Here is a 55,214-nt window from a genome sequence, read left to right on the forward strand (position 1 = left end):
ACGCTCCCCAGCGATGAGCTTACCCGGTTCCAACCCGTATGGGGAATCTTAATATTTGACTGATCATCAAACAGCCTTGTTTTCAAGGGCACAATGCCAGTCAAAGTCGAATCCCCCTCCTCAGAGAACTCAGTTAACAATTGCATTCCGACACAAATACCGAGCACAGGTTTCTGAAGCTTAACAATAGCCGGCACAAGTCCCGTTTGCTCGAGCTTTTTCATCGCGGAGCCGGCATGACCAACCCCGGGAATAATGTAACGGTCATATTTGTCGAAATCTTCAGCAGTGCGGATCATTCCATACTCCAGTCCCAGCCTGTCAAGCGCAGCTGTGAGCGAAAAGATGTTCCCTGCTCCGTAATAAACGATCCCGATCATATAACTCCTTTGGTGGTTGGCAATTCGGTGCCTGTTACCTTTATAGCTTGTTTAATACTTTTTGCCAGGGCCTTAAAGCTGGCCTCAATCATATGATGGGCATTATCGCCGTCAATGATTTTTAAATTAAGATTCATGCCCGCATGCTCCGAAAAGGATTTCATCCAGTGCTCGAACATTTCAGTCGGAAAGTCACCTACATATTCCCGCGTAAACTTGCCTTCATAAATAAAGTAGGCGCGATCTGAAAAATCGATTGCGCATTGTACAAGAGCTTCATCCATCGGCAATAAAAAGCCATAGCGCTCTATTCCGCGCTTATCGCCAAGAGCTTGCTTAAATGCTTTCCCTAATGCAATTGCGCTGTCTTCAATCGTATGATGTTCGTCGATTTCCAGGTCTCCCTCAACTGTTAAACTAAGATCTACACCTGAATGCTTTGCCAACTGGTCAAGCATATGATCATAGAACTTCAAGCCTGTATTTATATTATGCTCGCCGTTCCCATCAAGGTTGAGGCGGAGGTTAATTTTAGTCTCTTTTGTATTCCGTTCAAAGTCAACTTTACGCTCGGATTTTATGGTAAGGAAAGACGTGATTTCAAGCCAGTTTTTACTGTTCAGATCAACTTCCGGGTTTTTATCCCCATAAAATATCGCTTTGCAGCCCAGGTTTTTTGCAAGCTGTACATCTGTTGTCCGGTCGCCAATTGTGTAAGAATTGCGCAGGTCAATCAGGTTTGATATAAGATAGCTGGTAAGCATGCCCGTGTTGGGCTTTCTGTTCGGACTATTTGCGTCTGCAAAAGAATCGTCTATAAATATTTCCGAAAACACAACACCCTCACTTTTAAGGATGTTAAGCATTTTTTGATGCGGCTTTTGAAAATCCTCTTCCGGGAAGCTGATGGTTCCCCGTCCGTCCTGATTGGTAACCATCACCAGCTCGTATCCAAAGTCCTGAAGCTTTTTCAATGATGATATGACGTAGGGTAAAAACTCCAGTTTCTCAAGGCTGTCTACCTGCATATCAACAGGTGGTTCCACGATCATTGTACCGTCACGGTCTATAAATAGTACTTTCTTCATTTCTGCACAGAAAATTTTTTTAGATTGTAAATTAAGTTTTCATTCTCTTCAGGCGTCCCGATAGTTATGCGCAGTGAGCCTTCACAAAGCTCAATTTTAGAACGGTCGCGAACGACTATGCCATTCCCTACAAGATGATCGTAAATCCCTTTAGCATCGAAAGTCTTTACCAGGATAAAGTTTGCATCAGAAGGGTAGATCTTTTGAACTATTTCCAATTTGCCCAGATCGCTTATGAGTTTTTCTCTTTCAGAAACAGTAAGCTTTATCCAATCATTGATCTGTTCAACGTTCTGTAAAGCCTCAAGAGCAAGCTGCTGTGATGCTTCATTAACGTTATAAGGAGGCTTAACTTTATTAAACACCTCGATGATCTCCGCACTGGCAAATGCCATCCCTAGCCTTAAACCCGCAAGGCCCCATGCTTTTGAAAGCGTATGAAGAACAACTAAGTTCGAATACTCTGTCAGCTCCTGGATAAAAGTTTTTTGGCGGGAATAATTGATGTAGGCTTCATCAATAACCACAAGGCCGTTGAAATTCGCCAGTATGGTTTCTATATCCGCCCGGTTTATTGAGTTGCCAGTCGGATTATTTGGTGAACAGATGAAGATGATCTTGGTGTTATCATCAATTGCTTCCGCTATCCCTTCCACATCCAGCTGATAATCTGGAGTTAATTTAATCTTCCGAACTTCAATATCGTTGATGTTAGCAGATACCTCATACATTCCGTAAGTAGGAGGTACTGTGATTACATTGTCAATACCCGGACGACAAAACGCCCTGAACAATATGTCTATAGCTTCGTCGCTTCCATTACCCACGAATATATTCCTTGGTGGAACTCCCTTGATCTCACTTAATCGTTGTTTTACCTTAAACTGCATCGGATCCGGGTAGCGATTGTAGTTGGCACCTAGCGGCGAGCCAAAACTGTTTTCATTCGCGTCCAGATACACTGATGCGTCCCCCTTAAACTCATCTCTTGCCGAGGAGTAAGGAACCAGGTTCTTAATATTTTCTCTAAGTATATTTTGAAGATTAAACATTTTCTTTCTATCGTTTTATTTGAATCAGGAACAAAGATCAAAGAGCCAGGATATAGGCGTGAAAATAATAACGATTGGTCTGGTAATCCTATAAATCCTAAAATCCTACTAATCCTAATAACTTACTTTTCCACCCCCTGCCCCCGCCAGCGGCCGCCAGCGGGGGACACCGGGCGCTAATCCTAATCCTTTTTTATCCGCACACTTATCGCGTTCTTATGCGCTTCTAATCCCTCCAACGAGGCCAGAACTTCCACTGCCGGACCGAGATTCTCAATCCCGGTTTTACTTATATGTTGGAAAGTGATCTTTTTCACGAACGAATCAACCGAGACACCAGAATAAGCTTTTGCATACGAGCTTGTCGGAAGGGTATGATTAGTCCCCGAAGCATAATCGCCGGCACTTTCAGGAGTAAGATGGCCCAGGAAAACTGATCCTGCATTAATAATTTTGCCGATCAGAGTTTCCCATTCGTCTGTTGCCAGGATAAGGTGCTCAGGCGCATACTGGTTGCTGAATAGTAAAGCCTCATTCAAATCCGTAGTTAAAATGGCGTAAGAATTTACGATGGCTTTCGCGGCAATGTCCCGCCGTGGCAACTCCAGGATCTGTTTACCGAGCTCAATAATAGTTTGATCAATAATTTCGCTTGAATCCGAAACAAGTACAGCCTGGCTATCAGCGCCATGTTCTGCCTGGGCCAGCAGATCTGCTGCCACATATACTGGGTTGGCGCTTTTATCAGCAATTACCAAAACTTCAGAAGGCCCGGCCGGCATGTCAATAGCCGTGTGGCTTTCAGATTGTATAATAGTTTTGGCTTTAGTTACGTACTGATTTCCCGGTCCGAAAATTTTATCAACTTTCATGATAGATTCTGTCCCATAGGCCATAGCCGCAACTGCCTGGGCTCCACCAGCAAGATATATCCGTTCTATTTCTAAAAGCTGAGCACAATATGCGAGGTACGAATTCACCTTTCCATCTTTTTGCGGTGGCGAACAAACTATGATCTCAGTACATCCGGCAAGCTTTGCTGGAATACCCAACATTAAAAAGGTACTTGGAAGAACCGCAGTGCCGCCTGGAATGTATAAGCCGACTTTCTCAATAGCCCGGGTTTCCCTCCAGCAAACTACCCCGGTCATTGTTTCAACCTTGTTTTCTTTGATCAGCTGTGTTTCGTGAAACTTTCGGATGTTATTATATGCAAGCTGAATCGCTTGCTTTTCAGTATCACCAGCCTCAGATGCAAGCTTGTCAATCTCTTCTTTTTCAATATAGAGCTGGTCTAGCTTTACCCCGTCAAACTTTTCAGCAAATGCCCGCAGAGCATCATCACCTTTCAGCTTAACCTCTTCAATAATATCTTCGACCGTAGTCCTGATATTATTATTTCCATCAGCATTACGAAGGCAAAGCTCTGCGACCTTTTTCTGATCCAGGTCACTTAGTTTATACACGTTCAGCATGGCTTTCACTTAACCCCGTTATAATATGATCTTCTCTATCGGCATCACCACTATACCCTGCGCACCTGCGCTTTTTAGCAGGCTAATCTTTTCCCAGAAATCCCGTTCGGGGATAACTGTGTGAACCGCAACCCAGCCTTCCTCTGCAAGAGGCACGACTGTTGGGCTTTTAACTCCCGGCAAAAGCTTAACAATCTTATCCAGGTTTTTAGATTCAGCATTTAGAACGACATACTTAGTCTCTTTCGCCCGCAGAACCGACTGGATCCGTTGGATTAGTTCGATGATCAGCGGGTTAGACTCTTCGTCTTTTCTGCCAATAAGCACCGCTTCAGACGAAAGGACATCAGCAAACGGTTTTAAGCCATTGCTTTTTAATGTACCTCCAGTCGACACAATGTCGAATATCGCGTCACTCAAGCCAAGGCCTGGAGAAATCTCCACAGAACCCGAAATTGTACGGATATCTGCATGGATATTATTTTTATCGAGAAATTTCTTTAGAATGACAGGGTAGGATGTAGCAATAGCCTTACCGTTGAGGTCGTCGATATTCTGGATATCGCTGTTGTTTTGAACCGCAAGCTTTAAAGTACATTTGCCAAATCCCAGCTTTTGCAGGTAGCTAACATTAACTTCTGTTTCGCTGATGACATTTTCGCCAACTATTCCCAGGTCTGCGATGCCATCCTGAACATATTCAGGAATATCGTCATCACGAAGGAATAAAATTTCTAAAGGGAAGTTGGAAACGGTGGAGATTAAAGAACTTTTATAGTTTTCGAAACTTAATCCGCAATTTTTTAGAAGTTCAACCGATTTTTCGTTTAATCTACCAGATTTCTGGATAGCTATTTTAAGAGTTTTCAAATTTTAAGTTTTAATCAGACCAAAAAAAAATTATTATGAAGTAGTTTCACGTAGAAACGTATATTATTTTACCATCGCCGCAAAGCGATGATGAAAATGTACGTGATGTGTGAAAACTTTAGTCATAATATTTGGCCCAATATGCTTGGGAGGCCCACAAATATAGATATTATCTCAGTAAAAACTAAAAATGTTTTTATTGGAGTTGACGGTTAACGGTGGACAGTTGACAGCGACTGGCCGTTAACTAACAAATTTCCATCACTAAGGCGTTTTATGGAATCACACTTCTAGTTTAGATTGATCGAATTCCAGAAGTTAACCTTTTTACACGCATGGGTATTGTTGCTACTAAATCCTTTTCTTTTGCTTTAGAAATCATAGAGCTTTACAAATTTCTATCAGAAGCGAAAAAGGAATATGTATTGTCAAAGCAAGTACTGCGCAGTGGAACAGCTGTTGGTGCGCTTATAAGGGAGGCTGAACATGCTCAATCAAAAGCAGACTTTCTTCATAAAATGAATATAGCACTCAAGGAAGCGAACGAGACAGAATATTGGTTAACGTTGTTAAAGGAGAGTAATTACATCGGTACAGATCACTATCAGCCTCTAATGGCTAGTTGTAAATCTATTCTTAGGTTGTTAATCAGTATCGTACATACAACAAAAACCTCGCTAAACAGATAGCCCTGCTATCGCCCATATTGGATAGTGGGTAGCAATTCTCGGGTTAAGGATTCACGCGCTGTCAACTGTCCACCGTCAACTGTCAACTCTTTTTTAAATTGAAACTGTCAACTTTTTTCCTAATTTTGTTACTTAATGAGATTCCTGTCCCCCGGATTTTTATTTGCCCTTCTGGCCATTGCCATTCCAATTATTATACATCTTTTTAATTTCCGGAAGTTCAAGAAAGTCTATTTCAGTAATGTTCGTTTCTTAAAGTTCGTACAGATCCAGACTTCATCACGCCAGCATCTTAAAGACAGGCTGATACTGGCAGCAAGAATTCTTGCACTTACATTTCTTGTGTTTGCTTTCGCAAGGCCGTATATGCCTAATCCTGAGCAGAAGAATTCCTACCAGGAGCAGGTCGTGAGTATCTTTATCGATAACTCCTACAGTATGGAGGCCATCAATAAGGAGGGAACTTTACTCGACGAGGCGAAACGAAGGGCGAAGGAAATTGCATCAGCTTATAGCCTCAATGACAAATTCCAGATTCTTACCAATGACTTCGAAGGAAAGTTCCAGCGGCTGTTGAATTATGATGAATTTCAAACCGCCGTCGAGGAGGTTAAGATAAGCTCTGCTAACCGCGACCTGAGCCAGATCATACGCAGGCAGGAGGATGTTTTTACAACGGAGCCTAATTCAAAGAAAACCGTCTATGTGATTTCAGATTTCCAGGAAAACATACTTCCTCAGGCACCAATCCAGGCAGATACTGCTATAACGGTAAGACTTGTCAGGTTAAAATCTAATTCCCAGCCTAATATTTCTATAGATTCTATATGGTTTGCTTCTGCGATCCACAAGCCCGGAGATCCTGAGCAGATGGTAGTGAAGCTTAGAAACAACTCCGATGAGGATGCTGAAAATATTCCAATCAGGATATTGATAAATAAACAACAAAAAGCGATAGGGAGCCTGAGCATTGAACCGCGGGCTACTTCAACAGATACTTTGTCGTTTAGCGGACTTAAAGCGGGCTGGCAGGAAGGGGAGATTGAGATCACCGATTTCCCGGTAGTATTTGATGACCGCTTCTATTTCAGCTTCAACGTACTGCAATCAATTCCACTGCTTATCATCAATGGGAGCAGCGAGAACGAATACCTGAATTCGGTCTATCGGTCTGATGTATTTTTCAACATAAGCAATGTTAGTTCCGGGAATATAAACTACTCAGGGTTAAATAGTTACCCGGTTCTAATACTTAACGAGGTTGAGCAAGTCAGCGATGGGCTTATCCAACAACTGCGGGCGTATGTTGCTAAAGGTGGCAGCCTGATGATATTTCCTGAACTTGGGAGCAATCAGGAAGGTCTCAAAAATTTATTACAAACTCTGAGAACAGATGTTCCGGCTGAGATTATCACTGCGGAAACTAAGGTCTCAGCGATAAATCTTCAGCATCCCATTTTTAAGGGCGTCTTTGAAAATATACCGCAAAAACTTGATTTACCGATAGCTAAAAAGTACCTCCGCTATAGCAGTCAGAATACTACCACTAAACAAAGTGTCCTGGAGTTCCCCGGAAGAGTGACATTCTTTGGAGAATATAGATTAGGACGTGGTAAGATATATCTTTCCGCTGTGCCTTTGAATGCAGAAACCAGTAATTTCGCACGACATTCTGTATTTGTCCCTATTATGTATCAAACAGTTTTGCTATCTCTTCAGGATCAGAATCTGTTCCATAAATTGAACAGGGATCAGGTTATTGAGCTGCCTAAGCTGACTCTCAATGCTAATCAGACTCTGAAACTAAAACGGGATAAATTTGAAGCAATTCCCGACCTGAGACAAAACGAAAATGCGTCTCAATTATATGTGGCAGATCAGGTTCGGCAGATAGGTAATTATAAGCTATTGAAAAATGACAGCCTGCTAGCAGTCTTATCCTTCAATGATGCGGGGGCTGAATCTGACCTGAGCTATGCAAGTGACCGGGTGATAAAGGGCAAATTTCCCGGCCAAAAGATCGACCTTATAACTCCGCAGCCCGGATCAATGCAGGGGCGTGTTAAATCCATCAATCAGGGAACTTCATTATGGAAGTTGTGTATAATACTTTCACTCTTATTTTTAGCCGCCGAAATATTGCTTATACGGTTCTATAAAAAATCACAAACTAAAGCTGTACAACTTGAATAACTTACTAATTCAATCGGCCACGATTCTTGATCCCCAAAGTAAACATCATGGGAAAGTTGCTGATATACTCGTCGTGGATGGGAAGATATCAGAAATAGGGAAGAGTATTAAATCTTCCGCCAAGAATACCCTCACCATAAATGCCAAAGGACAATATCTGTCGGCTGGCTTTTTCGACCTAAATGTAAATTTTGGAGATCCTGGGCTTGAAACGAAGGAGGACCTGAGCACCGGAACCGCATCAGCTGCGGCGGGCGGTTTCACCGGCATAGCATTAATGCCAAACACCCAGCCTCCAATCCATTCAAAGGCCGAAGTCGCATATCTTGTCAACCGCTCAAAAAACAGCCTTGTCGATATTTATCCATTGGGATGTATAAGCCATAATTGCGAGGGAAAAGAGCTTGCCGAGATGTTTGACATGCAGCAAACGGGGGCAATCGGCTTTACAGATGGTAAAAAGCCAGTGAGCAATGCTGGATTGATGAGCAGGGCTCTATTATATACCAAATCGTTCAACGGTCTTATAATTTCATATGCTGAGGATCAGGATATCGCTGGAAAGGCAAAAATGAATGAAGGGGTAATGAGCACTTATCTTGGAATGAAGGGGAATCCTTCCCTGGCCGAGGAACTGATGATCTCCCGAGACCTTTATCTTGCCGAATACAATGATGCCAGGATCCATTTCAGCACGATAAGTACAGCTAACAGCGTCGACCTTATCCGGAAAGCTAAAAAAACTGGTGTACAGGTCACCTGTGAGGTTGCTGTCCATGCTTTAGTGCTTACAGAAGATCTTTTAGAAGGGTTTGACAGTAACTACAAAGTAAAGCCACCCTTGCGTACTAAAGCTGATCAGAAAGCCTTAATTGCGGGGCTCAAGGATGGTACAATAGATGCAATTGTTTCTCAGCATACTCCGCACGAGATAGAATTCAAGGATGTTGAGTTTGAGATCGCTTCTTATGGCATAACAGGTCTTCAGACAGCCCTGCCGCTTGCTTTGAAAGCTGGTTTATCTCCTGAACAAATCGTTGAAAAGATGGCTATCAACCCGCGAAAAGTTCTTGGCTTATCAAATCCTGTCTTAGAAGCAGGAAAATCTGCTAACTTTATACTGTTTGATCCATCGGAAGAGTGGACCTATGATGAGGAAACAAATTACTCTAAATCAGAAAATTCGCCTTTTTTTGGGGAGAAATTGAAAGGAAAGATTAAGTTAGTTTATAATAATGCCCAATACTTCACTTATTAACCGGATTGTATGGATGCAAGTGTAAAACAGGCAATGCTGGCAGCATTGAGACAATATGCTGCAATTAGCAAAAAAGACAGTAAGGGGTTCTATGACAGTCTCGTTCAGGTCTTTGATAGTTCCGACGATTATCTTGAAAAGGTAGCTGCGATGGATAATAAATTCGACGATAATCCGGAATTTGAATCACTCAGGGAACTTTTCTTCGATCTTTTGCTGATTAATTTCTTCAATGAGGATGTGCGCAAACTGGAGGAAGATTATCTGGATTCACCCGAATGGGAGGCGATCGAAGAAAAGACGCTCGACCGCGGTACTGAGCTCCTGAACCTGATGCTATACCTGAAAGAGTGTGAAGACGAAGATATAGAACCCGACCTGGAAGACTTTTTGAAGGAGTTCTTACTGGTTGAAGAGGATGAATTCCAGGATGAACACCGAATATATGAGGACGTCATCGCGAACCAGATCCTCGTAGATAGTGACCTTCAAGAAGTAGCCCGGGTTGCACATGCCCTGCCTGAGGATTCTGAACTGAAAGAGCTGTTTTATCCCATGATTGGGTTTTTCCGTGATCAGCATCCGGACAATGATGATTTTGATGAATTCGTCAAACACAGTAAAAATGCTGAATTTGATTCGGCAGTTTATTCACTTTTAATATCTTACAACCAACGCTAATAATTAAAAACCTAACCTAAACTATTTAAAATGGAATTATCATTAGAAAATTTAAATAAGGCTGCTGCAAACAACGGCCTTATTATTGGAATCCTGTCGGCTATCCTTGGCATCGTCATCTTTTACATAGCCCCATCGCTCTTTGGCTCAATGTGGTTTAGCATTGGTAATTTAGTTTTTTTTCTTGTGTTGTATATTTTCTTTACCATCGATCTTCGTAAAAAGATAGGAGGTTATTGGAACTTCAAACAAGCTTTCACAGGCATATTTATTATGGCTTTTGTAGCGGGCCTTCTACTAACGGTAGTCAACTACCTTTTTTACCAATTCGTTGAACCAGATGGGTTTGCAAAGATCTCCGGATTCATTGAACAAGGTGCGACAAAAACCTTCGAAAGTATGGGGATGGATGAGGACCAGATAGAAAAAGCGGTCAGCGAACAGCTAAAAAGTATGAAGAAACAGTTCGACCCGACTCCGATGGACATGCTTACAAATTTTGGTATTGGGCTTGTGGTTGAAGTAATAATGTCACTCATTTTCGCAGCCATCTTCAAAAAAGAAGCTCCAATCTTCGCGCCGGTCGAAGATGACGTGGACTAAATATTCATCAAATTGAAAATTCCGATATTCCTATTTTAGAGTATCGGCATTTATTTTTGCCTTTTTGGAAAGATTACTTGTAGGGTATTTTTCGTGGAGACTGCTTATACAAGCTTTTCTAAAGCACCTTATTATGCAAGCCCGGTAGAGCAAGCTTTCGGAAATAGTCGGCAGTTAATTGTGACGTTACGAAATCAATAATAACAGGATAATCTTTTGCCTTATTTATTTCATTTTCATCTACCGTAAATGAGTTGATTATCACGCTGGTCTCCTCAAAGGAAGGCAGATACAATTGCGAAAACCTTTCCAGAAACTCCCAGCCATCTACTTTGGGCATGTGAATATCCAAAAGAACCAGGCGCGGATAATTGCTTCCAGATGTTTCTGTAAGTTTAGAATAATAATCAAGTGCCTCCTGCCCATCAGAGGCTGTAATTACAGTATCAGTTATGCCTGACTGTAGTAACAGCCTTTTCTGCACGAAAAGATTAATGTTGCTGTCGTTAATGCAAAGTACGGGTATCATAGTAGGTGTAGTACAAATTTAAACAATAAACATCGACTTCCATCATTTGGTTTTAAATCTATGCTCGACCATACCTCTGAAAGAATGATCTTCATTCAAATCCCGTACCTCCAGCGAGCTGGAAGTGCTGCTTATTTTCTCACCTTTTATACTAAGCAGGGTAGCGAGGCTGCTTGTTGAAATGAAGCTTCCCTTTGAAATGTAATTTATAGCAGCAGCAAAGCAGGCTTCTTTTGGATCACCAAAATCGTGGGTCACATCATCCGCTGTATCCCAGTCGGGAGTAAAGCCAGAGAAATAGTCTGTTTGACCGGCCGAGTTGATGCTCGTGAACATCGAATAATAAACGTCATAGTTGTTTTCGAGCGTAACCGGGAAGAATCCAACAGGCTTACCATAGGACGGTTTACCTACAAGCTTCACATCCATATAAGGACGGAGATTATTGATCAGCATCTCACTCGCAGAGGCAGTATTGCCGCTTATTATAAAAACCACTTTCTGAATAGAATTCAGGGTGCCAGCTTTCTGGAAATTATAGCTGTTATCCTGTTCCCTGTAGCTGTAATCTGCATAGGTAAGCATCCGACCATTAGAATATTGCGGTTTATTATTGCCATCAAGTGAAGGTTGATTTTTTAATATCGTAGCCCCGCCGCTTTGCATCAGGGTGTTGAATTTTTCGCGGAACATTATTTTTCCGTTAAGACTAGAAGGTGCTATCAGATTTGTGAAATGTTCTGCGGTGGATACATAGCCTCCGCCATTATATCTGAGATCTATCACAAGGTCTGTAACTCCGGTTCCCGCAAATCGGGAAAATATCGCATTCAGAACGCTATTTGAGTTAGTTGCGCTTGAAAAATGGGCGTAAGCAATGTAGCCAACCTTTTTTCCATTCGTGGTTATGACAGTGTCTTTGTATATCGGACTGCTTTTATAAGAGGTTCTGGTTATCGTAACATCAAAAGTAGCCCCGCTGACTTTTTTGCCAGCTAATCTTACAGAGCTTGCGCTGAGGGCGACGTTGATCAGTGTTACTTCGCTATTATAATTGCTCCCAACCGTTGTGTTATTGATTTTGTTGATGATATCTCCACGTGAAATTCCTGTCCGATCTGCGGCTGAACCCTGACTTACAGATTTGACTCTAACTTCATACGCCGAAGAAGTTCCAATTGCAGAAAAGGAGATGCCTGTATCATAACCATTTCCTTCGATATCAACCGAACCCTGAAGATCGGGAATGTAAGCAACCGGATTAGCTGCTCCCTGATCCTTTATGTATGAATATTTAGAATAGCCGGCATTTCCCCCGGAACTGCCCGCAAGAAATTCATAAGGCTTGCCCGTTGCGGGATTTATGCTGTACTGGCTCAGATTGAACAGTGCAAGCTGATAAGAAGCAAGATTAGATCCACTGGTATAGCTTCTCGGATTAAAGGCATCATATGCAGGTATTGCATCATTCCAGTAATACACTTCCTTTGCATAAAGAAAAATTGAATCAAGGGTAAGTTGTCTGCGGGTGCCGTTTGCCGGAGCTGTTGTGGTAGTGGTTGAAGTCGTTGGCGGCTGTATAACTGCGGGTTCTTTTTTACAGGCTGCAAAAAGGAAAACGAGCGCCGAAAGAATAAAAAAGTTTTTCATTTATTATGATTTGTTAATGTTCTAATTCTAAAGTAAAGGGGTTTCATGAAGATTAAATGAAGTTGGAACATTTAGGTTAGTTTACGTAAATGGGAGGGTTTCGGTTTTGGGCCGGTTGTTAGTTGTTAGTTGTTGGGCAATGCGCCTAGCCTATCCTTAATCGGGTCTTAATTGGCAGCGCGTTTAGTCCATCCAGTCTAACAACCAACAACCAACAACTAATAACTTTTCCTCCTATTCGAAAGAAAACTATATATTCCGACTTTTATTAATGAAATTTGCACGCTTATAGATAACCTCGTTAAGCATCATGCCACTTTCAACTTTCAACTTTCAACTTTCAACTGAAAAATGAATATTTCAGTAGTCGTTCCTTTATTAAACGAGGCAGAATCATTGCCCGAACTTACAAGCTGGATTAGCCGCGTCATGGATGCGAACGAATTCACTTATGAGATCATTCTCATCGATGATGGAAGTAACGACGGCTCATGGGATGTTATCGAATCTTTAAAACAGCAGCTCCCTAATATCGTAGGCATTAAATTCCGGAGAAATTACGGGAAATCGGCTGCCCTTAATGTAGGTTTCGAGGCCAGCCAGGGGAATGTCGTCATCACAATGGATGCGGATCTTCAGGATAGCCCGGATGAAATTCCTGAACTATATAGAAAAATCACTGGAGATAAATTTGACCTTGTGTCAGGCTGGAAGCAAAAGAGACACGATCCCTTAAGCAAGACAATTCCAACTAAAGTATTTAATTTCTTTACCCGAAAGATGTCAGGCATCCATAACCTTCACGATTTTAACTGTGGCCTGAAGGCTTATCGGAAAGAAGTGGTAAAAAATATTGAAGTTTACGGCGAGATGCATCGCTATATACCTGTCATTGCAAAATGGGCAGGATTTACGAAAATTGGTGAGCAGGTCGTGGAGCATCGGGCAAGAAAATATGGCACGACGAAATTTGGTTTAAGCCGCTTCGTGAACGGCTTCCTGGATCTATTGTCGATATTCTTTGTTGGCAAGTTTTCCAAGCGGCCCATGCACTTTTTCGGTACTATGGGTGCTTTGAGTTTCCTTACGGGGATGTTTATTACGATCTGGATCATTGGCAATAAGCTTTATAATATTTCAATGCATATCCATAACAACAGGGATGTAACGGAACAGCCATTGTTCTATATTGCACTCGTCGCCATCGTTGTTGGTTTCCAGCTTTTTCTTACGGGATTCATAGCTGAGATGGTTTCAAGGAATTCTCCGGACAGGAACTCATATCACATTGAGAAGACGGTATGAGCTTAGAGCTTAAAGTCAATAGCTAACCCTAAAGTCTACCGAAGATGTTCTTTTCCATTATCATCCCTTTATATAATCGTCCTCAAGAGATTGATGAGCTACTGCAGACCCTAACCCGGCAGACCTATCTGCAGTTTGAGGTTTTGGTGCTTGAAGATGGATCTGTAAATGGTGCGAAAGATATTGTCAGCAGCTACTCGGAAAAGCTGGATATCAGCTACTATTTTAAAGAGAATGAAGGTCAGGGCTTTACCCGAAACTATGGGTTTGCCCGGGCAAAAGGCGACTACTTCGTTGTTTTTGATTCTGATTGCCTCATTCCCGAGGATTATCTGGAAACTGTAAAGGAATATTTGCTGGAACATCAGCTAGATGCGTATGGCGGCCCGGATGGCGCACACAGCTCTTTTACGCCTATACAGAAAGCCATAAGTTATGCAATGACTTCGCCGTTCACAACAGGTGGGATCAGGGGTAACAAAAAGCATATAGGGAAGTTTCATCCCCGTAGCTTCAATATGGGGATCTCACGTGAAGTATGGGAAAAGACCGGCGGTTTTATCCTCACCAGGCTCGGCGAGGATATCGAATTCAGCATACGCATACATTCATTGGGATTTAAGATCGGACTGATACCGGGTGCAGTAGTATATCACAAACGGCGGACGAGCTTTACCCAGTTCTACAAACAGCTGCACTTCTTTGGCAGGGCACGGATCAATATTTATAAACACTTTCCGTCTGAACTGAAACTTGTGCATTTTTTTCCTGCAAGCTTTACGATCTTCATTTTTTTAAGTGTGATTTTAAACCTTTTAAAACATCCTTTAGCAGCATTTTGTAATACTATGCTGGCTTTGTATGTTTTGTTGATATTTTTCCATTCACTAGCGACAAACAGATCAGTAAAAGTTGCATTTTTGAGCGTACTTGCATCATTCGTTCAGCTGACGGCTTATGGCTTGGGTTTTATACAGGATTTTTGGAAGCGAATAATTTTAAGAAAGTAGTTTATGGACAGAGTGGTTTCAGTGAAGGAGGTTTTTCTAGATTCATGGCGGTTAGCCAAGGACAATTTATTGGTGCTGCTCGGCCTGACGGTATTTCAGTTTGCAATAATTTTTATCATATCATTGCTTTCTATGGTCTTAGGCAATGCAAGTACCCTGCTTCTTTCTTTATTTGACGCTTTCTACACTGTTGCCTTTTACCAGATATTTTTCAAATTGATAGATGATCCTAAAGATGCTTCGTTTCCGGATGTTATTCCAAACCTGCTTAAAGCCTTTAATTTCCTGATCGTTAAGCTTATTATTAGCCTTGTGCTGGTTCTTATTATTGCGATTATAAGTTCAATTTATTTTATCAATACACCTCAGATCGAGATAGACAAGGAAAATCCTTTCAGCTGGGAAATGCTTCCTATTTTCATTTTGATCTCCATTCCAATAACCTATTTAACTATCCGGCTATGCTTTGTTGTGGCTTTTATTGTTGATCAGGAATCGGGATCTTCTGAATCTATCAGCCAGAGCTGGACATTAACAAAAGGACACTTCTGGTTTATTTTTAGACTATTTCTGCTCATGTTGGGTGTAAACATTTTGGGCGCAATGGCTTTCGGTGTTGGTACCTTGTTCAGCGTACCGTTCTCCAGCATTATTCTTATCATCGCCTACCGCCATATGGTAAACAGTTACGCCGATGAGGAGGAAATACTTCTTGATGACGTAGAAAGTAACAATGAGAATTAAGTCTGTATTAGCTAGGCCGCTGGCTGCTTTAGTAGTTATGCGGATTAATAAGTGGAAAAAGAATCCCCTTGCTGCACAGGGCAAGGTTTTTGACAAACTTATAAGCAAGGCTAAGGATACTGCATTTGGTCGGGATCATGTTTTTTCAGGCATAAATTCTTATGAGGATTTCAAGAAAAATGTACCCGTCCGTGACTATGAAGGCCTTAAACCATATATCGAACGGGTAGTCAAGGGTGAGGCTGATGTACTTTGGCCGGGGAAACCTAAATATCTTGCTAAAACGTCCGGTACAACATCAGGCACAAAATATATCCCAATATCTAATGATTCGATGCCTGAGCATGTCAGAGGAGCTCAGAACGCGATGTTTTGCTACATCCACGAAACGGGTAAAGCAGATTTTCTGGATGGTAAGATCATTTTCCTGCAGGGCAGCCCTGTAATGGAGCATAAAAATGGCATCGCTTTCGGCCGCCTGTCAGGCATAGTTGCGAATCATGTCCCTTCCTACCTTCAGAGAAATCGCCTGCCATCTTTTGCGACCAATAGTATTGAAGACTGGGAGGAAAAAGTAGAGGCAATTGTTGACGAAACGATCAATGAAGATATGCGGCTTATTTCTGGTATCCCGCCATGGGTACAGATGTATTTTGACCGCCTTTCAGCACATTCTGACGGAAAAAAGATCAAAGATATTTTCAGGAATTTCTCCCTTTTCGTCCATGGAGGTGTCAATTTTGAACCTTATCGGGCAAGGCTTGAAGAGAGCATCGGCAAAAGCATCGACTCGATCGAAACTTATCCTTCCTCCGAAGGCTTTATTGCCTTCCAGGATTCCCAAACTGAAAGGGGCTTGCTTTTGATCCTCAATTCAGGGATCTTCTATGAATTTATCCCATCTGAAGAATACTTTAATGAAAACCCTACCCGGCTTGCTCTTAAAGATGTCGAAATGGATAGAAATTATGCCTTAATACTGAACACAAATGCTGGCCTTTGGGGGTACAGCATCGGGGATACTATTAAATTTGTGTCAAAAGACCCTTATCGCATAATTGTCACAGGCAGAATTAAACACTATATTTCGGCTTTTGGGGAACATGTGATAGGAGAGGAAGTTGAGTCGGCCATCCTGTCTGTTGCAAAGAAAGAGAATCTGGAGATCACTGAATTTACTGTTGCGCCTCAGGTTACGCCCGCAGATGGGTCTTTGCCGTATCATGAGTGGTATGTAGAGTTTGCCCGGCCGCCTGCTGACCTCAGGGCTTTCAGCTCAAAGGTGGACAAATCCCTGCAGGCGCTGAATTCGTATTATCTTGACCTGGTTGAGGGAAAAGTTTTACAGCCACTGATCATGCACTCACTTAAAAAAGATGCGTTCAGAAACTATATGAAGGCACAGGGAAAGTTAGGCGGGCAGAACAAGGTGCCAAGATTATCCAACGACAGGCTTATTGCTGACGAGTTAAACAAATTGGCAAGCCGTAAAGAATAATTGTGAAAGAAGATCAAAATCTTAAAAACATAGCCATTCTCGGCTCCACAGGAAGCATAGGTACGCAGGCTCTCGAAGTTATCCGCCAGAATCCTGGCCGGTTCAGGGCTTTCGCGCTTACCGCTCAGAATAATGCAGAGCTGCTTGTTGCACAGGCTATTGAGTTTAAGCCCGCATTTGTGGTGATCGGCAGCAGGGAAAAGTATGAAGATCTCCAGTTCACACTGCATCCTCACGGGATAAAGGTGCTTTGCGGAATTGAAGATATGTGTGAAGTGGTAACCCACCCCGATATTTCAATGGTCCTGACGGCAATGGTCGGTTTTGCAGGGCTAAAGCCCACGCTTGCGGCGATAAAAGCCGGGAAAGATATCGCCTTAGCTAACAAGGAGACCCTTGTTGTCGCTGGGGAGCTGGTTACCAGCCTGGCAGAAAAGTATAAGGTAAAGATTCTGCCGGTTGATTCTGAACATTCAGCAATATTTCAATGCCTCGCTGGCGAAGAAAATAATGCGATAGAAAAAATCTATCTAACTGCATCGGGAGGCCCGTTCAGGGGAAAGACTTCAGAGTTCCTTGCGTCCATAACAAAAAAGGAAGCGTTAAAACATCCCAATTGGGTGATGGGTGAGAAGATCACTATCGATTCGGCATCCCTAATGAACAAAGGGCTTGAGGTTATCGAAGCCAAATGGCTTTTTAACCTGGATGTTTCTCAGATTGATGTTATCGTACACCCGCAGTCTATTATTCATTCGATCGTGCAGTTTCAGGATGGCTCAATGAAGGCCCAGATGGGTTTGCCGGATATGAAATTACCTATCCAGTATGCGATAGCCTATCCGGAACGCTTACCGAATAATTTCCCGAGATTTAACTTTATGGATTTCCCGAACCTCAGCTTTGAACAGGCTGACAAAAAGACGTTCAGGAACCTGGCGCTGGCATTTGATGCGCTAAATACTGGCGGTAACATGCCATGCGTTATCAATGCAGCTAATGAAGTTGTTGTGGCTGAGTTTTTGAACAACCGTCTTGGATTCTTACAGATGAGCGACGTTATTGAGAGTTGTATGTCTGAAATTTCCTTTGTTGATGATCCAACGCTGGATGATTATTTGGAAACCGACAGGCAAACCCGGGTGTATGCGCAGGACCTGGTAACAAAAAAGAAGTATTAATATCTAAAGAAATAAAATAGAGAATAAGGCATGGATGGATTAGTAATGACAGGTCAGCTGTTACTTGGATTATCAATTTTAATTATATTACATGAAGCAGGGCACTTTTTAGCCGCTCGCGCTTTCGGCATACGGGTAGAGAAATTTTACCTTTTCTTCGATGCATGGGGATTTAAATTAGTAAGCTTCAATTATAAGGGTTGCGAATATGGGATAGGATGGCTTCCCCTTGGAGGTTATGTAAAGATTTCTGGTATGATCGATGAGTCGATGGATACCGAACAGCTTTCCGGTCCCCCGAAGCCATGGGAGTTTCGTTCAAAACCGGCATGGCAGCGACTAATTGTCATGCTTGGCGGGGTAACAGTAAATATTGTGCTGGGTATTTTCATATTCTGGATGCTTACCTTAAGCAATGGCGAGACTTTCATTCCGAATGACAAGATCCCTTACGGTATAGCGCCGGGAATAATTGGAAGAGAGATCGGTTTGCAGAACGGTGACCGCATTACAGAAGTAAATGGCAAACCTGTAAAACGATTCGAAGAGTTAACAAGTTCGAAAGTTCTTCTTGGTAATACCGAGCTTACAGTACAGCGGGGAGGGGAAACTAAAAACATTCACGTTCCCGGAGATGTGCTTGAGAAGGTATCAGATTTGGGTATCGGACAGTTCGTAGAGCCCCGTGTTAAGATTTCAGGCATCTCAATGGTTGAACCCGGCGGTAATGCTGAAAAAGCAGGTGTTAAGTTGGGAGATAGTATCCTTGCGATCAACAATACCCCTGTTATCTTTTACGATGAATTCAAGAAGATTGTAGTTGCTAACAAGAATAAGCAGGTTGCCCTGACGGTTGTTAGAGATAATAAAACTGTTGAGATCCCCACCAAAGTTTCTCCAGAAGGAACGGTGGGAGTTTACATCCCGCTATATCACGATATTCCTTTAGAAACAATCGAATATGGTTTTCTTGGATCATTACCGGTGGGTGCGTCACGCGCCTGGGGATCTTTCATGGACAATGCTAAAGGACTCGGAAAAGTAGCCTCCGGACAGGTAAAAGCAAATAAGGCATTTACAGGCCCTATAGGGATCGCTACTATGTTTGGCTCCACAGTTAACTGGGTTAAGTTCTGGAGCCTTGTCGGCCTTCTTTCTATGGCCCTTGCGCTAATGAACCTGTTGCCAATCCCCGCACTTGACGGCGGCCATGCAATTTTCCTTCTTATCGAAATGGTGAAAGGGAAACCTCTTGGCGATAAGTTCATGGAGCGGGCGCAAATGGTTGGCTTCGTGATATTAATTACGCTGATGGTTTTTGTATTCGGGAACGATATTATAAAGCACGTTATTAATTGAGTTGAGAGCCTGCCGGCAGGCAGGTTGAGAGTGGTCGTGCGAACGTACCAACGTTGCCACCACGGGTTTGCTTTGCACGGGCAAGGAATCCTATGAATCTTATAATCCTATGAATCCTAATCCAGACAGCATAGATCCTAATAACTACTTCGAATTCTACAACCTGCCCGTTAGTTTCCAGATCGATGAGGCCCAGCTGAAGAAGAAGTTCTACGCATTTAGTAAAGAGTACCATCCTGATTTTCATGCGAATGAATCGCAGGAAAAGCAGGATGAGATATTAGAACTTTCAACGATTAATAACAAAGCATACAAGGTGCTTTCAGATCCGCTCAAACGTATCGAATATATCCTCGAGCTTCATGATATGATTGCGGAAGGGGATAAATACACCCTGCCTCAGGAATTCCTGATGGACATGATGGATGTGAATGAGGCTTTAATGGATATGGAATTCGACCCGGATCCTAGCCGCTTAATGACCATCTCTTCTGAAATAGACCAGCTTGAAGCTTCGCTGTTCGACGAGCTGAAGCAGCTTACAGACGAGTTTGATGCCAAAACTAACTCAGATCCGAATAGCATCCTTGTAACAATCAAAGATATCTGGTACAGGCAGAAGTATCTGATGCGGATCAGGACGAGTATGAATAAGTTCAGGGGATAAAAATTCTCAAAATCAAACCTTAAAATTCAAAAAAATATCTACTTTTGTCACCCGCGCAAATGTAACAACATATATAATATACCTCCCGAAAATGCCCAGCTGGCGGAACTGGTAGACGCGTCGGTCTCAAACACCGATAGGAAACTGTGCCGGTTCGATTCCGGCGCTGGGTACAATTTAATTCTTAATTACAAAATGGCTTTCTCTATATTGGGAAGGCCATTTTTATTTCGACTGCTGAGAAAGATTCCAAACCATACGATTTGAAGAATTTTCACAGCAAAAAGTTAGTTTAGCTATACTTTGGCTGCTAAGATATTTATAGCTAAAGGGTACTTGTAAGCTTGGCCGTTAAATACTTTGATGGTGTTTAGTATAATTATTCCTGTACTGAATAATGCGAGGCCTATTAGAATAACTATCGGAATTATCAGGATCGAAAGTATACCGCACGGAATCATGTACAGCAGCATGCTTAACTGAAAGTTTACTACATGTCTGGCATGTTCATCAATTCCTTTCACATCATTTTTTTTAAAAACCCAGATAGCGAGGGGAGGAAGGAGCAGTATGAATAAGCCGCTCAAATGCAATATAGGTAGCCAAATACTTCCACCATCTGGTTCTTCATGACTATCTAGTTTATTTATGTTATTTAAGACATCGAAATGAACCTCAAATGCTGCTGCTATATTTTGCAACGTATAGGCTCTGGGGTCTACTTCGTCATTCTCAATGCGTTGAATAGTACGTGCAGTGGTATCAGTTTTTGCAGCAAGGTCTTCTTGAGTCATACCCTTTTGTAGGCGTAACTCTTTTATGTATTGGCCGGTTGTCATAATAAAAATGTTCGTGCAAATAACAGCATAAATTTAAGGTCAATCCAGCTACAAATACACGACAAATACACGACATTACGATAATGTTTTGAGTTCATCCAGATTTGATACATTGAAAAATGATGGAATTCGTAGCCTTTATTACACGATCGATATTCTGCAAATTTTCAATCAATCTTCCTTGAAAAGGTTCGACTTAATGACAGCAAGGTTTACATAAGCTTTAGAGTAATCTGCGTCTTTTTGATATAAAATATTGATCGTCACCACATTACCCTGTTCCTTGCAGGATTTAATTTCGTAATGGTTGTAACTTTACTCCAGCCTTGTTGTTTTGCGCCGATGTAATTATCAAATGATCGTTTGCTGTTATCCATCTATTGTGCGCTCTGTTATTGACTGTTTTCATAGCTCATGGTCAGGATCACCGCACTAAATTGGAGCGAGTCAATCATAACCAGTTGTCCTTTTAGCAACTATCCGCGTATGAATGGCCTACCCTTATATTTTCATTCAGCCCCCTCAAAAATCGGCTTCTGAAACTGGTGCTGCGGGTCATTGGCAAACTGGTTAGGCAGGCTCCTTTTTTCCAGGTAGGGTGACATGGTTGTAATTGTTACTTTATTTTCCTTTACAGAAAATTTCATAATACGCAGGTATCCATTACCACCATTCACTTTTTCGACGGTGCCATCGGGCGTGAGCGACTGGAAGTCAGAGACATACGTGCGAACAGGGTTCATGCCTTCGCGGCTCAAGGGAAAATAATTCACATCGCCTTTAAAGTTAGCGATGTGGCCGCCCAGGATCAAAGCCAGATTGGGCTGATCTTTCATTTTATCATAAAACATCTGGCCCTGTTTGCCGAGTTTGTTGCCTTTTATATTTGCTGCGTAATGTGTAACTATAATTCCGCTGTGTTTGGGATACCTTTTTAACACTCCGAGAGCCCAACTGTTGCGTGCCTCGTCATCTGCAATGTTTTTTTCCTGATCGTCGTCAAATTCCAGGTAAATAACCAGCCACTTCCGGCCACCCGCTTTAAACAAATCGTAATGATCGTCGTAGCTATCGCCTTCACGGGTTCCGCCGAAAAAAGGTTTGTCGGCAAAACGTGATTTTCCTATTCCCTGGTTCACAAACCATTTGTGGAACAGCTCGGTACTATTCCCCACTGCATCCCCGGCGTAAGGAAACTGATCATGATTACCAACCGCTATTCCGTATGGAATCCTGGCAGCATCCAGTGGCCTCATAATTGAATCGCAAGCTCTGAAACGTTCTTCACTAATCGCACGTGCAGTGTCACCCATCGCCGCGTTGGAAGTTTTGGTCATGTTTATGCTCTGACTTAAATCACCCAACTGGGTTACATACGCGATGTTATACCGTTTACGATTCGCAACTACCCATTCTACCTGATCGCGAAACATATCGCGGTTAGCTACACCACGTAAATTCTGAATATAGTTCTGAGTGTCGGGAAGAACAATTATGGAAAACTCGTCAGTCTTATTATTTGTTGCAGCCTGAGTAAGTTTCTCGGGTTCCAGGCAAAGTGCAATGATTATAACAAGTATTTGCCAGAAATTAAAGGACCGATTGGACTTCCAATAAATCGGGGAGTCTTTTTGAAGGTTTGTCTGTTCAGTTTTCATCGGGTTGGATATTCCCTAAATTAGTACCAGGATCAACCTTGATCACTGTTTTCTGTGCCATAACGATTACTGCAGATGTAAACGTTAGGACGAGACCTAAAAGTAAATTTGATTGTGAAACATCTAGCATTGTGAACGAATATATAAAAGTTAATCAAACTGAGGAATCGATTCGGATATAATCCTTTTTGCCCAGCGAGAAAGCTACTAACCATTCTTTCTTCAATCTAACAAATCGTATTATTCAATACTTTAGCCGGTTTAACACAAGCCAGTAATTAACTCATTGTTTAACCTTTTAAATTTAAACATTATAAGAACAATTTAGACAAGTAGCCAACAGGCAAATCTATTCTTTTACTCTAAATATGTAAGCTTGTCGGCTGCCATTTTGGGTAGAGTTAAAACCAATAATATTCCCTTTGGGGCTCCATCTGCTATGTATGTCACATCTCCATTTTCCGGTATTAGAGTATTCTTTAGGCTCAATGAATCCACCTAATATTTTAACTTCTTCTGTTTTCATGTTCATTAAAAATATTTTTTGTTCTCCTGTTACTTTATTAGGATAAGCATCCGTAACCATCCATTTTTTATTTGGAGAAAACGTGCCGTGAGCATCAAAATCTAAGGCTCCTTTACCTAGTTTTTTAAAGTTTTTTTGTCCGATGGTAAATAAAATATGGGCAAACTTTTCGGCATTGTAATTTGCAGTAATCATCAATTCGTCTTCATTTAACCAATCATAATGAGAGCCATTCCAGCCATCCGGAAAAGATCGTTGCAATTGGCTTCCATCTTTATTAACTGTAAACGCAGAGGTGTTCCATTCCGGAAAGCCACGAGCCAACCAAAATATTTTTGATCCATCGGTATTGAAACGGGTATGCGCAAAATATTCTATAGATGATTTTGTAAAGGTGGGTACCATATTTTTGATCTGTGCAAAGCTTATGAGCAATTTTTTACTGCCAGTTTTAAGGTTACAAATAAAAATACCATCATTCTCCGGGAAAGCCACTTCGGCCTGTTTGTCTTGTCCCTCACCGGCATAGCCATAATCTGTTCTGGTAATTCTAAGCCTCGAAAAATTGATACTTAAAGCATCCACGCCGTTTGGAGCAACCCCGCTTACTGGAAAAGACAATACTTTTATTTCTCTTTTGGTTTTAATGTCCATGATCACCGATACTGTTTTATGATTCCGGTAATCATTGTAGATAATAGTTCTATCATCCAGCCAATGCGCCATACAGCCTTCTTGAAAGTTCCAAGCAGAGGTTTTGGTTAGCGGAATAAAATTAAAAGTTTTCATATCTACCAAACCCAGCGTTGCTGGTTGGGTTTCATCAGGTAACGCATGCTTAATTTCAGTTTCCAATACAGTAGCATAAGTTTCTGCTTTGTTGAAAGAAGTGATACCATAATAGCTGGCGTAAAAATGCTCTTTGCCGTTTTTGGTGATTTGGATAGCTTCGCTAATTTGAGGAAAATTGGAACTGAATGTTGTTTTTTTTTGACTGCTACAAGAGAATAGTAGGCAGCTGAATGCAAATAATAAATGTATTTTTTTCATTTTAATGATTAATATTATTTAAATAGGAGTATGGGTGTGTCTCAGGGGATGTTGATATTATTTTATCGAATTCAGAACCAATAATACCAAATGCACTTCCAGCATAGTAAACTTAGTATTATTTATTTTGGCTATTGGCAAAGATTACCAATCTTTAAAAATCAAAAAAGCGAACTATAAATGAAACTAAAGGCAACATTGTTTTTGATGATTTTTGGCTTTACCAATGCTTATGCAAACCAAACCTATAAAGATTGCAGAGCCTATTTAAAGAATGATACATTGGTAGTATCTAATAACAAGATACAAAGAAAATGGCTATGGAATAGTGGTAATATTATCCCAATTTTTTTAACGGATAAATGGAATTCAAACACGTTGGCCTTTACCGATAATGCAAACAGTTTTAATATAAAGGGTTATCCTTTTATAGGGAATGAAAGTTTAAACTTTACGGTTGTAACTGATGATTTACATTTTCACCCGTATTTAGCTGTTACTATTATCTCAAATTATAAAAGCTTTTCTGCCAAACACGTTTTCAGAATCCATCCAGAAATAGCGGCTATTTCAACCGATCTGTATCTAAAATATAAAACACTTGATTTTGAAACAAAAATTGATAAAATAAGAACTACAGGTCTTAAAAATTCTTTTGAAGGCAAAGAGTCGGCCCGATCATTTGCAGACCACTACAGCCTGCACTCTCGCCATTGGAAGTTGAAATTTGTAGAATTTAAAGATATAACTGATGCCAACAACAACCTTGTTTCAGAAATGGAGGTTATCCCATATCGCCCGCAAGAAAAGTATACGGGCAATTTGTTAATGGCAATTGATTTGGTTAGCAAAAGCAAATTCTATGTTCTGAAGGAAGCACCTAATACTTATAGTCAAGTCCGATATCCAGGATATGATTTTTATGCATCAAGAGATATGATTGATGTTGCTCATTCTGGTTTTCCTGATACATTGGGGCACGAGGGTTGGGTGAAAGGCTACACCATTACTTGTGGTGTGCCAAGTAGCGAAATCGATTTGCAAACTTCTTTAAAATATTATCTTAAAAACTCCATTGTTTATAAACCAGAAGTTAATGAAATGGTGATGATGAACACTTGGGGCGATAGGGGGCAAGATGGTAAAATAAGCGAAAAATTTATATTAAATGAGTTAGAAGGTGCAAAAAGACTAGGAATTACTCATTTTCAGATTGATGATGGATGGCAACAAGGTTTATCTCAAAACTCGGCAACTAAAGGAAGTACCTTATGGGATGCTTGGACAGCTAAAGATTGGGAACCTAATAATTCTCGCTTTCCAAACGGTTGGAGCAAAATTATTAAATCGGCAAATGAAAAAAATATCCAATTGGGCTTATGGTTTCATCCCACAAACGATAATGAATACAAGACTTGGGAGTCTGATGCAAATATATTATTGGATATTTACAAGAAATATGGCATCAAATATTTTAAGATTGACGGAGTAGAGATTGTTACCAAAACCGCAGAAATTAACTTTGCTAAATTTTTAGATAAAGTAAAAGCAGAAAGTAATTCTGAAGTATTCTTTAATTTGGACTGTACTGCAAACATTAGAGGAGGTTATTTTATGTTCAGGAATGCGGGCAACTTGTTTTTAGAGAATAGGTACACAGATTCCGGAAGATATTACCCCTACCAAACACTGCGTAATCTTTGGATGCTTTCTAAGTATTTCCCGGCACAGTTGCTTCAAATAGAATTTTTAAATAAATGGAGAAACGCTAATAAATATCCTTCAAACGACCCATTTGCACCAGCTAATTATAATTTTGATTACGTTTTTGGCACTACGCTAATGGCTCAACCTTTGGCTTGGTTAGAATCATCAAATTTACCTGAGGAAGCTTACAGAATTGCTCCACTAGTTAATAAATACACTAGTGTAATGGCAGACATACATAAAGGCGTTATCAAACCTATAGGAGATGAACCCAGTGGAGTGAGTTTTACTGGCTTTCAGTCTGTACAAAAAAACAAAGGATATTTTATTATTTACAGAGAAAGTACTGATGATGATACGGTGGATTTAAAAACCTTTCTTCCTAAAAATGCTAAAATATCCATAGAAGAAGTTTATAAAGCCAATCCAAATTCTAATGTACAGTACAGTAATGATGGCTCGATAAAGGTGAAGTTGCAGTCCATAAATTCATTTATTTTGGTAAAATATGCCATTAAGGATTAACGATATGACCTGCCAAACTAGACCTGGTTTGTTAATAATTTTAATAATTTTTTCAGCGTTTACTTACACTAGGTCGATAGGAAAAGAGACCCAGCGTAAAAGACCAAATATTCTTTTTGAGGAAATTTTAATCGCCCCCAACGCATTTAAGAACAGCCTTTTTGCTCAAAAAATTACTGAGGCCATAAAACTAGAGGAACGCCTTACCAGATAGGAAACCTTCTACAATTAAAAAATTTAAAATACTAGAATGTTTGATAGAGCAACATTTTTCAGAGCGTTATTGGTGCTGGGTTTTGGTAGTTATGCTAAAAAATCCAGTGCCAACATTTTGTCCAGTCAAAACATCAACGAGAAATTGATTTACCATAATCCGCTTGCAACCCCAGAAAACATAAAGGGCTTTGTGATGGAAGGGGAAGCATTGGTAAGTTTCGTAGATAATCGTTTACAATTGCAAAATAAATTAGACCCCTCTCAAGGTCAAAAAAGCAATTTTGTGTATTGGTGCCCCATGCATTTTCCAGAAAATATAGCCATTACCTGGGATTTTTACCCCATAAAACAACCAGGCTTATGCATTCTTTTCTTTGCAGCACAAGGAAAAAATGGAGAAGATGTGATGGCAAAATCTTTAAATAGAAGAACTGGCGAATATGGTCAGTATCATCATGGCGATATAAACGCCTATCACTTGTCTTATTTCAGAAGAAAAGATCCAATCGAAATACAACTGCAAGTTTGCAACCTCAGAAAAAGTTATGGCTTTCACATGGTGAGCCAAGGTGCAGATCCAATTCCAAACGTGGGTTATGCAAAACCCCCTTATCATTTAAAGCTAGTGAAATATGAAAATCAAATCACTTTTTATATAAATGGTCTGAAAATTCTGCACTATCAAGATAATGAAGAATTAGGGAAGGTATTAAAGGGTGGTAAAATAGGCTTTAGGCAAATGGCGCCTTTGGTGGCACAATACAGTAATTTAAAAGTGTTTGAATTATCAGAAAACTAACCATGAAATCAAGAACTTTATTAAATATTTTGGCTTTATCAAGCTGTTTTGCATTTGCATTTAAAAAAGATAATGCGCTTAAAACTGCCACCATTACCACCGTTACCACTTTTCAGAGCATTAGCTTAGAGTTACCCTTTACAGGAGATGCCAACCAAAACGCTACTTGTGATGTAGTTTTTAGAAAAAAAGGAACTAGAGAATGGAGAAAAGGATTGCGGCTTTTCAATGATTATTTAACAGACAAAATTGGCTTTCGTGGAAGTTTAGTTTTGTTAAACCCAGATACAGAATATGAAATAAAGCTTACTTACCATGATTCGGATGGCGGCAGTGGAGAAAAAGTAGCTTTTGCAAAAACCTGGAGTGAACATTTTGCAGAAGGAAAAGTAACCAAGGTAAACGATAGCAAATCATTTAAAGTAATTTCAGGAACAGAAAACAATTACCATGTTTATGATGGTGGGAAAAGCAAAACCTTAGTAAATGCCAATAACGAACCTTTCTGTGTTGATTTAGAAGGTGCAAGCTATGTAATTTTAAGAAATTTAAGATTCACCGGCTCAGATCAACATGCCCTTAATATTAAAAATGCTAACCACATTATTGTAGAAAATTGTGAGATTTTTGAATGGGGAAGGCCAGGTACTTTTTGTCAAAAAGATGGCAAAGGCAGAAGAGATGGCGCCATTTATGTTGAAACGTGTTCAGAAATTGTAATTCAGAATAATAGAATACATAATCCTAGAGGAAATACCTGCGATTGGCGCATAGCACACCCAAATGGGCCCAGAGGAATATACCTGAATAACATTGTTAACCATTCCGTTTTTAGATATAACAGTATATCGGGTAGCGAAAATCATTATTATGACGACGTAATAACCGGAGATACCGATGGCTCTGGTGATGATTTAGATATTTATGGTAACCTCATTAGTCATGCCTGGGATGATGGTATTGAGATTGAAGGACCCAATAAAAATGTACGAGTTTGGGGCAACGTGGTTAAAAATGTTTTTCAGGCAATAGCCTCAGATAATAATACCAAAAACATGTATTACGGCCCGGTGTACATCTGGCGGAATATTTTTACAGATTTATATTATTATCCAACGCCAAAATCATCAGGTAATGGCTTTAAATTAGAAAACTCTTTAGGTCATGGGCATATTTACATTTTCAACAATACATTATTAGGTGCTGGCAATCATTTAAAACCCAACGGTGGAATTTCAAATGGCCCGCAATTTAATATGACTTTATTGAACAATATTTTTGACATCAATAAAGACAATTTCCATGATAATAAAACCCAAGACAACGTGATATTTGATTACAATGCTTATTCCGGCTCAAATAAGTTATTTACTGGTAAAGAATTAGAAAAAAACGGATTATTCAATCAGAAATTCACTTTCAGTCAGAAAAAAGAGTGGGTATTCTCTCCTGTAAAAGGCAGTTCTACAATAGATGCAGGTGTAATTATCCCAAACTTTAGTGATGATTTTAAAGGGAAAGCACCAGATATGGGCGCTATTGAAAATGGGGTATATGAAATGAAAGTTGGTCCGCAAAACTAAAAATATGTAAACGTTATTCTTTTTTTTGTTTGTACCCCTAACCCAAAACATTAATTACTACATATAATGACGATCGATAACAGAAGGATTTTTTTAAAAAAGCTAGGCTCAGGCTTAGCATTTACCACTGTTTCTTTTAGTGGCGTAGATAGCTTATTTGCAAATGTTAAACCCATTAAACGTGTTGCCTTCAATATAAATAAAGACCGGGTTTGGTTGGGGTCGTGTTTTTGGGCTATCCCTATGGAAGATTGGAAATCTACCAAAAACGGTAGAATAGAATTTATTGGAGAGCAAAAAAGCGCTCGGGTAAATATATTGAGCCATGTAATTAGCCAGGGCGATGGAACTTTTACAGCAAAGGTAGATTTAGGGATTTCAGAAAAAAACAAGGGTGGCTCAGCAGGTTTTAGGGTCGGAATAAAAGATGTTTATGATGCAGACGTAAAGGCAGCCTGTTATTATGGGGATGGCATTGATGCGGGTATCTCTTCTTCGGGGTTTTTGTTTATCGGGGATAAAAAAAACGCACTTCCTTCAGGTTTTAGTTTTGATGATGCCAAACTCCAGATTTCAATCATCAGAAAAGGCGACCAATCCAATATAGAACTGTGTGCTTCTTCACCCAAAAGTAAAGATTTTACATGGTATCAAAAATTTGATCAAGATGTAAATGGCCTGGTTGCTTTAATCAACAATTACGACGAGAAAGGTGGAGATAAATTTTGGTTTAAGAACCTAAGTTTTGAAGGCAGTAAAATTCAAGAGAATAAAAAGGATGCTTTTGGACCCATTTTATGGACAATGTACACTCTTTCTAAAAGAGTATTGAAGATAAGTGCCCAAATGCCACCCATGGGAAACCAAGATAATAAGGAGGTAATGCTTTATTTTTTTAAAGACGGAAACTGGCAAGAAATTCAAACAGCCACTATCGAAGAAGATTCTTGTTCGGCAATTTTTAAGCTAAGCAATTTCTCCGCCAATGCCCCCGTAAAGTTTAAAGTAGTTTATCATAATGACAACCAAAAACATGCTTATGAAGGCTTGATAAGAGAGGAACCTGAAAACAAAAAATTAAAATTTGCTGGTTTAACCTGTCAAGAAGGTCAAGGTTACCCTTACTCTCCGCTCACCAAAAATCTACCTAAACACAACCCGGATATGTTGTTTTTTAGTGGTGATCAAATTTATGAACAAAACGGAGGCTACCCCATTAAGAGATTTCCTGCAAAAGAGAGTATTCTTAGCTTTTTAGGTAAATGGTATATGTTTGGTTGGGCTTTTGGTGATGTAATGCGTAACAGACCTACTATTTGCACACCCGATGATCATGATGTTTTTCAAGGGAATTTGTGGGGAGAAGGTGGTGCACCGATTGATTTAGATGATTGGAACACCAAATTTAGAGATGCACAGGGTGGTTACGTACAATCGCCAAGAATGGTAAATGCCGTACACAGAGCCAATTGTGGGCACATGCCAGATGCAGCAGATACGCAACCTACACCATCAGGTATTACTACATGGTATACTGATTTGGTTTACGGAGGTGTAAGTTTTGCCATTATCAGTGATAGAATGTTTAAATCTGGCCCTGAGGTAGTTAGAAAAGGTACCGGAAGGTTAGATCACATTACCAAACCACTTTCTGCAGGAGAATTAGAAAAGGCAGATTTAGAATTTTTGGGCGATAAACAAATCAAGTTTTTAGAAAATTGGGTAATGGATTGGAAGAATTCAGAAATGAAAGTTTTATTGTCCCAAACGTTATTCTCTAATGTAGGTACCCACCACGGAAACGAAAAAACGTTTTTGTTGGGAGATATGGATTCTGGTGGCTGGCCTAAAAAACAAAGAGATGAAGTTGTGAAAATTATCAGAAAAGGTTATACTTTTCATATCAACGGCGATCAGCATTTACCATTTATCGTCCAATACAGTACAGATGGCATAAGAGATGGAGGTTATACTTTTTGTACTCCTGCTATTTCTACAGGTTACATCAGATGGGGCGAGCCCGATGTGGAAGAAATCCCTTTTACAGACCGGCCAGCTCATGATTTGCCAAATACGGGTATCTATCAGGATATTTTTGGAAATAAGAATTATATCTACGCAGTAGGCAACCCAAAAGATAACTGGCGCAATAAAAACCGCTACATTCAAGCTCAAAACAAGTCTTCCGGCTTCGGCATAGTTACTTTTAACACCCAGGAAAGAACTATTAAAATGGAGGCCTTTAAGTTTCTTTCCGATTTTGACAAGCCAACTTCAACTGATCAATACCCTGGCTGGCCTCACACAATAACCCAAGTAGATAATGATGGGAGAAAAAATCTTTATTCATTACCTGAGCTAGTAATTAATAAAAACAATCAGGTCGTGAAAATTTTATCAGAAAAGGATGAGGTCATCAATGTTTTGAGATTAACAGGCAATACCTATATCCCAAAAGTTGCCGCCGAGGGAAAATATCTAATAGAGGTAGGTGAAGGCGATAAAATAAAAGTTTATAAGAACCAAAAGGCAAGAACTAATCAAAACAAAATATTGAGAGTTACCGTATGATAAGGGCTAAAATCAGCTATGTTTTTCAGTTTTTAATATTTTTTTATTGCTTTTATGGCCACCAATTATAAAGTAAATAAGCCTAAAGCAAACAAAACATGTAACGCTTTAAAATAGGGGACCTCAACTTTGTTTGTTTTAGTGGCTCATAACTATCTTATTAGGCATTAATTAAACCCCATTCCAGCCAGACAAATAAAAATTGCTGTTAAATTACCTGCAAAAATTGCTACCTATTAGCGATTTACCTGAAGAGAACCGAGAAAAGTAAAATTGACAATGATCAAGCCTAATTTTTAACCAGCTTTAAATTTCTGAAATATCCGTCGGAGCCGTTGCCAACCCAAAATCCTATTTTACCGATTTTTCTTGCAGTTAATTGCTCAACGACTAGCGAAGGTATAGGCGAGTAATTAATGAATACTTTAATTAATGGATATTTTACCTCGACGGCAACATGAAACCACTCGGTCGGCTCTGGGACAGGCTGTACTTTGTTTTCGTATTTTCCGGGAAATTTTTCGCGCAGTTCAGGCCAGTCATATCCCGGTATAGAAATGTATTGTACCGATCTTCCCTCTTTGCCCGGGACTTTAAAATTAAAGGGCCTGAAATACACTGCATCATAGGTCGAATCGTTTTGTATATGGAAAGCAATACCCACAAAGCTTTTCTGAAACTCATCTTTCCCTTTTACATCAAACTCTACTTTGCCGTTTCCAAATAAAAAATCGTTTAAATAAAGTATTCCGGCACCCTTTTTTCCGTTTAGGTAAACTTCTTTATTGTTTAAGCTGATTTCTCTGTTAATTACCGTCCAGAATTTGCTTTTAACAGTTTTTGACAAGTCCGGGGAGATTCGCTTTTGCGCATAGGAGTCAAAGGTCCATAATACAACTAGAAGAAATAGCCATATACTTTTTTTTGATAAATAATTCCATCTTTGATAAGTTCGAGGTTTCATCTTGATTACATTTTTATGTACAGCAAAATTGAATATCGAATACTGAAAAACCTGTTCAACCTCGGGTCAACCTTGTTCAAATATGTTCAATATCTATTAAATGAGCACCGAAGAAAGAAACCTTCTAGACCGATACAAGTCATTACTTGAGCAAAAACTGGGTTGGGGAAGCAGTTCAGGCTGGAATAACCAGGAGTTTGAAGATTTAAGTGATAAAATTTTTGACGCGACCAAGACTAAATTGAGTGTAAGTACTCTTAAAAGAATTTCGGGTAAAATTAAATACGAAGGCTCTTTCAATAAATCAACTTTAAATGCACTTGCACAATATATCGGTTTTGAAAATTGGAATTCTTTTGCATATAGCGGTTTTCAGAGAGATTCGGTAACAATTGCAGAAAGTTCTCCAGTTATACAAGCAGCAGGGGTAAATAGAGCTAAGAGTGCTTTAAAACTTAAAATTGTGTTCACCTCAGTGATAATAGGTTTGGTCATTTTGTTTTTAATATACAAAAACTATAGTTATAATCTCAGTACAGAAACTCCTGCTTCAGTAAAATTTGTAAGTAGAAAAATAACCGACAATCTTCCTAACTCAGTTGTATTCAATTATGACGTTTCTAAAATTGATGCCGATAGTTTTTTTATACAACAAAATTGGGATCCGCAGCGTAGACAAAAAATTTCGCCCAAAAACCACACACTCACCTCCATTTATTATTATCCGGGACATTTTAATGCGCGCTTAATAGCGAACGAAAAAGTATTAAAGAAATCACGAGTGTTTATAAAAACTAAAGGGTGGAAAGGTATAATCGAGCAAGAACCCGTTCCCATATATTTAAGCAATGAGGAGATAAAAAAAACAGGAGCTATCGGTATCTCAAAAGAAACTTTGAAAGAAAAAACAGGGTTGAATGTATTTAATAGCGTCAATACTTGGTTTCTTAATGTACGTTCTTTTAACGGGTTGAACGCAGATAATTTTCAATTTGAAGGCACTCTTAGAAATACATCCGCTGTGAATGTCTCTTTGTGCCGCCGAATTTACATTTTTATATTATTTAATGGCGGAGCTTTTACCATCCCGTTAGCCGACAGAGGATGCATATCTTCCTTATATCTTACCACTGGCCAGAGAACAATTGACGGAAAAGAAAATGATCTATCAAAATTCGGGTGTGACTTTAAAGAGGATCAAAAGGTAGAGTGCCGGGTTCAAAATAAAGTGATGACAATTGTACTTAATGGAAAGCGCATATTTCAAGAAAGTGTTGCTGAAAATTTAGCAGAATTGGTAGGAATCAAAATCTCCTTTGAAGGAACAGGCGAAATTAAAAATGTTCGACTTGGTGCTCCGGGAAAGTTCCCGGTTTTAAATGATCAATTTAATTAATGTGTGCATCGCTGAACTCACGGTAGTTGAGAAAGTAGTTTTAAACTTTGAAGAAATTAACGATAATATCCTCTAGTCATAAATAGGTGAGTGGAATGGCCCCTGCCGATGCAATTGATTTTTCCCTAAATTGGACGCTATACTATCTGGGCTGGTCTCAGGCTTCGTTGCTGAAACTGTACCGAAATACTATTCGTAAAATTAAATTATAATTTATGAGGCCTGATGATAAAAATGCCGATTTAAGCCCTGGAAAACGCCCATTCAGAATATTGATAATTTCCGGTTCTGGCAGACGACAATACAATTGCCCGGGTGTAGACGGTAAATCCAGAACCCTCATGCTGAAGATGGCGGAGATGTTGCCGCAGGAGTGGGAAATAGACTACGAGGACCTCGGAAACGTTTATGGCCGCGAAAAAATTCAAAGCTGCAATGCCTGCGTATCTACTGCAATGTCGCTTTGTGTATGGCCGTGCAATTGTTATGAAAAAGGCAGCTGGGTAGAGAAAGATCTGATGTGGGAAATGGATATGTACTCACGCGTAGACATGGCCGATGCCTGGGCGATAATTGGCCCCATTAACTGGTACGCTCCCAGCAGCAATTTGAAACTGATGTTTGACAGATTGGTATGCATGAATGGTGGTAATCCGGATGAAAAGCTCATTGATCATAAAGATCCTGAAAAGGCAATGGCGCTGGAACACACCGAGCTTTGGAAAAAACTCAGCATCAATCACTTAGAAGGGAGGACTGCTGGTTTTTTTTGCTACGGTGATGAAGGCGGCGATGAGATGGACGAAAATAATGTGCCCATCATACTGAAACATAAGGACTATTTCGATTGCAATGCTGAACCGTTTGAAAACGAAAGAGATGCTTATGCACCACTGGTATGGCAATGCAGATACGGTGGGATAGAGGTGCCGGATCAGCTTTGGATGCACGCGACCTCGGGAAAGGGACAGAAATACAGCGATAATCAAGCAGAAGATGTGGTTGAGAATGATCAGTTTATGGCGACTTTTGACAGCTGGGTACATAACTTCGAAACCTTTGTGCAACAAAAAGGAAAAGTTAAGCCGGGGAAATACCGAGCTTACGGTTACAAACCGCCCACCAATTTATGGAAGGAAGCAAAAACAGGAATTCGCTCGTGGATGCTCAGATTCGGCATCACACCCGAAAACTCTTCTCCACGAATCCAAAAGGAAATGAACTTAAATAAAGATACTACGTTACGTCCTTCCCAAAGTGAAGGGGAAAAATTGCGCGAAAAATCAGATTGAAATGGATATTATCAGGTGCCTTCTTACAACAATCCGTCAGAATTGACCGTGTTGTATTTGCTAAAAATGCCTTTTACACGAATCCGACCATGGACGAAGGATCATATGATACGGCCTGAATCCAAATCTATTATCAGAAAGAATACACTTAAGGAATAACGCCATTTACATAGTATTTGCCATCCTTCATTTTTTTTTGTGATCCGCAGAAATATCAGCACGTTTAAGCTTATCATTGTTTAGGTATTATAATCTGACATTAAATAAAGAAACCCATAGCATTATGAATATCCTCCAAAAATTTTCGCTTTGTTGTGTATTATTTATCGCGGGACTTGAGCCTTTACTTGCACAAAAAAATATCCTGCTAAAGTCGCCGGACGGCAATATCGTTTTTTCATTCAAGCTCACACAAGAAGCACCAGTATACCAGGTTAAATATAAAGGTAAAACCCTAATCGCTGATTCAAAACTGAGCCTTTCCTTTAAAGGCAATAATAGATTTGGAACTAACCTCAAAATGTCCAGGCCAATTTTCAATAAAGTTGATGAAACATTTGATTTGATTATAGGTAAAACAAAAACTGTAAATAATCAATACTGGCAAGTATCTATTCCATTAACTGAAAGCATCGAAGCAAAACGGAAAATTAACCTGATAGTCCGCGCTTTTAATGATGGCCTGGCGTTTCGCTATGAGTTTCCTGAACAAGAAAACTGGTCATCTTACACACTTACAGATGAGAACAGCACATTTAATATAGCCGGAAACCCGATGGTTCGCACACTTCTCTGGGATAATTATAATACGTCTCATGAAGGATTTTATCAAAAATTATCGTTAAAGGAAATCAAAGAAGATGTTTTAATGGATATGCCTGCCCTGTTTGAGTTTCCTGAAAAAACCTACATGGCGATAACCGAAGCTAATTTGCGCGATTATGCCGGAATGTATCTGATGAAACATAACGGCGTGCTTAAAAGTCAGCTTTCGCCCTTGCAGGGTCAAAAGGAAATCAAAGTAAACGCTATCCTGCCGCATCGGAGCCCGTGGCGGGTGATGATGATCAGCGACCGGGTAGGAGCGCTAATAGAATCCAATATTCTGACCAGCCTGAACGAGCCATCCAAAATCAATGACTTTTCGTGGCTCAAACCAGGTAAAACTTCTTTTCACTGGTGGAATGGTGATATCACCCCCGATACTACATTTGCTCCCGGCGCTAATTTTGAAACCAACAAATACTACATTGATTTTTGTGCCCGTAACAATATAGAATACCATTCGGTGATCGGTTATGGCGGCTTTGCGTGGTATGTAAGTGATGCTATTGGTTATGGCCATGTGGGGCCTAATACTGATGTCACAAAACCGGTACCCAACCTGAACATGCAGCGGATTTGCGACTATGCTAAACAAAAAGGTGTGGGTATTCATGTCTGGGTACACTGGAAGGCAATTTATCCGCAACTGGAGAGAAGCTTTGCACAGTTTGAAAAATGGGGTATCAAAGGAATGATGGTTGACTTTCTGGACCGGGATGATCAGGAAATGGTGAACATACAGGAGGAGATCTTAAAAAAGGCAGCCGAACATAAACTCTTTATTCAGTTTCACGGCGCTTACAAACCTACCGGATTGAACCGTACTTATCCGAACGAATTTACCCGCGAGGGAGCGCTTAATTATGAATTTAACAAGTGGAGTAAAGGAGCGGTAAGCCCAGACCACGACATTGATATGCCGTTCACCCGTTTGCTGGCGGGAGCCACAGATTATCATTTGGGAGGGTTCAGAGCGGTTCCCGCGACTCAGTTTAAGACACAATACACCCGGCCGTTAATGGCTGGAACCCGCTGTCATATGTTAGCCATGTATGTGGTCCTGGAGAGTTATCTGGCGATGGTAGCGGATTATCCGGCGGCTTATGAGGGGCAGCCCGGGTTCGAGTTCCTGCAAAAAGTACCGACAGTTTGGGACCAAACTGTGGTGCCGGATGCAGAAGTGGGCGAACACGTTACCATAGCCCGCCGGAAAGGAACAGATTGGTATGTAGGCAGTATAAACAACAGTAAAGCCAGATTAATAAAAGTTGCATTAGACTTTTTGCCTCCCGGAAATTACACTGCCGAAATCTATACTGATGCTCCTGATGTTAAAGAAAATCCTAACCGTCTAACTAAACAGGTAAAAACAGTGACAAAGACAGATGTGATTACACTTGAATTGGCAGCGGGCGGCGGACAGGTTATGCATTTAATACCTAAACGTTGATTATTTGTAAGCTCTCATGTCTGACAGAGGTGCCGATATAAGAGCAAACAAAAATGATTATTTTAAGGTGATTAAGGCGATTACCAATTTATTACATGTCACAAAGAATTTTCATGCAGTAGCAAGCGGTGAATGATTTCGATTCTGATCATCATTTTAAGCATGATAAGAATTTTTTTGGATTGATTTATCTAGATTTTTACCCTGGCTTGATTTCGCTATAATGGGATGAATTTGGGTTTTGTGCGCGTTTCATGCGCGTTTAGTCCGGGTTTAGTACGCATTTGCTAATGAGACATCCTCCTTGTTTATGCCTTTTTAATAGCAGAGGGGGTCTGAGTTAATTGAACCCGAGTAGGACCTGATGGGAAACATCATCTTCGGGAATTCCCGATGTAACGAAAGCGTTTTCATAAAATTCCTTTTTATTGAATAACTTGGACAAAGCTAAACGGGCTAGTGCGGCGGCGTTAACCAGAAATGTAAATTATTGTGAAACGAAATTGAAAATCTTTTTGGCTATGAATTTACGTTACTGGTTTTATGGAGCTATTGTCCTGACAGTGTGTTCAGGAGTATTTTTATATATGGGAAGATCAAACGATTTCGAGCGTTCCAGAGAACTCATCGCTTTCCGTCAAGTTGGTCATCAGATCCTGTTGTCTGTAAATGATTCGACCTCGCGAGTGCTTCCCGTAAACAGATCATCAGCAAATCAATACAAATTAGAGTTTGAGAAGGCGTTTGCCATCGTTCCCGATTCTCTAGTTAAAACTGTAAACGAAGTAATGCAAAAAAACAGCATCGCAAGTGATTACGTGGTTAATGTTTTTGATGCGGGAAGTAACAGGCTTGTGTATGGGTTTGCAATTTCCAAGACGAGTGACAACATTGTGCCTTGCCTGGGCCGGGTGCTGCCCGAAAGAAAGTATACGATAAATATTATACCTGAGGCCAGGTCTACTTCGATAATGCCTCAGGATAAGTTTCCGTTTTTTGCATTTTTCTTGGTAGCCAGTATAAGCGGAGCTACTTATTTCGGCCGTCGCAGGAAGGCAAACCCTGGTCGTGTTCACCACGCTCCAAATCTTCGCTCAGGCAAGATATCCTTAGGAGATTATTCTTTCTATCCGGACAGTTCTTTATTAATGCATAAAAATAACCCTGTAGTTCTTACCCCGAAAGAAAACAAGCTGCTCTGTATTTTCAGTGCAGATCTTAACAAAGTAATTGATAGGAACCGTCTGCTCAAAGAAGGCTGGGAAGATGAGGGTGTCATCACACAAAGGAGCCTGGACATGTATGTTTCGAGGCTTAGGAAAAAACTGGCTGACGATCCGGGTATCAAGATTACTAATATTCACGGGAAAGGATATTGTTTGAGTACATCATTAAGCTAGTTACCGGTATCCTCACAACATAGGCCAAATAATTAGCCAAATCAGACCGTGATACCGTCAAAGTTCGCCTGAGACCAATTTGAAGAAAAATCGTTATCTTGGTGAAAATCGTTTATCATCCTTATGAAACACTGCGTTAAATTACTTACAGTCATCGCCGCAACAACGATTCCATCCATTTTGATGGCGCAAAAAACTAGTCCTGGATTTGTCCCATTTTCACAAGGCACAAAAATCTTTAAAGAAAACGTTGTTCAGGATCTTAAACTTTTACCGCAGCCGTCTGTGGTGCCCAGCCCGAAATCTGCTTTTCCGCAACATTTGCCTTCCACCGTACCCGGTGAAAACAGAAGATCATTTATTGATCATTCTCAAACAGACCCTGCCTACTACTACAATATGCCCATAGTAAAGCCGGGAAAGACTTCCAAAATACTTGTCGCAGAGTTTGATCCAAATTCTCCATATAGCTACCAGATGCCGATAAAAAAGAATGGGGTTATTGAAAAATAACTAAACTTTCACCGTCTTCCATTTCCCCCTGCTAAACAACCACAGAGTAAATAAGCCGACCGACGTTTCCGAGAAGAATACGCCCCAGAACACTCCTGTATGCTGCCATCCGAGCGAGATAGCAAGGTACCAGGATAGTGGGATCTGGATCAGCCAGAAAAATACGAGGTTGATATAAGTCGGAGTTTTAGTATCGCCAGCTCCGTTGAAAGCGGCTGTGGAAACCATCCACCAGCCATATACAAAATAGGAGAAGGAAAGGATTCGCAGCCACTCAGCCCCAATTTCAATTACTTTACTGTCGTTTGTGAATATCCGCATCAGCGAATCATTAAAAGTGAAATATACAACCGACACAATTAGCAGGTAGACCATGTTATAAGCTCCGGTTCTCCATACAGCGGATTCAGCACGGTCGGGGTTTTCTGCACCGAGGTTTTGACCCACAAGAGTTGCAGCCGCGTTAGAAAGACCCCACGCAGGCATCATGGTAAACATCATTAGGCGAATAGCTATAGTTGCACCTGCTACCGCTTCACTGCCCACCTCAGCCAGGATCCGCATCAGGAATATCCATGAAGTCATGGCGACAATCATTTGTCCGATTCCGCCAAGAGAAGTTCGCAGAATGCCCAGCATACTTTTTGCATCCCAATATAACTCAGAAAGCTTGATCTGAATGCGTTTATGTCCCTTGAAAAGAAACCAGAGTTGTATTAACACACCAATGCCCCGACCGATGTTCGTTGCAATAGCTGCTCCCTCAATACCCAGTGCTGGTATGGGACCAAATCCGGAAATCATTACAGGGCATAAAATAATATTGATCCCGTTTGAGATCCAAAGAACACGCATTGCAATAGCTGCATCACCGGCACCACGAAATATGGCGTTGATAACGAACAGCAGCATAATGACCATATTTCCCCCAAGCATCCATTGAGTATACCGGTAGCCGTTCTCTATTGCCCATTGATCTGCACCCATTAGTGCGAGCATATCCTTAGCAAAAAATATTCCGGCCAGGGAAAAAGGGATCGAAGCGAGTAGAGCCAGTATAATGGACTGAACGGCTGTAGTTCCCGCACTCTCCTTGTTCTTCTCTCCAATCCGGCGCGCAATAATTGCTGTAACCGCCATGGCAAGTCCCATAGCAATTGAATACAAAAGGAAAATGTAAGTTTCGGTAAGTCCAACGGTAGCTACGGCGGAAGCACCAAGCTTACTAACAAAATAAATGTCGACCACGGCGAAAGTTGACTCCATTACCAACTCCAGGATCATAGGCACGGCCAGCAGAAAAATGGCCCTTTTCAGCGGGATCGCAGTATAATCTGCTTCGGTTCCTGCAATAGCATTTTTAATGTGCTGCCATACAGAAACTTTCAGGTCGATTGATGGGGGGCTATTTTGAATAGTGGTCATAGGATCAATGTCTTGTGATCATAAAAGTAGTAAAGATTCAATGAGCCCCACAGTCGAAATATGACAAAATAGAGGGGCGTTCGCGACAAAAGTTTTTCTCTTCCGCCTCGTGCCGGCGGACTGGCACCTACTTTTTTCTGCAGGAAAAAAAGTAGGCAAAAATCCCGCCGCTGCGCCTGGTGCTATTAACGTTTCTGCCAAGGCTGGGCCTGCAATGCCCGCACCAGCCAATGCGGATTGACGGTGAACGGGATTCAGTGCTCGGGCCAAAGAAACGTACACATAGCCTAGCTGATGGAGATATGCTGGGTACGCTGGGTAACTGACTTGAAAACAATATTCTGTCACTGCCAGTTGCAGAACTCGCCCTCCTGAGATTTCGTCGTAAAGGCGCGTTTTAGCCCAAATGTGGTATCAACAAGATTACCAACCGTCAAGCAATGCAGAAGTGTTGTACTCACACTCATCGCTTGTAATGACATTCACACGGCTTGGATTGCGCCTTGGGGCTAAAGCGTGAATTTACAAGAAATATCAGGCAGGCGCGGCTCTTTGCCTACTTTCCAGCTGAAGGGAAAGTAGGTGCCAATCCGCCGGCAAGAGGCGGGATAACATTTTAATATTGACCCAAAAACCCACCTTTACTTTTAACAATAAATAACACCTCCCTCCTTAAAAATTTTCGTACTTTTACGAAACCCTCGTAGATACTTGCCGATAGAATTTTGTTTCAATGAAAAAATTAACCTTACAGGAAGAAGAAGTAATGCTAGCAATCTGGCAGGCAGGAAAAGGATTCATTAAAGATATTGTGGACCAGATGCCAGATCCTAAACCGCCATATACCACGGTAGCTTCAACGGTTAGAAAACTGGAACAAAAGGGTTTCGTCGTAAGTGAGAAGTTTGCGAATGCGCTCCGTTATAGCCCGAAAGTTAAGGAGGCCGAATACAAAAAACGTTTCCTCAACGGCTTCGTAGACGACTATTTTAAAAGTTCTTACAAGGAGCTTGTCACCTTCTTCGCGCGGGACAAAAAGATCAGCCCTGAAGAATTGAAAGAGATCATAAATCTTATCGAAGAATCTGAAAAGTAGTGTTATGCCAACTCTCTTTATCCTTCTGTTCAAGATAAACTTAGTGCTCGTTGTTTTTGCAGCCGCTTACTATCTCGTGTTAAGGAAACTTACCTTCTACGGACTCAATCGCGTTTTTCTTTTGTTTGGGATCTTATTTTCTTCCGCGTATCCATTCATTAATTTGAGCAACCTGACCGGGCGATATGATAAAATTGCCTCGATCGTGCCGCAGATCAGTCAAGGCATTTCTGAATATATTAAACAGGACAACTTCTCAACGTACTGGCAGACGGTTAATATCATTTTCTGGGCAGGAGTGCTGGTAATGGCATCCCGATTGGCCGTACAATTTTTTTCGCTTTATCGCATTCATAAAAACTCTAAGCCGGGGCAGTCGTCTGATTATAAGATCCGGATCCTTGCAGACAATCTAGGGCCTTTCTCTTTCTGGCAGACTATCTACATTAACCCGAAATTACACAACCAAAACGACCTCGCTAATATCCTGAAACATGAGAAGGTGCATGTCGAAGAATGGCACACACTGGATATTATACTGGCAGAATTATCCCTTGTGTTTTACTGGTTTAATCCTGGAGTGTGGCTAATGAAGCGAGCCGTTCGTGAAAACATTGAGTTTATTACTGATGCTAAGATCCTTAAGAAGGGAATTGACAAAAAAACTTACCAATACAGCTTGCTGCATGCCGGAAACCTTGTTCCGGCTATGGCCATCGTAAATAATTTCAGTCTGTCTGATCTTAAAAAGCGCATTAAAATGATGAATGTCAGAAGATCATCTCCTATAGCTTTGTCAAGATATCTTTTTCTATTGCCCGTGCTTTTACTAACAACTCTTGCATTTACAATCACCAAAAAGGATGAAATCGCGAAGATCATTTTTTCACAGCCTCTTGCGCTAACCAGGGAAGTCAGCACCGCACAGCCTCAGGCAGCAATGAGGATTAACAGGAAAAAAGCTAAAATTAAAAAAGAAGGCTCTCTGGCTGCACCACAAAAAGACAGCTTAAAGCGGGTTCTCATTATAGAGGCTTTTGATACCGACAGCGGCTTCATGCCGGGCGGACTGGATGAATTACCTCAGCCTCTGCCTGGTGAACGCATAAAGATGATCACAATAAAACGGAACCCGGCTAGAGGTGGGGATGGCGGAACATTTTCGTCTGAGGATACGCTAGGCAGAAATCTAAAAAACGTTTTCATTGTTCATCGCGAGGGTGACCAAAAACCACCTCCTGGACTATTGAATATCAGACACGCTATAATACAGGGTCAAAATTCTGACATTGCCAGTAATCCTGCGGCAAAATTCTTTCTCAACGGCAAGGAAATCAGCCAGGAAGAGTTCAAAAAAATTGATCTGATAGGTAGGGATGGAGCTCCAGCGAAGAAATTAATGATCGGGATTGATAAAGGAAAAAATTAGTATCAAGTAGCCGGTATCAAGACCTTCACAAAACGGCAGAGCTCGTAGTTTGATTCTTCAAGACTGACGAAGTCATTTGCTGATCGGATAGAGACTTCGTAAGTCGATCGTCCTTTCCGCTTTGCGTCTTGATTCCCTGCCTGCCGGCAGGCAGGTTGGTTCTTGATACTTGGTTCTAAAAGTTAAACCTCGCCTTCAGCATCGCAATCCTTCCCGGGATCCGGTATGATCCGGAGGTAAATGAGTTTGCCGAGAGGTTTAGCGCATCAAAGGTTTTTATATTAGCCAGGTTGGTTATCCCAAACTCGAGATCAGTTTTCATCTTAACTAATTTGTATTTCAGATTCATGTCTGCAAAAAGATACTGCAGGTCCGGCTGGGTCGATTGCTGTGTGTACAAGTGCTCACCGGAAAGGTTAACATATACATTTTTAAAGGTGGTGAACGACAGCGTAGATTGCTGACGCAATTGCTGGTAGTTGTTTTTTATATCATTTCCTATCGTTGCTTTATTATTCGATACAGAATAACTCAGATTATAAGATCCCGTCATGAACTTGGCAAGTTTTGACTCTATACCACCTCTATAACTTGTCATTTCACTGATCAACGGAATAAGCTGATTATTTTGAAGCTGGTCAAATGTACTGTGATTAAAACTCACTCCAGCGTTAACTGTACTGCTCAGGTCAAAGAGATATTTGCTTGCGCTGGCGCTTAGGCTATAGGTCCGGATGTGATTCGATAATGGGAGTGCAACGCTCTGCTGAATATTGTCGGTAAGCGATACCGAAGAAATTGTGTTTAGTGCGGCATCGCTATAGTTACCAGTCAGATTGAAAAACAGCATCTGCATTGCTTTTCTAAAGTTGAAGCTTCCACCAATACTGTGAGTTTGGACTTCCGACAGCGGAGAATTGTTGGCGTAGAATGACCGGTAGTTTCTCAGTATTGTTCCCCGGTAAATATCATTAATTCCTCCCAGATCGTTACGGAATCCATAATTCATTGTCAGGTAGGTTTCAATGCCGGTCTGATATTTAATATTCAGAGAAGGGGTCAGGAACAGTCGCCGTATTGATTTATCTAATTTCGTGCCTGCGTCCTGATAGCTAATGAGATTATAACTCAATGGCAAGCTTAGGCTGCCCTGGATTTTAGTCTTTTTTAACTCATATGTACCTTCCGTGTAAAAACGAGTCCTGAACCAGTTGAGATCATTAACAGCATTAGAAGATAGCAACTCTTTCGCTCCATTATTCTGGATCCGGTAAAGCTCCGAGTTGATCTCCTGCTGCTGCACGCTAAATCCGGCTTTGTAGATCTGTGAAAATTGATTTTTCACAAAAGCCATTGACGCATAATTATTGGTGAACCAGGAGGGTTGTTTCAGGTATTGATCCAGTCCAGCATAAGAAATTCCGCTGTTGTTAATATCAGCGTTTAATCCTGGGGTGATTGACAAGATCTCCGGCTGGCTGATCCGGTTAAGGAAGGAATACAGGTTCAGGACATTCTCAGACTTTAATTTCTTCCGGTAATTAAACTCGTTTGATATATCGAAAGTTTTTTGATTAAGCGATTGGTTTGCCCCTGCGCCATTCAGCAAAATGTATGATGTGGCCTGGGACGGCAGGTAGTCAGCTTTAAAATTATTGTTCAAATAGTGCAGTTCAGTGTTTTCGTTAAGATTTAACTGAGTTTGAAGTTTCTGCGGATTAAGTAAATTATCCTGAAGCTCAGTATATCTCACGGTCTGGCCGGGAAGGTATATTTCCGAAAGTTTATTATACTGCTGGACGCGCTCATCATATAAATAGGACACGTTCGCCCGCAGCTGAAGGTCGGAGTTGAATTTGTAAAGATTATTCAGATTGATCAAACCGGCAGCGTTAAGCAGTGACCGGTTTTGCGGAAGGGTGGGCACTCCGGCAGCCCCGGTAGACAACAAATTTGCCGGTTTGCTGGTCTCAAGGCGCCGCATCATGTCAGCCATATTATGGCCCATCACATCCATGCCCGGATCCATTCCAATATTGTTGCCTTTAAGATTGTTAACGAACTTGAGTTCTTTATTGAATAGCATCGCAGAAACGTTGCCATCGAATTTATCTGGTGTACCGGCACCTGCCATGGCATCACCCATAACCTTCATTTTCGCATCGTCTTTGATTACCAGGTTAAGAGCAACGTCTTCGCTCATATTATTCTTGCGCATCATCTTAATAGGCTGATCGTTCTGGATCACCTGAACCTTATCCACCGCGTCCTGCGGAATACTCTTTGTCGCAATATTATATTTATCGTCGAGCAGGTTGTCTCCATCCACATATAACTTGGAGATGGCCTGTCCGTTGTAACTGATCTTACCACTTTCCGCGACTTCAATTCCCGGCATCCGCTTAATTACGTCGCCAATGGTCCGGTCCTGTTTATCTGCAAAATCAGATGTCTTGTAGTTCAAGGTATCGCCGCTTACCGATAAAGCTGCACGATTTTTTACAGTAACTGGTGCGAGGTCGATTGCATTATCCTCCAGAACCAGATCGTAGGTTTTCCCCGGATCGGTGATCTCTACTCCGGCCTTTTTATATCCCAGGCTCGATGCCTCAACCCTCAGGCCCTTGTTTTGACTTTTAAGGCTAAGTTTATACGTTCCGCTTGCGTTCGTCCTTGTAAAGCTCAGGATGTTGCCGTCCGAATCCTTAAGATTAATGCTCACCGATTCGATGGCTTTCCCCTTCGTATCGGTCACCTTTCCGTTGATACTTTGCTGAGCAAAGGCAGACCATGCAAAAAGAATGCAGCATGATAATAAGAAAAGCCTTCTCATTTCCTTTCTGGCAGCTCTATAGGATTGTTGATCACTCCAGCCGGGCGTGGAGCACCAGCTGGCCCGGATGCACCCGGCGGCGGCGTACCTTGTCTTATAGAAATATTTGCGGTGTTTATGCCTCTTGCTGCCATTTGTGCTTTCATGAAGCCCTGCGGATCTTTATCTCTCGTTTCCTTTAGTTTATCAAATGCTTTCTGTGTGGTTTTGATGCCATCTGCAGGGAGCTTAACATCCGAACCGGAATAAATATTGTTATCCATACCGCCTAGCATAATCGGTCCGCCCGATGGTCCGGTGATATTTCCTGCCGCTGCTGCCTTTTCAGCAGCCGCTCCGGGTTGCTCTGTTCCGGCGAAGAGAAATTGTACTTCCTTCTTATCGTCGTAAGCTTCAATGATAAGTCCCGGCAGACCATTCAGCTTCCATGGTCCGCTTTGAAACGGCATATCCGGCGCATACCAGCCTATCCAGTTCCTTCCTTTAAAATGAGCAGTTGCTTTTTGGCAAAGGATCCCTGAGAAGCTCATGGTGTCCTTTAATATTTTCCAATCAATCTGCGGTGCTGTCTCTTCAATAAGGTAATTATTAAAAAGATTCTCGATAGTAATAAACTTATTCTCTTTGGCGAAAAAATAATTATCTGTTCGTGTGATGGGCCTGCTGGAGCTTTTGTCAATTTTTATTTGCATTGGCCCTCCTCCGCTGTTTTTTATCTGCTCCTGGATCTGTTTTAACGCGTTGGCGCTTTGGTTGATCTTGTCATAGCTGGTATATACCGAAGCGTTCTTACCGGCAACAAGGAGCATATTCTCCATACGCGGTTTATCTCGGTTCATTGTATCCTGAATATGGTTAAAAGTATAAAGCACCCGGATAAGGGCTTTATCAGGATTCTGTGCGAAAGCTGTGAAGCTTACTAAGAGCGCGGTACAACTAAGTATAAAACGTTTCATAATAGTGAGGTTAATTACTGGGTTTCTATTTAACTGTCGTAAATCTACGAAAGTTTAGTAGTTGTGAAAATAGTTTAACAAATTTTAACACTATCGATTGCTTCACTGAGCCTGCCTGCGGCAGGCAGGTTCGCAATGACAGGATTAATGAAATAGAGTTTACAGGGTCTGTCATTGTGAGGAGGCACGACGATGCAATCAGACTGCAGGCCCACCAAAAAAAAAGAGCCGACCAATGGCCAGCTCCCTTCCTTGTTAATTAAAACTTCTTACAAAGTTACCGTGGCAGCTACTGGAAAGTGATCCGATGGAAACTTACCGAAGTAAGTGTCCGTCAGGATACCCCATTTGCTTGCTATAAAGTGTTTAGAAACAAAAATATGGTCGATAACTCCCATGCCTCGCGGAACCCTAAACCCGTTTGACGACGAGTTATTCTCATACGGATATTTCACATCCTTATAAGAATCCCTAACTATCCCCGAATTTGTTACTGTTTTATACCATTCGCTTTCACGGGTACCGTTGAAATCACCGGTTAACAATACGGGCTCGTTTCCTGCAATCTCCCTGATCTTTTGTACCATGAGTTTACCACTTTCTTTCCGGGCTATAACACCCTGATGATCAAAATGCACGTTGAAAATGTAGAACTTCTTTTTGCTTTGAATGTTTTCAAGTTGCACCCAGGATGCGATCCGGTTACAGCATGTAGCATCCCAGCCCTTACCCGGAATGCCGGGAGTTGCCGAAAGCCAGAAATCTCCGCTTTTTAACAGCTTGAACATGTCCTTTTTATAATAAATGGACGAATGTTCTCCACCCTCCTTACCGTCGTCCCGGCCTTTGCCGTAACGAACATATTCAGGAAGTGCTGCATTGATATCGTTCAGTTGGTTCTTCAGAGCTTCCTGAACGCCAAATACATCAAAATCATGATAGCGGATAAGACTCGCTACCACTGGCGCCCGGTTAACCCACAGATTACCCGAATCGCGCGGGTTATCATAACGGATGTTGAATGTCGCTACCTTAAAAGATTGTGCGTTAACACCGAGGGCAGCTGTAAAGAGAAGCGCTATAAGGATCAAAAATCCGAGTTTCATATTTTGCGTTTTAATCTTTAAGTAAGTCATTGCCAGCCGGGATTCTGACCGAGTTTCGGATTTTTCAAAAGATCCGTCTGGGGAATTGGATAGAAATATTGTTTATCGTTCCATTTCCTTGAGATCTCATTCATCCAGGTTAACTCACCAGATGTGCCATTTTTAAGTTGCTGAGAGTTTGTTGCACTTCCGATTTTTGGAGATACGTCCACAAACGTGACACCGGCAATATTGGCTGGCTTTGTACCCGAAAAGAATAGTACATCCAATACCCCATCCTCATTCAGGTCCATCGGTGTGTTAAGAGCAGGCACGTAAAACCCATTCCATTCCATCTGCATAAGCGGTCCTCTTTTCCATCTTAAAATGTCACTGAAGCGAAGCCCCTCGAGGCTTAGCTCGATTCCTCTTTCACGTCGAACTTCAAGGATAGTCGCGTCAGATATGCCGGGGAAATAGTTGGCAACAAGGTATGGATCAGCCACTGTTGGTTTGGTACTCAAGCCCCCTGTAATACCACCTCTTGCACGTAATCGCCCGACCGTGCTCGCCCACTCTGCATCCGTTAAGGTATTTAGTTCCGCTTTTGCTTCAGCGTAATTCAACAGGATTTCTGCGAAACGCATTAAAGCGACTGAGTTAATATTAAGATCCCGCGTATCATAGTACGTGTCATCAAGGGTCCATTTGATCGGTTGATATCCCGTAAAGGTGTAGGAAAAAAGTGGTGGGGCGGCAACCTGAACACCGCCATTTAATCTCTTATAGTCTCCTGAGCGGATGGTCTGTTTCAGTCTGAGGTCACGATTTTTCACCTCATCTTTAAACAACATGGTAGGATAAGCCGGATTGTTTGTAAAAGGAGTTCCGTCAATATTAAGGTATGTATTAATAAAAGTTCTCGTGAAACTCGCCTTTGCTCCGTAGGTACCGCTGGTCCACCACCAGTTGGCGTCGTGTAAGGCATTTAATGCCAGGTCAGCAGTCGAAGCCAGCATAACTTCAGCAGCGATTGGCGCAGGACTGGTGAATACCAACCTGTACGAAGTACCCGGCCCGCCTGTGGTATTTATAGAGTAGGTTCCTTTATCCATTAATACCTTTGCAGATGAAGCTGCATTTGTAAGCCACGCAGCGGCGGTACCTTGCAGGTTCAATTGGGTATGATATTTTCTGAAAGTTCCCTCAAAAAGGCAAATTCTGGATTTTAGCCCGAACGCAACATCCCGTGTTATGGTACTTCTTGTGGCATCCACTGGAGCCCTCATATTTGCGCAGGCATAATCAATGTCAGCTAACACAGAATCCATTACCAGCGCTCTTGAATCACGTGCATTATACAGCGCGGGATCTTCTATATCCAGAGGCTTTCCAATCCATGGAACATCACCAAACTTTTTTACTTTTTCAAAATAGAAATAAGCCCGGAAAAATTTCGCCAATCCAATATAGTGACGCCTGACATCGACTGGTACAGTGGGATCGTTATTATTTGAAATGAAATAATTTATATTCCTCAGATCAGTCCATGTCCACAAATTTGTCACCGTACTCGCCGCATAAGCATTTTCCTGGATAAAGGCTGGCACAGACTTGACCGCCAGGTAATCCGACATGGCGTCGAGAGTCGTCGGCCCATTATTATGCCGCGGCAGCATTTGGTAAAACGAGTTCGAGTATAATTGTAATCCGTTCTCACTTCCAAATACCGCGGATTTCGACGCGGTGGACTGAGGTTCCTGCTCAAGCTTCTCACAGGCAGCCACAAATACCATAAGTGGCAGGAGCAATAAATAATATTTTGTTTTCATAATTGTATTTTCTAAATACTATTAATATGTCAGGTTCAAACCAATAGAGATACTCTTGAGCATAGGGTAATTGTAGCCATCGCCCGCATTCCCATTGGTAAATACCTGGTCTGATGCCACTGTATTTTCAACATCGATACCCGATGTAATCTTATATAGTGGTGAATAGGTCCAAAGGTTTTCCCCTGAGAAGTATAGCCTTGCGCCTGTAGCCTTCACTCTGGATATCCATTTTTGAGGAAGGTTATATCCAACCTGGATATTTTTCATCCGGAGGTAAGCAACATTTTGCAAATATCTGGTTTGCGCAACTCCCAAAGTCCGGGTTGTGGCGTTGGATGCGGCTCGTGACATCGTACGAGGAAAATAGGCGTTAGTGTTTTCAGGTGTCCACATATTTCCTAAATGAAAATTCGGAATGTTATTATAAGGTCTGTTATACTGTCCCCAGAAAAACTCCGCTTCCGTACTTGGATACCAGTCTTGCTTACCTACCCCTTGAAGAAATGTACTGAAGTACAAGCTATTCCAGTCGGCACCAAGGCTTATACCATATGTATATCTGGGAGCATTGTTGCCAATAATCTTGCGATCACCTGGATTAGATACCCTATTAGTACCGATATTAATAAAACCATCGTTATTCAAATCAGCAAGCTTAATATCTCCCGGATACCAAAGGTTGGTTGGGGAAGCTCTCAATTGCGGGCCTTGTTTTGCATGTGCAGCTATCTCTGCCTGATCTATGAAAAACCCTTCCGTTTCGTAACCCCAGATCTCACCAAGAGTCTGGCCTTCATAAAAGTCACTTAACAGTTTATCAGGATTATTATATTTTGTGATTTTGGATATGTTATCTGCGAGCGTCAAGCGGATATTGTAACCTAATGGTTTAGCCATGCTTTTGATACGGTCTTGCCATGCCATTGACAGTTCCCAGCCTTTAGTTTGCATGTCAGCGTAATTACCTTTAGGAACAGTAGCTCCAAAGATTGCCGGCGCGGTCAAGCCTACCGTGAACATGTCTGTGGTATTCCGGATATAAGCGTCGCCCGAAAAGGTTAAACGGTCAGACAACAAAGCCAGGTCCAGACCAAGGTTCGAAGTGGTGGCTGTTTCCCAGGTAAGTCCGTTGGGCAAAACCGCTGGCTGACGGGTAATCGCAGGTTTAACACCGCCCAGGATCGGATCCGATGACGTAATAGTAAAATTTTCCTGATATATGTAAGAGTTTATATTTCCATTTCCCAGCGATCCGTATGAACCCCTGATCTTAAGATCAGAGATAAATTTTGGAGATATTTTCCAGAATGACTCCTGACTAACTCTCCATCCCGCTGAGAATGAAGGGAAGAATCCAAATCGCTGGTCTGTTGGAAACTTTGAAGATCCGTCATATCGCCCATTGATCTCAAGAAGATATTTGTTGTTAAAGACATAATTCAGACGGGAAAATCCGCCAAGTATCGCCCAGCGCTCATAACCCCCGCCTGTGGTAATTGCCTGTCCCAGCGCCAGATTAAGATCATTTGCACCGTCATAAATTATACCGTTACGTTGAACTGCAAGGCGTTTAAATGTAGATTGCTCATAATTATATCCTACCATAAACTTTAAATAGTGTTTATCGCGGAACGTGTTTTCATATTCTGTGTACAGGTTATTTGCCAGGTATTGAGTTTTCCTATTGTCAAATGACAGATCATTTGTCGTTGTACCCACGTAACTCGTCACCCCTTTAATTGCACTATATGGGACTTGCACCCGTTTGCGCTCCTCGTTGTTATCCTGATTCCGAAAGGTAAAATCACCATTTATACGGAACTTATTCCCAAAAAAACTTGTAGTGAAGCCGGTAGTATTACGGAATATTTGTCTGTTAAAGTTTATTCCGTTTTTTCCATAAGCAAAGTCGCCAACAGTATAAACAGCCGAAAAAGCCAAACTACCATCAGGATTGTACATCGCGGATGTTGGGTGACCTTCATCACCTATATTCCGCCAAATTCCGCCTCCTTCACCAACGTTCAATGGGTTGAAGTAGGACATCACAGAAAAATCTGCATTATTGTCAAGCTTCAGCCATGGAAAAACCTGTACAGCCCCCCGGGCCCTGAAATTCTTAATATCATAATCATCAGAATTATAACGAAACAAGCCATCCTGTTTCTGATACCTTCCTGATACAAGAAAAGTGATTTTCTCGCTGCTTCCACTTAGAGAAAGGTTATGCTCATTTGCACCATTGTTTGATTTGTATAACTCTTTATAAAAATCTGTGCTTGCATAATAGATGTATTCATTTGTCACAGGATCTACTTCGACGGTGTTATAAGGCTGGCCGGACTCTGCTCTTCTTTTAAATTCGGCCAGATAAGCCGGAGACCATTTCTGTGTTTTATTAGCGTTTTGCGGGAAGGAACCGTCACCATTAATAAATGATTCAGTAAACATTCTTGCCCAGGTATAACCGTCGGTCACAAAATCCGGAGCCACCACCGGATTTTTGGAGGCATAATTCGTCGAGTAGTTTATCGAGGTTCGTCCTCCCGAAGGTTTCTTTGTTGTAATCAATACCACACCAAACACTGCTCTTGCGCCATAAATAGACGAGGCTGCAGCGTCTTTTAGCATTGTTACAGTTTCAACATCATTAGGGTTAAGTAAACTTGGATCCCCCTCAACTCCATCGATCAGCACCAAAGCGCTCCCACCCTGGCCAATGGAGGTTGCACCCCGGATATTGAAACGTGGTGCCTGGTTGGGTTTACCATCACCAAGCCTGATATTTAAATTAGGCAAAACCCCCTGAAGGCCCTGGCTAAGATTTGGTATCGGTCTGTTTGCCAGCGCCTTTCCCGACACCTGATCAACAGCACCTGTAAGATTCTCCTTTTTCTGTGTACCATAACCAACCACAACAACCTCATTCAGTACCCCTGTTTCGGGGACCAGACTTACATTGCTTGTTGAGGTTAATCCGGAGCTCACAACAATCCCGGTTACGCGTTTCGGTTGGTAAGATATAAACGTAACGATCAGAGTGTAGGTGCCCGGTTGTGCCGTTAAAGAATAAGAACCATCTGAACCGGTTTGGACTCCGTTGGTTGTACCCTCAATTTTAACACTTGTTCCGGGAAGTGGGACTCCATTCTCGTCAGTAACTTTTCCGGTGATCCTCCCGTTTCCGGATTGTGGATAAGCGGTTTGAGTCTGAAAAATCAGTAAGGCTTGTACTAATAGGAACATACCTATAAGCATTCCTTTCCGCTGGTTGAGTAAGAATATTTTCATATTTTTTCGATTACTTATTGATTAAATAGTTTGCTAAGAACAGCGGCATGGGTTTCAATCAAATCTGCAGCTGGCAACCGGCTCTGCTTCAGGACCGGTTTATGCGTTTCAATGGGTTTATTGAATCATATTTTGTTATTTTTTTTAATAATTAAGATGTCTTGGAATGGCGCTAAGTTAGGATGGGCTTATTAAATGGATATTAAGATATCAATATCAGATTTCAATAAACTCAAGCAAAACGCACAATAAATATAATCAATAGAAATCGAAAAAAATAACAAAGCTGTAACTAAATGCAACATTCTGTTACCGTAAAAATAACAAAAGACAGCAAAATGAAAGCAGAAGAGAACAAGCGGTTGATTATCAGAAGAATATGATTTCTTTGGTTGTATGCTATGGCCGGCCCTAAAGGCGAGGAACATTGTGCATGGTTTGATTATACTTCTGTCCAGCCTTTGAACAGCTTTGCAGGAAAGGACTCTTTTTGCGATGCGAATGGAAAGATAGATGAAAGTATGACCGTATCTACATGGTCTAACCGCTTCTCTGGTACCCAAAATAAAACTACGGTTTCTGTAGAACTTCTGTTCGACACGGTTGAACATCTCGAACAGATGATTGAAATGGGCTTTAAGGAAGGTCTTTCTATGGGGATGGAGAATTTAGATGAGTTACTTGAGAAAGGGAAGATTAAGTGACAAGCGGACAATTCTTTTCGGTGATTAACCGCAGTTATGCCTCAAAGCACGATCAAAACGATCGTGCTTTGAGCCTTCGTAAAAGCGCTAGCTGGATCAGTTAATTCCAAGTAGTACATCGTATGAGCGAAATGACTTCAAACTCTAACAGGCAAACACAGAGCTTTCTGACCTTCTAGCAAAATATTTTCAGGATGAGAGCTGATAAGTGTTGCCTCGTAAATTACCTATGCGACATCTTTCCTGTTAAGGTATTGTTCTATTTTGATTGGATCGCATCCAACAACTTCAATAGCTGCATTTACCAGTTCCCGTCTCAGGCGGAGCAGATCTTCATTTGAATTCTCTGCAGCCTCGTTTATTGCAATAACCGGCCTCGCAGCCTCTTTGTGTAAGTTTCTATTTTTCAACATCATAGTAATCAGTTAATATTCAATTTTGCTGTCTATCCCATTATTTCAACAGGCTTATTCCATTAATAACAAAAACGCTGCCATATTGATAAGTACGACAAATGTGCGTTATGCGATTTACAATATAGGAAAACACATATTCTATAATCAACAAGCTTCTGTTAAATAAATGTTAAAAAAATCTCATACTTCATCTCTTCTTCATGTTCGGTACGGATATTGTATTAAAGTAGCCTGAAGAGGCTTACGATAATTTAAAACTACAACTATGAAAAAGATCCTTATTATTTTAGCCCTTTTTGCAGCATCGGGGACTATGACTACACAGGCGCAGATTAGCCAGTTACCAACGATTTTCGGCTCAAATGATAACACAGTTTATCGTGATGACCGTGGTGAATATCGATGGGAAATGCGCGAACGCAGAGTTTGGATACCTGAATACCGCACCCGCGGTGTTTTAGGAGTTGGAAGCCGTACAATACCAGGTCACTACGAAATGCGTAATGAACGCGTGAAAGTTTACCTTAACGGTGGTGACGGTGGTAAAAATAAAAAAGGCCATCCGCATGGAATGCCTCCCGGACAACGTAAAAAAATG

The 55,214-nt window shown here is 41.2% G+C and carries 43 protein-coding genes and 1 tRNA gene; 26 read left to right on the plus strand and 18 right to left on the minus strand.

Annotated elements, in window-relative coordinates; genetic code table 11:
* From hisH to hisG, 5 genes are all read right to left on the minus strand, one after another.
* A partial coding sequence (gene hisH / locus WKF69_RS02250; protein WP_340379208.1) for an imidazole glycerol phosphate synthase subunit HisH occupies positions 1-380 on the minus strand: 380 nt, incomplete at its 3' end.
* Positions 377-1,468: a bifunctional histidinol-phosphatase/imidazoleglycerol-phosphate dehydratase HisB gene (gene hisB, locus WKF69_RS02255; protein ID WP_340379210.1), complete on the minus strand. Its 1,092-nt coding sequence runs from the start codon at positions 1,466-1,468 to the stop codon at positions 377-379. The genes hisH and hisB, both read right to left, overlap by 4 nt.
* Positions 1,465-2,520 (minus strand): histidinol-phosphate transaminase, encoded by a 1,056-nt coding sequence (gene hisC / locus WKF69_RS02260; RefSeq protein ID WP_340379212.1) that lies wholly within the window; start codon positions 2,518-2,520, stop codon positions 1,465-1,467. Before hisC ends, hisB begins: the two co-directional genes overlap by 4 nt.
* A gap of 182 nt (positions 2,521-2,702) precedes the next feature.
* On the minus strand, positions 2,703-3,995 hold the full coding sequence (gene hisD / locus WKF69_RS02265) for a histidinol dehydrogenase (protein ID WP_340379277.1): 1,293 nt from the start codon (positions 3,993-3,995) through the stop codon (positions 2,703-2,705).
* 18 nt (positions 3,996-4,013) lie between these two features.
* Positions 4,014-4,865, minus strand: coding sequence for an ATP phosphoribosyltransferase (gene hisG, locus WKF69_RS02270; protein WP_340379214.1), 852 nt, complete (start codon positions 4,863-4,865; stop codon positions 4,014-4,016).
* Between the two features lie 335 nt (positions 4,866-5,200).
* On the opposite strand from hisG, the gene WKF69_RS02275 reads away from it, so the two are divergent.
* From WKF69_RS02275 to WKF69_RS02295, 5 genes are all read left to right on the plus strand, one after another.
* Positions 5,201-5,554 carry a four helix bundle protein gene (locus tag WKF69_RS02275; RefSeq protein ID WP_340379217.1) on the plus strand — a complete coding sequence of 118 codons (354 nt, stop codon included), beginning with the start codon at positions 5,201-5,203 and terminating at the stop codon, positions 5,552-5,554.
* 135 nt (positions 5,555-5,689) lie between these two features.
* Positions 5,690-7,747, plus strand: a complete 2,058-nt coding sequence (locus WKF69_RS02280; RefSeq protein ID WP_340379219.1) for a BatA domain-containing protein — start codon at positions 5,690-5,692, stop codon at positions 7,745-7,747.
* Entirely contained in the window at positions 7,740-9,005 is a 1,266-nt protein-coding gene (locus WKF69_RS02285) for a dihydroorotase (RefSeq protein ID WP_340379221.1), read from the plus strand. The genes WKF69_RS02280 and WKF69_RS02285 overlap by 8 nt, the downstream gene beginning before the upstream one ends.
* Before the next feature lie 9 nt (positions 9,006-9,014).
* Positions 9,015-9,686, plus strand: coding sequence for a hypothetical protein (locus WKF69_RS02290; RefSeq protein ID WP_340379223.1), 672 nt, complete (start codon positions 9,015-9,017; stop codon positions 9,684-9,686).
* Between the two features lie 30 nt (positions 9,687-9,716).
* Complete coding sequence (locus tag WKF69_RS02295; RefSeq protein WP_340379224.1) at positions 9,717-10,289, plus strand: DUF4199 domain-containing protein; 573 nt, start codon at positions 9,717-9,719, stop codon at positions 10,287-10,289.
* Between the two features lie 118 nt (positions 10,290-10,407).
* On the opposite strand, the gene WKF69_RS02300 is transcribed toward WKF69_RS02295, so the two are convergent.
* The gene (locus WKF69_RS02300) at positions 10,408-10,818 is read right to left on the minus strand and encodes a response regulator (RefSeq protein ID WP_340379226.1); all 411 of its coding nucleotides are present in this window, start codon (positions 10,816-10,818) and stop codon (positions 10,408-10,410) included.
* A 42-nt stretch (positions 10,819-10,860) separates the two neighbouring features.
* A complete protein-coding gene (locus WKF69_RS02305; RefSeq protein ID WP_340379228.1) occupies positions 10,861-12,468 on the minus strand; it encodes a S41 family peptidase in 1,608 nt (535 codons plus the stop codon).
* A 351-nt stretch (positions 12,469-12,819) separates the two neighbouring features.
* Here WKF69_RS02305 and WKF69_RS02310 point away from each other — a divergent pair, with 351 nt between their 5' ends.
* From WKF69_RS02310 to WKF69_RS02345, 8 genes are all read left to right on the plus strand, one after another.
* Complete coding sequence (locus WKF69_RS02310) at positions 12,820-13,773, plus strand: glycosyltransferase family 2 protein (RefSeq protein WP_340379230.1); 954 nt, start codon at positions 12,820-12,822, stop codon at positions 13,771-13,773.
* Positions 13,774-13,817: 44 nt separating this feature from the next.
* Positions 13,818-14,783: a glycosyltransferase gene (locus WKF69_RS02315; protein WP_340379232.1), complete on the plus strand. Its 966-nt coding sequence runs from the start codon at positions 13,818-13,820 to the stop codon at positions 14,781-14,783.
* A gap of 3 nt (positions 14,784-14,786) precedes the next feature.
* Entirely contained in the window at positions 14,787-15,527 is a 741-nt protein-coding gene (locus WKF69_RS02320; RefSeq protein ID WP_340379233.1) for a DUF975 family protein, read from the plus strand.
* Positions 15,517-17,025: a GH3 auxin-responsive promoter family protein gene (locus WKF69_RS02325; protein ID WP_340379234.1), complete on the plus strand. Its 1,509-nt coding sequence runs from the start codon at positions 15,517-15,519 to the stop codon at positions 17,023-17,025. The genes WKF69_RS02320 and WKF69_RS02325 overlap by 11 nt, the downstream gene beginning before the upstream one ends.
* Positions 17,026-17,027: 2 nt before the next feature.
* Positions 17,028-18,206, plus strand: coding sequence for a 1-deoxy-D-xylulose-5-phosphate reductoisomerase (locus WKF69_RS02330; RefSeq protein WP_340379235.1), 1,179 nt, complete (start codon positions 17,028-17,030; stop codon positions 18,204-18,206).
* 30 nt (positions 18,207-18,236) lie between these two features.
* Positions 18,237-19,565 carry an RIP metalloprotease RseP gene (rseP, locus tag WKF69_RS02335; protein WP_340379236.1) on the plus strand — a complete coding sequence of 443 codons (1,329 nt, stop codon included), beginning with the start codon at positions 18,237-18,239 and terminating at the stop codon, positions 19,563-19,565.
* 109 nt (positions 19,566-19,674) lie between these two features.
* Positions 19,675-20,232, plus strand: coding sequence for a Fe-S protein assembly co-chaperone HscB (hscB, locus tag WKF69_RS02340; RefSeq protein ID WP_340379237.1), 558 nt, complete (start codon positions 19,675-19,677; stop codon positions 20,230-20,232).
* A 93-nt stretch (positions 20,233-20,325) separates the two neighbouring features.
* Positions 20,326-20,405, plus strand: a tRNA-Leu gene (locus tag WKF69_RS02345).
* Between the two features lie 123 nt (positions 20,406-20,528).
* On the opposite strand, the gene WKF69_RS02350 is transcribed toward WKF69_RS02345, so the two are convergent.
* The 3 genes from WKF69_RS02350 to WKF69_RS02360 form a co-directional block, all read right to left on the minus strand.
* Positions 20,529-21,071, minus strand: coding sequence for a helix-turn-helix domain-containing protein (locus WKF69_RS02350; RefSeq protein ID WP_340379238.1), 543 nt, complete (start codon positions 21,069-21,071; stop codon positions 20,529-20,531).
* A 509-nt stretch (positions 21,072-21,580) separates the two neighbouring features.
* The gene (locus tag WKF69_RS02355; RefSeq protein ID WP_340379239.1) at positions 21,581-22,729 is read right to left on the minus strand and encodes a hypothetical protein; all 1,149 of its coding nucleotides are present in this window, start codon (positions 22,727-22,729) and stop codon (positions 21,581-21,583) included.
* Between the two features lie 349 nt (positions 22,730-23,078).
* Positions 23,079-24,305, minus strand: coding sequence for a hypothetical protein (locus WKF69_RS02360; RefSeq protein WP_340379240.1), 1,227 nt, complete (start codon positions 24,303-24,305; stop codon positions 23,079-23,081).
* A gap of 180 nt (positions 24,306-24,485) precedes the next feature.
* On the opposite strand from WKF69_RS02360, the gene WKF69_RS02365 reads away from it, so the two are divergent.
* From WKF69_RS02365 to WKF69_RS02380, 4 genes are all read left to right on the plus strand, one after another.
* The gene (locus tag WKF69_RS02365; protein ID WP_340379241.1) at positions 24,486-26,537 is read left to right on the plus strand and encodes an alpha-galactosidase; all 2,052 of its coding nucleotides are present in this window, start codon (positions 24,486-24,488) and stop codon (positions 26,535-26,537) included.
* A gap of 250 nt (positions 26,538-26,787) precedes the next feature.
* A complete protein-coding gene (locus WKF69_RS02370; RefSeq protein WP_340379242.1) occupies positions 26,788-27,552 on the plus strand; it encodes a DUF1961 family protein in 765 nt (254 codons plus the stop codon).
* 2 nt (positions 27,553-27,554) lie between these two features.
* Positions 27,555-29,135, plus strand: a complete 1,581-nt coding sequence (locus tag WKF69_RS02375) for a right-handed parallel beta-helix repeat-containing protein (RefSeq protein WP_340379243.1) — start codon at positions 27,555-27,557, stop codon at positions 29,133-29,135.
* A gap of 66 nt (positions 29,136-29,201) precedes the next feature.
* Positions 29,202-31,706 carry an alkaline phosphatase D family protein gene (locus WKF69_RS02380; protein ID WP_340379244.1) on the plus strand — a complete coding sequence of 835 codons (2,505 nt, stop codon included), beginning with the start codon at positions 29,202-29,204 and terminating at the stop codon, positions 31,704-31,706.
* A gap of 289 nt (positions 31,707-31,995) precedes the next feature.
* On the opposite strand, the gene WKF69_RS02385 is transcribed toward WKF69_RS02380, so the two are convergent.
* Complete coding sequence (locus WKF69_RS02385) at positions 31,996-32,670, minus strand: family 16 glycoside hydrolase (protein ID WP_340379245.1); 675 nt, start codon at positions 32,668-32,670, stop codon at positions 31,996-31,998.
* A 100-nt stretch (positions 32,671-32,770) separates the two neighbouring features.
* On the opposite strand from WKF69_RS02385, the gene WKF69_RS02390 reads away from it, so the two are divergent.
* The 5 genes from WKF69_RS02390 to WKF69_RS02410 all read left to right on the plus strand — a co-directional run bounded on the left by WKF69_RS02390 (position 32,771) and on the right by WKF69_RS02410 (position 39,546).
* Positions 32,771-34,066: a hypothetical protein gene (locus tag WKF69_RS02390; RefSeq protein ID WP_340379246.1), complete on the plus strand. Its 1,296-nt coding sequence runs from the start codon at positions 32,771-32,773 to the stop codon at positions 34,064-34,066.
* 215 nt (positions 34,067-34,281) lie between these two features.
* A complete protein-coding gene (locus tag WKF69_RS02395) occupies positions 34,282-35,358 on the plus strand; it encodes a hypothetical protein (RefSeq protein WP_340379247.1) in 1,077 nt (358 codons plus the stop codon).
* Positions 35,359-35,641: 283 nt separating this feature from the next.
* A complete protein-coding gene (locus tag WKF69_RS02400) occupies positions 35,642-37,633 on the plus strand; it encodes a glycoside hydrolase family 97 protein (RefSeq protein ID WP_340379249.1) in 1,992 nt (663 codons plus the stop codon).
* Positions 37,634-38,154: 521 nt separating this feature from the next.
* On the plus strand, positions 38,155-39,033 hold the full coding sequence (locus WKF69_RS02405) for a helix-turn-helix domain-containing protein (protein ID WP_340379251.1): 879 nt from the start codon (positions 38,155-38,157) through the stop codon (positions 39,031-39,033).
* A 123-nt stretch (positions 39,034-39,156) separates the two neighbouring features.
* Positions 39,157-39,546, plus strand: coding sequence for a hypothetical protein (locus WKF69_RS02410; RefSeq protein ID WP_340379253.1), 390 nt, complete (start codon positions 39,157-39,159; stop codon positions 39,544-39,546).
* Here WKF69_RS02410 and WKF69_RS02415 read toward each other — a convergent pair whose 3' ends face one another.
* Positions 39,547-40,971: an MATE family efflux transporter gene (locus WKF69_RS02415; protein WP_340379255.1), complete on the minus strand. Its 1,425-nt coding sequence runs from the start codon at positions 40,969-40,971 to the stop codon at positions 39,547-39,549.
* A 733-nt stretch (positions 40,972-41,704) separates the two neighbouring features.
* Between WKF69_RS02415 and WKF69_RS02420 the strand changes: the two genes are divergently transcribed.
* Together WKF69_RS02420 and WKF69_RS02425 are read left to right on the plus strand one after the other, a co-directional pair.
* Positions 41,705-42,067 (plus strand): BlaI/MecI/CopY family transcriptional regulator, encoded by a 363-nt coding sequence (locus WKF69_RS02420; RefSeq protein ID WP_340379257.1) that lies wholly within the window; start codon positions 41,705-41,707, stop codon positions 42,065-42,067.
* Between the two features lie 4 nt (positions 42,068-42,071).
* Positions 42,072-43,496 carry a M56 family metallopeptidase gene (locus tag WKF69_RS02425; protein ID WP_340379259.1) on the plus strand — a complete coding sequence of 475 codons (1,425 nt, stop codon included), beginning with the start codon at positions 42,072-42,074 and terminating at the stop codon, positions 43,494-43,496.
* Between the two features lie 175 nt (positions 43,497-43,671).
* On the opposite strand, the gene WKF69_RS02430 is transcribed toward WKF69_RS02425, so the two are convergent.
* The 5 genes from WKF69_RS02430 to WKF69_RS02450 form a co-directional block, all read right to left on the minus strand.
* Positions 43,672-46,329, minus strand: a complete 2,658-nt coding sequence (locus WKF69_RS02430; protein ID WP_340379261.1) for a carboxypeptidase regulatory-like domain-containing protein — start codon at positions 46,327-46,329, stop codon at positions 43,672-43,674.
* Positions 46,326-47,285, minus strand: a complete 960-nt coding sequence (locus WKF69_RS02435; protein WP_340379263.1) for a GLPGLI family protein — start codon at positions 47,283-47,285, stop codon at positions 46,326-46,328. The genes WKF69_RS02430 and WKF69_RS02435 overlap by 4 nt, the downstream gene beginning before the upstream one ends.
* A 269-nt stretch (positions 47,286-47,554) precedes the next feature.
* Entirely contained in the window at positions 47,555-48,391 is an 837-nt protein-coding gene (locus WKF69_RS02440) for an endonuclease/exonuclease/phosphatase family protein (protein WP_340379265.1), read from the minus strand.
* A 26-nt stretch (positions 48,392-48,417) separates the two neighbouring features.
* Positions 48,418-50,202, minus strand: a complete 1,785-nt coding sequence (locus WKF69_RS02445; RefSeq protein ID WP_340379267.1) for a RagB/SusD family nutrient uptake outer membrane protein — start codon at positions 50,200-50,202, stop codon at positions 48,418-48,420.
* Between the two features lie 21 nt (positions 50,203-50,223).
* Complete coding sequence (locus WKF69_RS02450; protein WP_340379269.1) at positions 50,224-53,496, minus strand: TonB-dependent receptor; 3,273 nt, start codon at positions 53,494-53,496, stop codon at positions 50,224-50,226.
* Between the two features lie 401 nt (positions 53,497-53,897).
* Between WKF69_RS02450 and WKF69_RS02455 the strand changes: the two genes are divergently transcribed.
* Entirely contained in the window at positions 53,898-54,200 is a 303-nt protein-coding gene (locus tag WKF69_RS02455) for an SRPBCC domain-containing protein (protein ID WP_340379271.1), read from the plus strand.
* Between the two features lie 227 nt (positions 54,201-54,427).
* Here the strand turns inward: WKF69_RS02455 and WKF69_RS02460 are convergent, their stop codons facing one another.
* On the minus strand, positions 54,428-54,616 hold the full coding sequence (locus tag WKF69_RS02460) for a hypothetical protein (RefSeq protein ID WP_340379273.1): 189 nt from the start codon (positions 54,614-54,616) through the stop codon (positions 54,428-54,430).
* Between the two features lie 265 nt (positions 54,617-54,881).
* Between WKF69_RS02460 and WKF69_RS02465 the strand changes: the two genes are divergently transcribed.
* Positions 54,882-55,214: hypothetical protein (locus WKF69_RS02465; protein WP_340379275.1), on the plus strand; the 333-nt coding region annotated here is incomplete at its 3' end.

It is taken from the genome of Daejeonella sp., from assembly GCF_037719425.1.
Classification (GTDB): domain Bacteria; phylum Bacteroidota; class Bacteroidia; order Sphingobacteriales; family Sphingobacteriaceae; genus Daejeonella.

Bases quoted from the DNA above. Each gene is read 5' to 3' on its own strand.
- WKF69_RS02310 (WP_340379230.1), top strand. From the start codon at position 12,820: ATGAATATTTCAGTAGTCGTTCCTTTATTAAACGAGGCAGAATCATTG.
- WKF69_RS02400 (WP_340379249.1), top strand. From the start codon at position 35,642: ATGAATATCCTCCAAAAATTTTCGCTTTGTTGTGTATTATTTATCGCG.
- WKF69_RS02275 (WP_340379217.1), top strand. From the start codon at position 5,201: ATGGGTATTGTTGCTACTAAATCCTTTTCTTTTGCTTTAGAAATCATA.
- WKF69_RS02445 (WP_340379267.1), bottom strand. From the start codon at position 50,202: ATGAAAACAAAATATTATTTATTGCTCCTGCCACTTATGGTATTTGTG.
- WKF69_RS02460 (WP_340379273.1), bottom strand. From the start codon at position 54,616: ATGATGTTGAAAAATAGAAACTTACACAAAGAGGCTGCGAGGCCGGTT.
- WKF69_RS02435 (WP_340379263.1), bottom strand. From the start codon at position 47,285: ATGAAACGTTTTATACTTAGTTGTACCGCGCTCTTAGTAAGCTTCACA.
- WKF69_RS02300 (WP_340379226.1), bottom strand. From the start codon at position 10,818: ATGATACCCGTACTTTGCATTAACGACAGCAACATTAATCTTTTCGTG.
- WKF69_RS02430 (WP_340379261.1), bottom strand. From the start codon at position 46,329: ATGAGAAGGCTTTTCTTATTATCATGCTGCATTCTTTTTGCATGGTCT.
- WKF69_RS02420 (WP_340379257.1), top strand. From the start codon at position 41,705: ATGAAAAAATTAACCTTACAGGAAGAAGAAGTAATGCTAGCAATCTGG.
- WKF69_RS02425 (WP_340379259.1), top strand. From the start codon at position 42,072: ATGCCAACTCTCTTTATCCTTCTGTTCAAGATAAACTTAGTGCTCGTT.
- WKF69_RS02370 (WP_340379242.1), top strand. From the start codon at position 26,788: ATGTTTGATAGAGCAACATTTTTCAGAGCGTTATTGGTGCTGGGTTTT.
- WKF69_RS02315 (WP_340379232.1), top strand. From the start codon at position 13,818: ATGTTCTTTTCCATTATCATCCCTTTATATAATCGTCCTCAAGAGATT.
- WKF69_RS02280 (WP_340379219.1), top strand. From the start codon at position 5,690: ATGAGATTCCTGTCCCCCGGATTTTTATTTGCCCTTCTGGCCATTGCC.
- WKF69_RS02455 (WP_340379271.1), top strand. From the start codon at position 53,898: ATGGCCGGCCCTAAAGGCGAGGAACATTGTGCATGGTTTGATTATACT.
- WKF69_RS02440 (WP_340379265.1), bottom strand. From the start codon at position 48,391: ATGAAACTCGGATTTTTGATCCTTATAGCGCTTCTCTTTACAGCTGCC.
- WKF69_RS02350 (WP_340379238.1), bottom strand. From the start codon at position 21,071: ATGACAACCGGCCAATACATAAAAGAGTTACGCCTACAAAAGGGTATG.
- hscB (WP_340379237.1), top strand. From the start codon at position 19,675: ATGAATCCTAATCCAGACAGCATAGATCCTAATAACTACTTCGAATTC.
- WKF69_RS02320 (WP_340379233.1), top strand. From the start codon at position 14,787: ATGGACAGAGTGGTTTCAGTGAAGGAGGTTTTTCTAGATTCATGGCGG.
- WKF69_RS02385 (WP_340379245.1), bottom strand. From the start codon at position 32,670: ATGAAACCTCGAACTTATCAAAGATGGAATTATTTATCAAAAAAAAGT.
- hisC (WP_340379212.1), bottom strand. From the start codon at position 2,520: ATGTTTAATCTTCAAAATATACTTAGAGAAAATATTAAGAACCTGGTT.
- WKF69_RS02405 (WP_340379251.1), top strand. From the start codon at position 38,155: ATGAATTTACGTTACTGGTTTTATGGAGCTATTGTCCTGACAGTGTGT.
- WKF69_RS02305 (WP_340379228.1), bottom strand. From the start codon at position 12,468: ATGAAAAACTTTTTTATTCTTTCGGCGCTCGTTTTCCTTTTTGCAGCC.
- rseP (WP_340379236.1), top strand. From the start codon at position 18,237: ATGGATGGATTAGTAATGACAGGTCAGCTGTTACTTGGATTATCAATT.
- hisD (WP_340379277.1), bottom strand. From the start codon at position 3,995: ATGCTGAACGTGTATAAACTAAGTGACCTGGATCAGAAAAAGGTCGCA.
- WKF69_RS02360 (WP_340379240.1), bottom strand. From the start codon at position 24,305: ATGAAAAAAATACATTTATTATTTGCATTCAGCTGCCTACTATTCTCT.
- WKF69_RS02365 (WP_340379241.1), top strand. From the start codon at position 24,486: ATGAAACTAAAGGCAACATTGTTTTTGATGATTTTTGGCTTTACCAAT.
- WKF69_RS02390 (WP_340379246.1), top strand. From the start codon at position 32,771: ATGAGCACCGAAGAAAGAAACCTTCTAGACCGATACAAGTCATTACTT.
- WKF69_RS02355 (WP_340379239.1), bottom strand. From the start codon at position 22,729: ATGAAAACTGAACAGACAAACCTTCAAAAAGACTCCCCGATTTATTGG.
- WKF69_RS02295 (WP_340379224.1), top strand. From the start codon at position 9,717: ATGGAATTATCATTAGAAAATTTAAATAAGGCTGCTGCAAACAACGGC.
- WKF69_RS02380 (WP_340379244.1), top strand. From the start codon at position 29,202: ATGACGATCGATAACAGAAGGATTTTTTTAAAAAAGCTAGGCTCAGGC.
- WKF69_RS02290 (WP_340379223.1), top strand. From the start codon at position 9,015: ATGGATGCAAGTGTAAAACAGGCAATGCTGGCAGCATTGAGACAATAT.
- WKF69_RS02325 (WP_340379234.1), top strand. From the start codon at position 15,517: ATGAGAATTAAGTCTGTATTAGCTAGGCCGCTGGCTGCTTTAGTAGTT.
- WKF69_RS02410 (WP_340379253.1), top strand. From the start codon at position 39,157: ATGAAACACTGCGTTAAATTACTTACAGTCATCGCCGCAACAACGATT.
- WKF69_RS02395 (WP_340379247.1), top strand. From the start codon at position 34,282: ATGAGGCCTGATGATAAAAATGCCGATTTAAGCCCTGGAAAACGCCCA.
- WKF69_RS02375 (WP_340379243.1), top strand. From the start codon at position 27,555: ATGAAATCAAGAACTTTATTAAATATTTTGGCTTTATCAAGCTGTTTT.
- hisB (WP_340379210.1), bottom strand. From the start codon at position 1,468: ATGAAGAAAGTACTATTTATAGACCGTGACGGTACAATGATCGTGGAA.
- WKF69_RS02415 (WP_340379255.1), bottom strand. From the start codon at position 40,971: ATGACCACTATTCAAAATAGCCCCCCATCAATCGACCTGAAAGTTTCT.
- WKF69_RS02450 (WP_340379269.1), bottom strand. From the start codon at position 53,496: ATGAAAATATTCTTACTCAACCAGCGGAAAGGAATGCTTATAGGTATG.